The organism is Enterococcus sp. S183_ASV_20, from assembly GCF_018919685.1.
Classification (GTDB): Bacteria; Bacillota; Bacilli; order Lactobacillales; family Enterococcaceae; genus Enterococcus; species Enterococcus faecalis.
The window spans coordinates 1-50,023 of sequence record NZ_JAHLRI010000020.1; the positions used below are offsets into that span (position 1 = coordinate 1).

At 36.8% G+C, this 50,023-nt stretch carries 37 protein-coding genes and 4 pseudogenes; 10 read left to right on the forward strand and 31 right to left on the reverse strand.

All coding sequences use genetic code 11. The annotated features are described in order from the left end of the window. Positions 1-197: pseudogene (locus KQI94_RS08670) on the forward strand (pyridoxal phosphate-dependent aminotransferase); the annotation flags it as partial. Positions 198-243: 46 nt separating this feature from the next. On the opposite strand, the gene KQI94_RS08675 reads toward KQI94_RS08670, so the two are convergent. From KQI94_RS08675 to KQI94_RS08755, 16 genes and pseudogenes are all read right to left on the reverse strand, one after another. Further along, complete coding sequence (locus KQI94_RS08675) at positions 244-555, reverse strand: hypothetical protein (protein ID WP_002368147.1); 312 nt, start codon at positions 553-555, stop codon at positions 244-246. Between the two features lie 15 nt (positions 556-570). Further along, positions 571-1,431: pseudogene (locus KQI94_RS16790) on the reverse strand (diguanylate cyclase). Further along, on the reverse strand, positions 1,421-3,487 hold the full coding sequence (locus KQI94_RS08690) for a cellulose biosynthesis cyclic di-GMP-binding regulatory protein BcsB (RefSeq protein WP_002368143.1): 2,067 nt from the start codon (positions 3,485-3,487) through the stop codon (positions 1,421-1,423). The pseudogene KQI94_RS16790 and the gene KQI94_RS08690 overlap by 11 nt, the downstream one beginning before the upstream one ends. Positions 3,488-3,501: 14 nt before the next feature. After that, positions 3,502-4,804, reverse strand: a pseudogene (locus tag KQI94_RS08695) (glycosyltransferase). Beyond that, a complete protein-coding gene (locus tag KQI94_RS08700; RefSeq protein WP_002361342.1) occupies positions 4,801-6,384 on the reverse strand; it encodes a hypothetical protein in 1,584 nt (527 codons plus the stop codon). The pseudogene KQI94_RS08695 and the gene KQI94_RS08700 overlap by 4 nt, the downstream one beginning before the upstream one ends. Then, a complete protein-coding gene (locus KQI94_RS08705; RefSeq protein ID WP_002390399.1) occupies positions 6,374-7,894 on the reverse strand; it encodes a membrane protein in 1,521 nt (506 codons plus the stop codon). Before KQI94_RS08705 ends, KQI94_RS08700 begins: the two co-directional genes overlap by 11 nt. A gap of 13 nt (positions 7,895-7,907) precedes the next feature. Beyond that, positions 7,908-9,116, reverse strand: a complete 1,209-nt coding sequence (locus tag KQI94_RS08710) for a hypothetical protein (protein ID WP_002390400.1) — start codon at positions 9,114-9,116, stop codon at positions 7,908-7,910. 81 nt (positions 9,117-9,197) lie between these two features. After that, positions 9,198-10,127, reverse strand: a complete 930-nt coding sequence (gene dnaI, locus KQI94_RS08715; RefSeq protein ID WP_002368139.1) for a primosomal protein DnaI — start codon at positions 10,125-10,127, stop codon at positions 9,198-9,200. Further along, the gene (locus tag KQI94_RS08720; protein ID WP_002364727.1) at positions 10,127-11,536 is read right to left on the reverse strand and encodes a DnaD domain protein; all 1,410 of its coding nucleotides are present in this window, start codon (positions 11,534-11,536) and stop codon (positions 10,127-10,129) included. Before KQI94_RS08720 ends, dnaI begins: the two co-directional genes overlap by 1 nt. 15 nt (positions 11,537-11,551) lie before the next feature. Further along, a complete protein-coding gene (gene nrdR, locus KQI94_RS08725; RefSeq protein WP_002381296.1) occupies positions 11,552-12,034 on the reverse strand; it encodes a transcriptional regulator NrdR in 483 nt (160 codons plus the stop codon). 179 nt (positions 12,035-12,213) lie between these two features. Next, complete coding sequence (gene coaE / locus KQI94_RS08730) at positions 12,214-12,813, reverse strand: dephospho-CoA kinase (protein ID WP_002390402.1); 600 nt, start codon at positions 12,811-12,813, stop codon at positions 12,214-12,216. Next, positions 12,810-13,652, reverse strand: a complete 843-nt coding sequence (mutM, locus tag KQI94_RS08735) for a DNA-formamidopyrimidine glycosylase (RefSeq protein ID WP_002355756.1) — start codon at positions 13,650-13,652, stop codon at positions 12,810-12,812. Before mutM ends, coaE begins: the two co-directional genes overlap by 4 nt. A gap of 99 nt (positions 13,653-13,751) precedes the next feature. Continuing rightward, positions 13,752-16,400 (reverse strand): DNA polymerase I, encoded by a 2,649-nt coding sequence (polA, locus tag KQI94_RS08740; protein WP_002355755.1) that lies wholly within the window; start codon positions 16,398-16,400, stop codon positions 13,752-13,754. 187 nt (positions 16,401-16,587) lie between these two features. Beyond that, positions 16,588-17,499 (reverse strand): aldo/keto reductase, encoded by a 912-nt coding sequence (locus KQI94_RS08745; protein ID WP_002355754.1) that lies wholly within the window; start codon positions 17,497-17,499, stop codon positions 16,588-16,590. A 68-nt stretch (positions 17,500-17,567) separates the two neighbouring features. Continuing rightward, on the reverse strand, positions 17,568-18,992 hold the full coding sequence (locus KQI94_RS08750; RefSeq protein ID WP_002368138.1) for a helix-turn-helix domain-containing protein: 1,425 nt from the start codon (positions 18,990-18,992) through the stop codon (positions 17,568-17,570). A 123-nt stretch (positions 18,993-19,115) separates the two neighbouring features. Continuing rightward, on the reverse strand, positions 19,116-21,260 hold the full coding sequence (locus KQI94_RS08755; protein WP_002368137.1) for a heavy metal translocating P-type ATPase: 2,145 nt from the start codon (positions 21,258-21,260) through the stop codon (positions 19,116-19,118). Between the two features lie 125 nt (positions 21,261-21,385). Between KQI94_RS08755 and KQI94_RS08760 the strand changes: the two genes are divergently transcribed. Then, complete coding sequence (locus KQI94_RS08760; protein WP_002381295.1) at positions 21,386-22,084, forward strand: helix-turn-helix transcriptional regulator; 699 nt, start codon at positions 21,386-21,388, stop codon at positions 22,082-22,084. A gap of 69 nt (positions 22,085-22,153) precedes the next feature. Here the strand turns inward: KQI94_RS08760 and KQI94_RS08765 are convergent, their stop codons facing one another. Both KQI94_RS08765 and KQI94_RS08770 read right to left on the reverse strand, forming a co-directional pair. Next, positions 22,154-24,160: a KUP/HAK/KT family potassium transporter gene (locus KQI94_RS08765; protein WP_002387003.1), complete on the reverse strand. Its 2,007-nt coding sequence runs from the start codon at positions 24,158-24,160 to the stop codon at positions 22,154-22,156. Between the two features lie 333 nt (positions 24,161-24,493). Further along, on the reverse strand, positions 24,494-27,139 hold the full coding sequence (locus KQI94_RS08770; RefSeq protein ID WP_002358801.1) for a calcium-translocating P-type ATPase, PMCA-type: 2,646 nt from the start codon (positions 27,137-27,139) through the stop codon (positions 24,494-24,496). An 822-nt stretch (positions 27,140-27,961) separates the two neighbouring features. Between KQI94_RS08770 and KQI94_RS08775 the strand changes: the two genes are divergently transcribed. After that, the gene (locus KQI94_RS08775; protein ID WP_002355748.1) at positions 27,962-28,267 is read left to right on the forward strand and encodes a helix-turn-helix transcriptional regulator; all 306 of its coding nucleotides are present in this window, start codon (positions 27,962-27,964) and stop codon (positions 28,265-28,267) included. Between the two features lie 345 nt (positions 28,268-28,612). On the opposite strand, the gene queA is transcribed toward KQI94_RS08775, so the two are convergent. After that, positions 28,613-29,644 carry a tRNA preQ1(34) S-adenosylmethionine ribosyltransferase-isomerase QueA gene (gene queA / locus KQI94_RS08780; protein ID WP_002355747.1) on the reverse strand — a complete coding sequence of 344 codons (1,032 nt, stop codon included), beginning with the start codon at positions 29,642-29,644 and terminating at the stop codon, positions 28,613-28,615. 165 nt (positions 29,645-29,809) lie between these two features. Between queA and KQI94_RS08785 the strand changes: the two genes are divergently transcribed. The 6 genes from KQI94_RS08785 to KQI94_RS08810 all read left to right on the forward strand — a co-directional run bounded on the left by KQI94_RS08785 (position 29,810) and on the right by KQI94_RS08810 (position 35,284). Further along, the gene (locus tag KQI94_RS08785) at positions 29,810-30,700 is read left to right on the forward strand and encodes a ring-cleaving dioxygenase (protein WP_002355746.1); all 891 of its coding nucleotides are present in this window, start codon (positions 29,810-29,812) and stop codon (positions 30,698-30,700) included. Positions 30,701-31,326: 626 nt separating this feature from the next. Next, positions 31,327-32,520 (forward strand): betaine/proline/choline family ABC transporter ATP-binding protein, encoded by a 1,194-nt coding sequence (locus KQI94_RS08790; RefSeq protein ID WP_002355745.1) that lies wholly within the window; start codon positions 31,327-31,329, stop codon positions 32,518-32,520. A 3-nt stretch (positions 32,521-32,523) separates the two neighbouring features. After that, on the forward strand, positions 32,524-33,159 hold the full coding sequence (locus KQI94_RS08795) for an ABC transporter permease (protein WP_002355744.1): 636 nt from the start codon (positions 32,524-32,526) through the stop codon (positions 33,157-33,159). A 2-nt stretch (positions 33,160-33,161) separates the two neighbouring features. After that, complete coding sequence (locus KQI94_RS08800) at positions 33,162-34,082, forward strand: osmoprotectant ABC transporter substrate-binding protein (protein ID WP_002355743.1); 921 nt, start codon at positions 33,162-33,164, stop codon at positions 34,080-34,082. 3 nt (positions 34,083-34,085) lie between these two features. Beyond that, the gene (locus tag KQI94_RS08805; protein WP_002368135.1) at positions 34,086-34,748 is read left to right on the forward strand and encodes an ABC transporter permease; all 663 of its coding nucleotides are present in this window, start codon (positions 34,086-34,088) and stop codon (positions 34,746-34,748) included. A 71-nt stretch (positions 34,749-34,819) separates the two neighbouring features. Then, complete coding sequence (locus tag KQI94_RS08810) at positions 34,820-35,284, forward strand: GNAT family N-acetyltransferase (protein WP_002368134.1); 465 nt, start codon at positions 34,820-34,822, stop codon at positions 35,282-35,284. Between the two features lie 34 nt (positions 35,285-35,318). Here KQI94_RS08810 and KQI94_RS08815 read toward each other — a convergent pair whose 3' ends face one another. The 5 genes from KQI94_RS08815 to KQI94_RS08835 all read right to left on the reverse strand — a co-directional run bounded on the left by KQI94_RS08815 (position 35,319) and on the right by KQI94_RS08835 (position 42,718). Further along, the gene (locus tag KQI94_RS08815) at positions 35,319-37,142 is read right to left on the reverse strand and encodes an APC family permease (RefSeq protein ID WP_002379167.1); all 1,824 of its coding nucleotides are present in this window, start codon (positions 37,140-37,142) and stop codon (positions 35,319-35,321) included. Between the two features lie 298 nt (positions 37,143-37,440). Beyond that, positions 37,441-38,610, reverse strand: coding sequence for a cation diffusion facilitator family transporter (locus KQI94_RS08820; RefSeq protein WP_002390406.1), 1,170 nt, complete (start codon positions 38,608-38,610; stop codon positions 37,441-37,443). Between the two features lie 220 nt (positions 38,611-38,830). Continuing rightward, positions 38,831-41,536, reverse strand: coding sequence for a YhgE/Pip domain-containing protein (locus tag KQI94_RS08825; RefSeq protein WP_002355738.1), 2,706 nt, complete (start codon positions 41,534-41,536; stop codon positions 38,831-38,833). Between the two features lie 120 nt (positions 41,537-41,656). Further along, positions 41,657-41,887: a hypothetical protein gene (locus KQI94_RS08830; RefSeq protein WP_002355737.1), complete on the reverse strand. Its 231-nt coding sequence runs from the start codon at positions 41,885-41,887 to the stop codon at positions 41,657-41,659. 78 nt (positions 41,888-41,965) lie between these two features. Further along, positions 41,966-42,718 (reverse strand): tyrosine-protein phosphatase, encoded by a 753-nt coding sequence (locus tag KQI94_RS08835; RefSeq protein ID WP_002385015.1) that lies wholly within the window; start codon positions 42,716-42,718, stop codon positions 41,966-41,968. Between the two features lie 173 nt (positions 42,719-42,891). Between KQI94_RS08835 and KQI94_RS08840 the strand changes: the two are divergent. Continuing rightward, a pseudogene (locus KQI94_RS08840) lies at positions 42,892-44,369 on the forward strand (helix-turn-helix domain-containing protein). A 54-nt stretch (positions 44,370-44,423) separates the two neighbouring features. On the opposite strand, the gene lepB reads toward KQI94_RS08840, so the two are convergent. From lepB to acpS, 7 genes are all read right to left on the reverse strand, one after another. Then, positions 44,424-45,173, reverse strand: coding sequence for a signal peptidase I (gene lepB, locus KQI94_RS08850; RefSeq protein ID WP_002385011.1), 750 nt, complete (start codon positions 45,171-45,173; stop codon positions 44,424-44,426). Between the two features lie 57 nt (positions 45,174-45,230). Beyond that, on the reverse strand, positions 45,231-45,557 hold the full coding sequence (locus KQI94_RS08855; protein ID WP_002364740.1) for a hypothetical protein: 327 nt from the start codon (positions 45,555-45,557) through the stop codon (positions 45,231-45,233). After that, positions 45,538-46,833 carry a hypothetical protein gene (locus tag KQI94_RS08860; protein ID WP_002385010.1) on the reverse strand — a complete coding sequence of 432 codons (1,296 nt, stop codon included), beginning with the start codon at positions 46,831-46,833 and terminating at the stop codon, positions 45,538-45,540. The genes KQI94_RS08855 and KQI94_RS08860 overlap by 20 nt, the downstream gene beginning before the upstream one ends. A 24-nt stretch (positions 46,834-46,857) precedes the next feature. Continuing rightward, a complete protein-coding gene (locus KQI94_RS08865; RefSeq protein WP_002404154.1) occupies positions 46,858-47,553 on the reverse strand; it encodes a hypothetical protein in 696 nt (231 codons plus the stop codon). Positions 47,554-47,871: 318 nt separating this feature from the next. Beyond that, on the reverse strand, positions 47,872-48,249 hold the full coding sequence (locus KQI94_RS08870; RefSeq protein WP_002355729.1) for a type II toxin-antitoxin system PemK/MazF family toxin: 378 nt from the start codon (positions 48,247-48,249) through the stop codon (positions 47,872-47,874). Positions 48,250-48,264: 15 nt separating this feature from the next. Next, entirely contained in the window at positions 48,265-49,380 is a 1,116-nt protein-coding gene (alr, locus tag KQI94_RS08875) for an alanine racemase (protein ID WP_002355728.1), read from the reverse strand. A 29-nt stretch (positions 49,381-49,409) separates the two neighbouring features. Next, on the reverse strand, positions 49,410-49,763 hold the full coding sequence (gene acpS, locus KQI94_RS08880) for a holo-ACP synthase (RefSeq protein ID WP_002355727.1): 354 nt from the start codon (positions 49,761-49,763) through the stop codon (positions 49,410-49,412). Positions 49,764-50,023: the final 260 nt, after the last annotated feature.

Consider the following 50,023-nt stretch of genomic DNA (forward strand, 5'->3'; position numbering starts at 1 on the left):
TCATTAACATTCAAAAAACCGGACTAACTTCCGTTCCTTTTGTGGAAAAGCTTTTAAAAGAGACACAAGTATTAGTGATTCCTGGAAAAGCATTTGGTGAAACAACGGGCGATGAGTACATTCGTTTAGCCGCAACACAAAGTTTAGATTTATTAAAGGAAGCGTTCGATCGAATTGAAAGAATGACCTTTGAATAAAAAAGCTTCTGCATTAGCTAATAATCATAGCTAATGCAGAAGCTTTTTAGATTTCTTCTATCAATTCAATCGCTTGCCCACCAACATGCGGTGGAATCGACATAGTCATCGGTGGCAAGCCCACGACTGTGAAACGGACTTTGGTCCCTTTTTTCAAGTGAGTCAGTGGGATACTTTCCTCTAACTGTTCAACAAGTATGTTTAAAATTACCCCATGAGAAAATAAGGGCACAATAGATTCTGGATCACTTTCTGCTTGGATATTTTCTAAATGTAATCGCATTGACAATGGCTGTGTCTCATTTAACACACCAGCCTCTGCTAATTTCCCTGTAAAAACAGCAATTTTTTCAGTCATTTGTTTGCCTCCTTTTTAAACATCATATTGAAGAGAATTAATTCCATCCCCTAAAAATTCTGAAGCGTTGTTAAATTCGGCAGGATCATATTTGGTATAGGAAACTTGTAATGTCAAAGTAATATTCCTTAAGGTTTCAGAATGGGCAAATTTCTCTTGAGCTTGTTGTTTGAATTCTTTTCTAGTAGTGTATCCGTCATCCCCATCGCGGAAAATTAATAACGCCCAAGTCGGCGGTGTGCCGTCGATAAAGTATGGTAAGAAGCGATCATCCGTTGTCTCTTTAATCGCCGCTGTCACGATTTGTAGCAATTCATTCTTTTGTTCAGAACTTAATAAGTTACGAATACTTTCCCAATAGGCCACTCGAATCACGACTAAATATAACGGCGCTTCATAACGTGTAGAAATGTCAGAAAATAAATCGAATCCTTCCTAGTACATTTTTGCTGTTCTTAAATTAGTTACTGCATCTAACGCATTTAACTGAGAAGTTTCTTTACGTAAACGAATATTTTCTTCTTGAATCATACGAATTTGATAAGTCACTGCATAGATTGTTAAACAGTAGAGTGGCGGCATGATTAGCCAAAATAATGAGCCATAGCTAAACAAATCATGATAGACATACTGATATACAACATAAGTCAATTGTAGAAAAATAAATATAAGCGAAAATGTTAACCCCGCTGTAATTCCTACAAAATAGGTGACAATAATTAAGATAACTGAAATTAATAGACAGCTTAAGTCAACAAAGAAATCGTTCGTTCCTAAGGCCATAAAGATGGTTGTGCCGACAACCAAAACAATTCCTACCAACAAAGTTACATCCAAAAGTAAGGTCACTCGTTTTTGATTCACTCTATTCCCCACCTTTCAAATTCTTCTTCACGATGAAGAACGCACTTAATCCAATAATGGTCATACCAATTAAGAAGACAAATAGATAAATCATTAATTTATGATTATTGACAATTCGTTTACCTAATGATTCGTTGCTAACGTTGCTTACACGTTTTTTGAAACGATAATCATAGCGACGATAGTTCGGATCGACTACAATGGCATCTCCTTTGTACATAGAAGTATTCTTCTCTGTATTCACTTGTGTAGAGGCTAAAAAGACACCTTGTGATTTAGCTCCCGTTAAGATTAACGCCGCGGCTTTCGCATTATATGGAGAAAACATTAGCTGCGCCGTACCGATTTGTTTACCATAATCTTTTTCGATACTCAGTTTCTCGTTTGAAACAAAACGTGTGAAGTCCTTATCATAATGGAAATATAACTGATCGTTTAACTTACGAATCATCGGATTATCCTTAGGCGTACCAAAAATAATCAAGTTATGATTTTCTAATGCCGCATTTTTAGGCGCTTTTTTATAATACGTAATCTCACCGACATTACTTTCGGCATAATTACCAATTAAGTTAAATAAATTGGTCAACACTTTAAAATAGTTGTCGTCCATTTTTTCTGGTAATAAAATCGCTAAATCAGCAAAAGAACGGCTTCTGATAAAAATGTTCGGATAGTTGTTAAATAATATGTCATTCAGTTCTTCTGTTTGAATAAACGCATTCGAATTATTTTCAATAAAGGCCCATGGAGTCTGACCATTTCGTAAAACTTCTGGTGATTTAACATTCAAATCAAAAGCAACTTTTAAAACAAAACTATCAGCAATTTCTAAGTTCTTTGGAAATTCGAGATTTAATTCATCACCGTTTGCACGAGCAGCGGTTAATTTCTTGCTGCCAATTGGTTTATCATTGGCATAGACCGTCACTAAAGAAGAATCAAAATCTAAGTTTTCAGCGTATTTAAAATGTAAATGCACGCGACTTCCATTGGCATTGTTTCGATCCACTGGTAAATTGACAAAGTACGTTTGTTCTTGGTGATAGGCCCCTTCTAGTTTGTCCCCCGTTGAGGTTAATGGATAATTTCCATCAAATTCTAAAGTTGAACTAAACGTATCGGTATTCTCATCAACTGTTGTCTCTTCTTTATCTGTTTGGGTCATTAATTCATAGTTTGCTAAATAACGTCCTGCACGAACAAGTAAGTCCTCATCTTTAGAAGTAGCTACTAAAACATGCTTATCTGATTGATTGAAAAATTTTAAGACAGCCTGGTCCGCCACACGTTTGCTATCAATTTGACTTTTATACTGATCTGGTAATTTATCATAGCTGGCAATAATCAACTGATAGGGTGCTGACTGTTCTTTGTTCAAAGAAGCCATTGGCAACAATTCTTCTGAGGTAGTAATCAAACGAGCAGCACCAGCTAACGCATGGGTCGCTGCAGCTAATTCTTTTTCCGATGCATTTTCTGGTGTCAAAATAACACTGTGTTTATTTGCAATCGTGTCTGCTCCCACAAAATGATTATAAAAAGAATGAATTGTATTCTCTGGTAATTGTAAATCGTATTGGAAGTTTACGTTAGATCCTTCATACATCGTTAACCAATTTGCTGGAGTTTCAATTAAATTATACATGTCGTTTCCTGCCTGATTAATAATTTGGCCCTCAACAGTCAATGTATTTGTCTCTTTAATCAGTTCCAAAGGGATTTCAATCGTCTTTTGTTGAATACCAGTCGTATTTTCAGGACGCCAAGAATAAAACTTCACACCATTAACCGCCACAGTTAAATCTGAGGTCTGATTATTTTTTAATTGTGTGATTTGGTAGGTCATATTGAATGATGCTTTTTTTACGTCCCAATAATCAATTTTTGTAAAATACATGGTGCTACGGACAGAAGTACCTGTTAAAGAGATTGTTTTATTTTGAAAAGGTTGTGTAAAGGTATGGTTGTCTTGTTCTTTGTTTTCGGCGTATACGGTCGGACTTGCGACACCAATCAGAATTGCCAGAAAGAACAACCCTATTAAAGTGACTGTTTTTTGTTTCATTGCACGTTTCCTCCTTATTTAAATCGTTCAGTTTTGTACCATTTTGTTTGTGTTTGTTTATGAAAAACATTTTCTTTAATATACATCACCATGCCATAAGCGGCGACTACTAGCCACATCTGACTGTATGTAATATACATCAAGGCAATAATTAAGATATTCTCTAAAGTCATTTCGCCTTTTTCGGTTGTAATACTGACAAAAGTACTGAAAATAAATAACAAAATCGCTAACAACCACAAGGAATTGCTAAATCCTTGCAGGGTCGTTGTTAAGTAACCAGACATTGATAAAACTAACATGATGTCTGACAAAACGAGCGATGTCATTAAGAGAAAATAAATGGACAAGAAATATAAAATATCAAAACGGATCCGACTCGCTTTAGGATTAAACAATAATTTAGCATTTTTAACAATGACATAAATATTGCCTTTGACCCATCGCGTCCGTTGTCGGAACCAAACTGACAAAGTTTGTGGCTCTTGCTCCCACGTCACTGCTTTTGGTTGAAACTTAATTTTATAGCCCATCATATAGATGCGGAAACTGATTTCTGTATCTTCGGCTAACGCTTTGTCATCCCAGCCGCCAATGGCTTCAATAATACTACGACGAACAATGAAATTTGTGCCAGGAATCGTGCATAACTTAAATAATTGAAAACGACCGGCTTGTGCCATCCATTGAAAGGCCAGTGTTTCGATATTAATAAAGCGTGTCAACAAGCTTGCATTGCGATTTCTCGTTCTAAATTTACCAATAACCGCGCCGTATTCCTCACTAGCGATTAACTCTCCAACTAAATAACGGAGTGCATTCGGTTCAGGTGTATTGTCCGCATCATAAATGGCAATCACGTCCCCCTTGGCTTGCTTGAAACCAATGTTTAAGGCATTAGACTTACCTTTCCCACCTGTTATATTGTCTGTATTAATAATCTGCAAATTTCGATTAACCGCCTTTTTTTGGACGTTCGCTAAAAGCTCAGCACTATTATCACTTGAGTTGTCATTAATCACAATAATTTCATAGCGATCTTGCGGATAATTAAAATTCAATAACGCTTCAACTGTCCGCACGCGGATAATTAAAATTCAATAACGCTTCAACTGTCCGCACAATGACAATTCCTTCATTATGGGCCGGCACCATAATTGAAACAAACGGCGCGTCTTCGTCCTCTACAGGTGGTGGTGCGACAGGATCTGTTTTTAAATAATAAACATAGCCAAAAATAACTAAGAGAATATTTACAATTAGTAGACTCCAAATAATGATAGTTGCTGTTAACATTACAATGTCAGCAATGGTCATTTGTCTTCCTCCTTATTAATATATTTCGACCGATAATTCTTTCGTCCAATCATAAACAAAATAATCAGGATGATTAAAGTCAGTGTAACAACGCCAACTAAAATATTATTTGTGATGCTAAAAAAGAATGAAAATAACCCTGTAAATCGTTGTTTTTCAACTGTTGAGGCCCCTGTATCAGCCAAACCATTGACAATTTGATTGTTTAAGAAGAACCGATTATTCCGAAATTCGATTTTCTGCGTTTGTGTTTGAACAGTGAAATGTTGATCCGCTTCTGAAACACTAAACACTATTGGTGCTTCCTTGACTTCTTGAATTAGATGATCCACTTCTTTTTTAGAATTTGGAAATGAAAAACTAATGGTGGTCGGCATTGGAAATCGATAGTCATTCGGATTATCTTTATCCGTCCATTCAATCCCCGATAAATAATCATACGGTAAATCAAACAAAGCATTCTTATAAGTGATTGATTCTCCCGTTTGGTTCCGATAAAAAACGCGTTCAATCGGCGGATTTTCTCTTAGAATCACTGTATCACTAATTGCTAGACCATCCTCTTGGTATTGAAGGTCTTGATTCCAGTATCCTGGAGCAGAAATGCCTACTGGATAGACATGTCTGTCGACCAATAAACTAATCTGCTGCTCCATCAATTGTTTCAAAGCACGTTGGTCATTTAAATCAACATTGTTAACGACCGGTGTTTCTAAGAAAATAACCCCCGTCGAAGCAAACGCACGTAACGCATTCGTAAATAGTTTATAAGGTAAAATCGTATTGTTTTGTGAAACGCTCGTACTGGATAAAATATAAGGATACGTGGTTTTAACTAATTCTTCTTGCAAATAGGTTGCCACAGACATATCTCTTAACGGGTTAAAATCAGAAATCGTCAAAAACGGACGTGACATTTTTTCACTTTCCAGCCATTGACTAATTACGTCCAAGCTTTCTAAAAAAACAGCGCCTTTGCGTTCAAACATTGGTAGAAAAGCATGCCCATTCTCAATTACACCAAATGGATATTCTTCTGGTGCTAATTCTTGTGTTTTTAATCGGCCAACCGTCTGACCTTGCGTATTTTCCAGCACAACTGATTGATCTTGAAAAGGCAATACTTGAGAAAAGCGGTTTTTTTCATCTTCTAACCGATATTGACGATGACTTAATTCTTTCCACGTACCGCTAAAATATTGTTTTTCATCGTCACGCATGTTTCGACCAATGTGTAATTGTTTGCCTTTAAAATGAACTCGATCTGCTAGAAAATCAGAGGCAATAACGCCGGCTTGTTCAGGCCAATTCACCATAGAAATCAAACTGTCATAGCCATCATTTAGCAATTCGCCAGGCACATAATCTGACACCGCCACACTCTGAACTTCTACTCCAAAACTCGTCAACACTCGTTGTAAAGCATCCACATCATTTTCTTTTTTCCCAGCAATATTCAAGCTGTCATAGACAAGTAAGACATGTTTACTTGGTGCAGCCAGCGCCGGTTTGGCAAAGCCACAAAAAACGAAAAAGAGTAAGAAACACACCCAGCCAATAAGATATTGTTTATTTTTCAATTCCCTCTACCTCCCCAATGACTTGTGGTGTTGTATCTTGCCACATTCGTTTACCAATAACATCAGAAACAATTTGTAACAAGAGAAAATCTAAAAATACTGAGACTAAAAACAAATGACGTACTAAGTCACTATCCCCATCAATAATAATTGTTGAAATGAAAACAACTAATAAATTAAGATAAATCCCTGTCATTAAAAAGAAGCGAAAAACTAATCTGGGTTCGTTTCTCTTGATTCCTCTGTATAAACCAACGCCATATAAACCAAACAGAATCACGCCTAATAATAGATAGAAAGCAAAGTTTTTAGGGAAAAAACTGGCTTTAATACGGTTATACACCATAAAAAATTTAGATTGTTCCAGCGGTGCACGCCCCGTCGTTTTCTCAAAATTCCCCACATTATTAGGCTTTACTAAGTAAACATTTGGGACCGCTGAATTCAGTCCTTGCCATAATTCAGATGGATAATTTAAATAATTCAATAACACCCATCCGAAACTCGTTTTATCAAAAAAATCTTTTTTCATTTGTTCAGAAGTTGGTGATACAGGACTGTATTCTTCAAAGTAGGAACGTCCCTTTTGCAACCCATATTGCGGGTTGATTCCGCCCTCTGACATCCGTTTATCCGGAACCTTACTATCCTTCATTACACCGCGCGTCATGCTGTGGTAGACATCACGTTCATAGATATCGTTAGGAACGATAAAAGCTGCTAACGTTGTAAAACCAATCAACGCAATTAAAAAGGCCGTCATTGACAATCGTTGGTAACGTTGTGACAAGTAGACAAAAAATCCTAATCCAGCAATAATTACGCCAATAATCAGCAAATATTCTTGGCGTGTTGTTCCTATTAAAAGTACTACTGCTTGTGCCAAGATAACTAAAACTATTCTTCTGAGCCAAGTTCGTGGTTTCGTCACCCGATAAAAATAGACTGAAAATGCTAAGACACTCACAGAAAGTAAAAAACTCGTCGCTTCTGTATAAAAGGAATTAAAATAAATCGTATAGGAGGTATCCCCCAAGATGAAAATAACCAACAAGGAGATAAGATAACTTTTTTTCAAAGATACGCCTTCGGTTAAGCCTCGTACCAGAATATAAATTGACACTAAAAAACAACTAAGATAAACGAAACCTAAGAAACGAATATCGAAAAGTGTTTGACTATAAAAAAGTTTATTAAGCCAAATGGCAATGGTGATGAAAAATTGTTGAGTGGAAACAAAGTGCGTCGTTGTTTCATTAAAATAACGCATAATTGAAAAGTCCTTAACAAAATAGGCCACATTGTCGTAGCTATCACCATTGACACGATAAAGACTATTTGAATTTAACACACGAAAATACTCGCCATTATCTCCCAAGCCATTAATCGGATAAACAAATAACAAAATGCTTGTCACTAACCCAATCCCTAAAACGGCCAAAAGACTTGGAGAAATATAACGACTCAACCATTCAAAAGCCGAGTTCATGTGTTTTTTGATCTTTTCCATGCTTTCACCTCATCTAGAAATCATAGGCCAAAAGAGCCATTAAGTTATTATAGGAATAGACTTGTTTCGTAACTTTATCACCAAATCCTCCATAAATCGGACTGCTTGAATCCATAATTTGAAAATTATTAAGTACTGTGATTGCCGCACGATACAACTCTTTGTCATTTTCGGCAACACCAATTAAAGCCGCTATCGCATAACTAGCTGCAGATTGATTTTTATCCACGGGCGATCCATTTAAATCATACGAGTTAAAAAGCGTCCCTTGCTGAACTTGTTTTCGCACAAAATCAATACTAGTCTGCTTCGCCATACCCACTTCACTTAAATGAACAATCGTTAATAAAGATTCAATAATATTAAGTGTTCCGTTGTTTTCGTATTTATTTGTTTGATGATTAAACTTCGTTTGATAAAGAGGTAAATCATCAGAAATATAGCCATCGTCTATTAATTGGTAATGATACTGCAAGTAGTCTGCTGAAATCCCAAATTCTTTGTATAAATAACCCAGCGTAATTAAGTCAATATAAAACAAAGAAGTTTCTGAAGACTGTTGTTTTGATTTACTATCGTAAAAATCAATTAGAATATTATCTTTCATAGAGGTTTCCATAAAACTCTTGCCTAATTTTTTAATTTCTTGATCGTACTGATCTGTTTTAAAATGCCCCCCTGCTTCAATTAATGAACGAATGATCCGTAAATCATCAATCGAGGCATTGACATTGTATTTATTGCCTTGCTCGTCAATTCGGTAACTAAATTGGACGCCGTCGTAAAAGGTGTCTTTCGTCTGCTTGTAAAAATTATCAAAACGTCCCTGCGTATCAAAAGCTAAATTACGCAAATATAGACCCGAAGACTCACTTAGCAACTCATGTCCTGTGGCGACATCTTTGCGTTCAGCATCTGGTAAATAATTGGTTAAAAAACCGCCGTCTGTTTTGAGCCGGGTTTCAATAAAAAATTTCAACAAATCTTTGCGTTCAGCGGTTTCTTTTGTGTGAAATTCATGTTTTGTTAAAAAATGTTGTTTGTCTGTCGACATTAAGCGTTGAATTTTTGGATTCACTTTTTCCACCTCTACTTTATAGGATTTTTCTCTAAACAAAAGAAAATATCCTCCCAGAAGCACCACGAATACCCCAATAAAAATCCAAAGTTTTCTCTTCATTGTTACGCCTCTTTTCCTCACTTCTTTATTGTCAGTGTACACAAAAGTACTTGTTTTTGCGAAACTTACGCTACCTCTTCAAGCGCAAGAAAAAAAGCAATCCATAAAAATAAAAGGATTGCTTTAACCGTTTCGTCGATCATTTCCTGTCATCGTAATCTCTTTTGACAGATAACGCACACGTTCCATAATTCGTCTGGCTTTTAGCGGCTCTTGTTCTCCTCGTTGCGTCACGGTTAAATGCTCTTCTAAAGCTTTTAAATCTAGATTGGAAGAGAAAAAAGTAACTAATTGTTCTTGCATTCGGTATTGCAAGATTACGCTTAAAACGTCGTCACGAATCCAACTAGTCATGGATTCCGCACCAATGTCATCAATCATTAATATAGGGGATTTTTTTACTGCATCGAGCTTTTCACCAACTTGATCGCGACCAATGGCTTGCTTCATTTCTACTGTAAATGTTGGAAAATGAACAATTGTCGTAGTAAATCCACGTTCTGCTAAAGCATTAGCCATCGCACCTAATAAGAAAGATTTTCCTACACCGAAGGGGCCTTGTAAATAGAGCCCTTTATGAAATTCTTTTGGTGTCGCAGGATATTCTCTTAAAAATTGCACTGCTTCTGCTAACGCTTTGGCTCGACCTTGAGAAGATGGATCGAAATCTCGTAAATTTGCTTCTCGGACATCTTTTGGCATTTCCATTGCCCTTACTCGATTGCGAATTTCTTCTTCCTTCTGACGGGCGATTAAATCAGCCGTTGGGACATACGTTACATCAATGTAATGAAAATTCAACATTAATCTTGGCTCATAGCCTGGGGCAATCATTGCCGGATCGTTTAATTGAAATTTCTTTTTTTCTTGAACAAATTCATACAGCTTAGCATAACTTTTACGAATATCTTCATCGCTTAAACGCTCTCGGTTTGCTTGTATAAAGGCTTGAACATCTTGATCTTTCAATACTTCGTTAACCAGTTCTTCATATCGTTCATTGATGTCACGCTTCTGGATAATTTTTGACATTTCTTTTCCTACGTCTTCCATCATTGGTCACCTCCTTGGTTTAAAAATTCTTGAATTTGTCGATCTAACTCGGCTTGTTCTTCTGGGGAAAGTTTTGTTTCATCGTTTGGCTGATCTGCCCATTCTGGCAATCGCTCTTGTCGAACAGTTTGGCGTTTCCCTGAATAATTTTGTTGTCGCTGTTTTTGTTTGGTTTGGCTTTGTTTTGCCAATTCTCTGACATGTTCAATTGCTTTTTCTGGTGAATGAATGCCACTTTGTCCCCATTCATTCGCAATTCGATTCACATACTCCGCTTTTAAAGTCGGTTGTTGTTGAATATTGTAAACATAGTTAATCAAAATATTAATCACACTAGTCGGTAAGCCTGATTTGGCAACCAAATATTTCACTAATGAACGTTCTTGTGGTGTCGTATAGCCGCCTCGACTATTTTTTAAAGCTTCTAAATATTGAATAGGCGGATTCTTTTCACTATCCATAATCATTTGAATATCCAGTTCAGAAAAACCATTCATTTTTAATGTGTTATATCGATACGTTTGTTGCTCTTCCACCGTCAATTGTGCTTGCTTGTTTGTCACTACGTTTGTTGGTTGTGGTTTTTTATCAGGATCAAACGCTTGATGAATCGTTCGCACTAATTCCTTAGGCAAAATTCGACTTGTATAATAGTCAAATGATTTCGAAGCAAAGTCTACCATATCTAACTCATTGATGCCATATAATTGATGAAAAACATAGACTTCTTCTTGAAAACTAGCCTCATCTTCAGGCAGTTGTAAGCCTAAACGGTGCAAACCTTCCACAAAATAGTGCCAATCAAAAGAATCCGTTGATACAGAAATTTTCTTCGATTTTTCTTGTTGAGAAAAAGTTTCTTGAATCGTTGTCAATCGGTTCGCTTCGGAAACAATTTGTTCTTCTTTAAAGGCATAAACCTCTTGAAAGCTAGCGGAAACATTTTGATAGCCCTCTGTTTTAGTAGGATGCGGTTGGAACTTTTGCACTAATTGATCAAATTTCCGTTGTCCAACCCGATTAAATAACACTAAAGCTAACACTTCATCTTTAAAAAAACGAGCGGCTGTTTCAGGTGCTTTTAAATAATATAAATAACAATCTCCTAATTCCCGATCTGTTTTTTTATACGTTTCTAGCAACCCAATGCCTTCTAATTTGTAGCAAGCTTCTTCTAATTGTTGGCAACTCAAGTCCAGCAAACTAATTAAATCTGCATGAAACAGCGAGCCATTCTCCTCTGAGTCTGTTGTTTCAGATAACAAAAGCCAATATAAACTAAACGCATTGGCGCCGACAATTGGTTGATATAAAAAGGTTAAAACCTCTTTCTCTTGATCAGAAAGCGGTGAATCAATAACCGCTTGAAAAATATTTTTTGGTTGGATTCTTTGCCGATTTCCTTTCAAAGAAAGACCTCCTTTTTAATTTTCTGAGTCAGGAGAAGAAGATTTTGCTTTGTCGACAATGTCCTGTAACTCTTTCAAAAACACGCTCATATCTTTGAATTGTCGATAAACACTCGCAAAGCGGATGTAGGCAATTTCATCTAGATTGACTAAATCTTCCATCACATATTCACCGATAAGCGTTGTAGAGACTTCATTTTCCCCTAAACTACGCACTCGATTTTCAACATTATCGACAATTTGAACCATTTGTTCCATAGCAACGGGTCTTTTTTCCGCAGAGCGAATGAGCCCACGCAAAATTTTATCACGATTAAATTCTTCACGATCCCCATTTTTCTTGATTACAAGTAATGGCGCCGCTTCAATTCTTTCAAATGTAGTGAACCGATAACTGCAATTTTCACATTCACGACGACGGCGAATTGCACGTCCATCATCTGCTTGACGGCTATCAATAACACGGGAATTATTATGATGACATCTTGGACAACGCATAACGTTCACCTCTTCTATTCTGTATAATTTTTGTTGCCTATATTATAACATGAAATTGCGCTATTACTAGGTCTTTAGAACTGGTTCTTCGTTGAATCTTTGCCATTTTTTAATAAAAACAAAGACTTTCACTGTTTTTTCTGAAATTTTCAAAACATTTTACGTCATTAAAAAAATATTCACTTCTCTTCAGTTTGTTCCTCTAGCCACTTCTTCACTTGTTGTTCCGTTTCTTCTCTAGTTCCTTGATTATCAAACACGATATCTGCTCGTTCTTTTTTCATTTCAATCGGCCATTGGCTAGCAATTCGTTGTTGTGCTTCTTCTTCTGTTAATTGGTTTCGGGCCATCAGACGCTCTTTTTGAATCTTTTCTGGTACATATACCACAGCAACTTGATCCATAATCGCCTCATAATGAGCTTCATAAAGCAGAGGAATATCAACAATAACAAGGGCGGCTTTCTTTTTAGCTTCTTCAATTTGACGTAAAATTTCTTTTCTTAAAAAAGGTTTCAACGTTTCATTTAATAGCTCTCTTTTTTGAGGATTAGCGAAAATTAATTGTCCTAACTTTTTCCGATCCAATTCACCAGTTGTTAATACTATTTCTGGTCCGAAAGTTTCAACGATTGCGGCTAAGGCTGGTTGCCCTTTTGCAACAATTTCTCGGGCGATAATGTCGCCATCAACAATTGGATAACCCGCTTTTTTAAAAAGAGCAACAACCGTACTTTTACCTGTCGCAATCCCTCCTGTAATGCCTAAAACTTTTGTCATTTCAATCGACGACCTTTCAATTGTTGGCATTGTGGACAATAATGCGTACCACGTTGTGCCACTTTTGTTTTAACAATTGGCGTACCACAACGATTGCAAGGTAAGCCTGTTTGCCCATAGACATTCAACGCTACTTGAAAAGTCCCTGCTTCTCCTAACGCGTTTAGATAGGTGCGGATGGTGGTTCCACCTGCTTCAACAGCGCGTGCCAAGACGTCAATGATTGCTTGATACAACGTAGCAACTTCCGCAGGTTTTAAGGAATCTGCTGGTTGTTCTGGATGGATTTGCGCTTGCCAAAGTGCTTCATCTACATAAATATTCCCCAAGCCCGTCACTAGCTTTTGATCTAACAGCAATGGCTTAATTGCTTTATGATGCTTTTTCAAGCCTTGTTGAAAAGTAGCTAATTGGAAAACGTCTGGTGTTGGCTCTGGGCCCAAAGCTAAAATCCCTTTATATTGATGACCTTGATTCTTAGGAACCAATGTCATACGGCCAAATTTCCGTACATCTAAATAACGTAATTGCGTGCCATCTGTAAAAGTAAACATTACATGGGTATGTTTGGCAATTTCATCATCAGCCTGATGAAACTCATATTTTCCTTCCATCCGTAAGTGAGAAATCATATCATTATCAGACAATTTAAAAATCAGAAATTTTCCTCTTCGCTCAATCCCTTCAATCGTTTGACCAGCTAATTGACCTTGAAATACATCAACTTCTGGTGATTCAATAATTCTTGGCCAAAAAACAATGACTTCTTGAATGGTTTTTCCTACAACAAGTTTTTCAAGTCCTTTTCGCACTGTTTCTACTTCTGGTAATTCTGGCATTATTTTTGCTCCTTTATATAAAGAGGTCTGAACGCTTAGATATCAACGTCCAGATCCTACTTATCCTTATTTTATTCATCGTTCTTAATGGGTAAGCTATTATTTTGCTTCATACCATGTTTTTCCCCAACTGCTATCGGTGATAAGTGGCACATGTAAGGAAACTGCGTGCTCCATCACTTCTTTGACGAGTTGATTTAATTGTTCTAATTCTGATTCTGGTACTTCAAAAACTAATTCATCGTGCACTTGTAATAACATTGTCGCTTGTAATTTTTCTTCTTTTAAACGACGCGCCATTTCAATCATCGCAATTTTTAAAATATCTGCGGCACTTCCCTGAATCGGTGTATTAATCGCTGTACGTTCAGCGAACGAACGTAGATTAAAGTTTCTTGAATTAATATCACTTAAATAACGACGGCGATGATACAATGTTTCCACATAGCCTTTGTCTTTGGCATCGCGGACTATCTCTTCCATATACTGCTTCACGCCTGGATATTTTTCAAAATAGGTGTCAATATATTGTTGTGCTTGCTTCCTAGTAATGCCTAAGTTTTGGGACAAGCCATAATCACTGATACCATAGACAATTCCAAAATTCACTGCTTTAGCTTGACGACGCATGTTAGGTGTGACATCTTCTGCTTTTTCAACACCGAAAACTCGCATTGCAGTGCTGGCATGGATATCTTGTCCTTCCACAAACGCTTCTTTTAAATGCTCATCATTAGAAATATGTGCGAGCACACGTAACTCAATTTGAGAGTAATCAGAAGAGAAAATCAACCAATTATCCTCTCTTGGTACGAAGGCTTCTCTAATTTTTCGGCCTTCTTCTAAACGGATAGGAATGTTTTGTAAATTGGGATCTACTGAGCTTAACCGTCCTGTTTGGGTCAGTGTTTGTACATACCGAGTATGAATTTTATTATCTGGCTGAATTACTTTTAAGAGTCCTTCAACATAGGTTGATTGAATTTTGGCAATTTGACGATAAGTTAAAATATCTGCCACAATTGGTGCTTGTTCTTTTAGTTGTTCTAAAACATCCACCGCTGTTGAATAACCAGTTTTCGTCTTTTTGATCACAGGTAAGCCCATTTTTTCAAATAAAATAACGCCTAATTGTTTAGGTGAGTTCAAATTAAATTCTTCGCCAGCTTCTGCATAGATTTTTTCTTCGATTTCTTTCAGACGTTCTGAAAATTCTACCTGCATTTCTTTTAAGCGCGTGGCATCAACACGGATTCCAGTTATTTCCATATCGCCTAAAATACGAGAAAGTGGTAATTCCATTTTATAGAATAAATCAGCTTGATTCTTTTCTGTTAATTCGCTATCTAATTTGCTTGTTAAAAATTGAATTGCTTTAATCTTACGTGCTAAGTGACCAAAGAAAACTTCTTCGTCCTCTGGCAAGCCTTTTTTGGCCCCTTTTCCATAAATGGCTTCATCAGATTGAATCGCATCATATCCGTAATGTTGTGCTACGCCTTCAATATCCGCGTTATTGTCATTGGTATCAAGTAAATAAGCAGCCAATAAAACATCAAAGGCAATCCCTGTCATTTTTCCTACATAGCGATTTAACGCAACATATGTCCGTTTTGCATCGTAGACATTTTTTTTACGTGTCTCATCCATCAACCAGTCGATAAATGGCTGACTTTCAAAAACAGCTAAATTATTCGTGGTATAAATCTTCTTGTTATTGCCCCAAGCAAGGCCGACAATCGGTGACGTATGATAGTTATCTTCCATCATCTCAACATAAAGAGCCATATCGTCTGTAAACATTTCATTGGTTAACTGATCTTCGACTACTTCAAATAAAATATCTTCCATTTCAACAGGTTCTTCTGTAATGTCCAACTTAGCTAAAAATTGTTTAAAGTCCATTTCTTTATAAAAAGGAACCAATTTTTCTAAGTTTTTTCCTTCATATGCCAAGTCTTCCACATTGACTTCGACTGGTGCATTGACTTCAATTGTCGCTAAACGTTTAGAAAGAAAGGCTTGCTCTTTATCATTAATCAAGTTTTCTTTCATTTTGCTTTTTTTCATTTCATCAATATTCTCATAAACCCCTTCAACTGAGCCATATTGTTTTAACAGCTTAATCGCGGTTTTCTCACCGATTTTCGTTACACCTGGAATATTATCCGACGTGTCGCCAGCCAACCCTTTCATATCAATAATTTGCTTAGGCGTTAACCCATCATATTTTTCAGCAATATGCTCAGGCGTATATGATTCAATATCGCTAACTCCTTTAACAGTGATATCTACTTTGACAGTGTCCGTCGCTAATTGTGTCAAATCTCGGTCCCCTGATAACACGACAACATCAAATTCATCTTTATCAACTTTGTTGGCTAATGTACCAATAATATCATCTGCTTCATAGTTAGGTAGTTCATAATATTTTACGCCTAAACCTTCTAAAAGTTCACGAATATACGGCATTTGTTCTTTAAATTCCCCCGGTGTTTTTGAACGTCCGGCTTTATATTCTGAATAAAATTCTGTTCTGAATGTGGTTTTCCCTGCATCAAAAGCGACTAAAACATGAGTAGGCATTTCTTTTTGCATTACATTTTCAAACATATTGTTAAACGCATAAATAGCATTTGTATGCAAGCCGTTTTTATTTTTGAATCGTTCTAATGAGTTATGTAGCGCAAAAAATGCACGAAAGGCTACACTGTTTCCATCAACGAGTAATAATTTTTTTTTGGTCATTTTTTTCCCCTCATCTTTAGCAAACTAGTTTCCTTTCTATTTTAACAAAAAACTACAGAATTTGCAGTAGACGGAGATTGCCGAATGAAAGAAAAAGGTATTTGACATAGTTCCTTAGTGACAACTATATCAAATACCAAAATCAATCAGCAATACACGCTGGATCTTCACAAGTATGAGAATCTTTTTACGGCAAAACATTTCCCGCTGCACGATAAATATCGTACCAATCTTCGCGACTAATCACAATGTCTGCTGCTTTAGCAATTTCTTCAATTCTACCAAGATTCATACTTCCTGCGATGACTTGCATATTAGCAGGGTGGCGCAGAATCCAGCTGCTGGCTAAGCCAGTTGGCGTTGTTTGATATTTTTCAGCCAATTCGCTTAATTTTTGATTTAACTCAGGGAATTTTTCATTTCCAATAAAGACACCTTCAAAATAACCATATTGGTACGGCGACCATGCTTGAATAGTCATTTGTTTCAACCGTGAATAATCTAAAATACCATGATCATAATCAATGCTTCCTGATATTTCCATATTTGTTTGTAAGCCTTGATCCACCATGCCAGTATGCTTGATGCCAAATTGTAATTGATTGGCTAATAACGGTTGTTTAACAGCTGTTTTTAAAAGTTCAATTTGTCCTGGCGTTTGGTTACTTACACCAAAATAGCGAACTTTCCCTTGTTTTTCTAATAAATGAAAAGCTTCAGCTACTTCTTCTGGTTCCACTAAAGTATCTGGACGATGCAACAATAATGCATCGACTGAATCTACACCTAAACGCTGTAAACTCCCTTCGACCGCTTCTAAAATATGTGCTTTTGAAAAGTCAAAAAAGCCCTGACGAATCCCACATTTCGTTTGTATAAAAATATCTTCACGACGAATGGTACTTTCTTTTAAGGCCTTACCAAAAATGGTTTCGCAGTCGCCGCCACCATAAATGTCGGCGTGATCAAAAAATGTAATGCCATGATCATAAGCAGTTTCAATTACCTGTTGAGGATTTTCAGCACCATTTAAGCGCATACATCCTAAGATAACCGAAGAAACTGTTTCGTCACTTGTACCAAATTGCAGTTGTTTCATTTTAATATCCTCCTCATCCATTCCTCTTACTTCTTCATTTTAACACTATTTAGACAAAATTGGACTTCTTACGGTAGATTCGCTTCGACTTTTTCAAAAAAAGCAGGAGATAATTCCTCTGGCAAATAAACCACTGTCTTAGAAGAAAGCGCTACGTTCATCTGAAACAAATGATTGACAATTAAGAGGTGTGCTTGGTGAAGTTGATACGTTGGTTTTCCATGAATAATTGTAATATTCTTTTTTTCACTGAAATAGCTTTTTATAGATTGCCCCAACGCTCGTTCCTTTTCTGGAGGAAAGTCCGTCAATAGGCAAATAATATATTTTTTTTCATATAAAATCGGGTTAAATAAATCTAGGATGTGATAAAAATAGCAACTCGTCAATTCCCGTTCTTTTACTGAAGTAAAGACTGGATATAGGCGTTTTAAAAGCCTAATAAGTTTTTGTAATCTGTGCCAGGTTTGTTGATAACGAGCAGCGAGTGTTTGTTCCTGTTTATGAGCTGGCAACCATGCTTGTCCGTCTAATAAACTATTCATATGCGTACTTAAAAATCGACATAAATGAATTTCTTGATAGTTAAAATGATGTTGTGTAAAATTTCTCCTAATTTCTTTCATAATAAAAATAGCTGTTTTTAAGCATAAACTTTCTATTTTCATTTGCTCATGAATAAAATACTTTCGCGCTCTCTTGCCAAAGCAACCACCAAAATGTGCTTCAAGAATCACAAATAACGCTTTTTGTTCTTTAAGAGACATAAAAGAAGTGCTCAACACTTCCACACGAAATAAATAAAAAAAAGCACTTGTTTGTTGAAATAAATTAGCCTTTGGCACTAAAATTTCATGCCCGCCTCTATATCGTTTCTCCCAAATATAAATTAGCCAACTAAGATGATTCTGTTGTGCTACATTTAAATCCAACTCAAAAAAGGTAATGATTTTCCGAGTCATGTCTCTGTTTTCTTCCAGACAGTTTTCTTGAAAAAACAAATAAAAACAAAGGATTAACTGTCGAATTTGCCATTCATTGCCAGTTAAATCGTAATGTTTTTGACGTACAATAATATCAAAATTAACTAGCCAACGTCGAATATTAGACAGCTTCTTCCGAAGAGTTGATTCCTGTAATCCCAATACCTGGGTCAATTGCGCATAATTGATTCGCTCTTCAATTAGACAACGTAAAATATAAAATTCGGGAATAAAATAACAAAATTTTTGTCTAAATCGAGCCAAGCCACAAACGCATAATTCACGATATTTTACAATTCCTTTGGTCGTTGTATAAATCTTACAAAGCCCTTCTATCTTAAACGTTTCCTGCTTTTTTTCAAAACGTTGAATGTAACAATGGATGGTTTTGTCGCTCACCTTTAGTTTTTCTGCAGCCATCAAAACAGAAAATGTCTGCTCTTGTTGCAGTAAATCCAACAATTCCAACATATTTTTATGTTCAAAAGACAATAATTCCTTGAAATCCATATATCGTCCCCTTTCACTCCCTTGTTATAAGAATACGTCAAATAAGGCAAAAATTTTTTTAAGAAGAAAAAAATAGAGAACAAAAAGTATTGATTACTTTCCGCTCTCTACAATTATATCGAATTATTTTTTTGAAATATGCAGTGTCATAGCATTTGCTGCTACAATAATTGTACTTAATGACATCAAGACAGCACCTACAGCTGGATTTAAAACAATCCCAATTGGTGCAAGAACCCCAGCCGCTAAAGGAATGGCGACAATATTGTACCCAGCTCCCCACCAAAGATTTTGGATCATTTTACGTCGTGTTTGTTTGGCTAAATCTAAGAACCTTAAAATATCTTTAGGATCACTATCCGTCAGTACAACATCTGCCGAATCAATTGCTACATCTGTACCAGCGCCTATCGCAATGCCGATTGAAGCACGGGCTAAACTTGGTGCATCGTTAATACCGTCTCCTACCATCATGACCTGATGCCCCTCAGTAAGATACTGTTGCACAATTTTTTCTTTATCTTCTGGTAAGAGCTCTGCGTAGTATTCCTTCATTCCTAAATAATTAGCAACTGCACTGGCAGCTGTTTGATTATCCCCTGTTAACATGACTGGCGTAATTCCTTGCGCTTGTAACTCTGCAATAAATGTTTTAGCTTCTGGTTTGACTTTATCTCCTAAAGCAAGCAGTGCGACTAATTGACCAGCGATGATTAAATAGCTCAAGGTGTTTCCTTGCTCTTGATAGTTTGTTTTAATTGTTTCATCGAAGGTTAACTGTAACCGTGCAACTTCTTTTTCATTGACTATTTTGACTTCTTGGTTTTGAACAGTAGCAACCAGTCCTACGCCTGATAAAGCTTGCAGATTATGGGCTTCATAAGGTTGAACGGCTTGTTTATTTAAATAATTCATGATCCCAATTGCCAACGGATGGTTTGCATTTTTTTCCAATGCCCCAATATATTTAAGTGCTTCTTCTCTAGTAAACTGCTTACTCATTAATTCTAAGCCAGTAACTGTAAATTGTCCTTCTGTTAAAGTTCCAGTTTTATCCAGCAACACATATTCAACCTTATTGGCTTGTTCTAATGCATTCCGATTTTTTAAAAGTAAGCCATTTTTAGCAGCAATGGAGGTACTTCTAGCAATCACTAAAGGAATTGCTAAGCCTAACGCATGGGGACAGGCAATAATAAAAACTGTAACCATTCGTTCAAATGCTAGAGACAAATCTTTCGTTACGAGTAACCAACCGATAAATGCTAACACACCTACGAATAAGGCAATATAGAATAACCACTTGGCTACACGGTCTGAAATGGATTCTAGTTTTGATTTTTCCGATTGCGCTTGTTTAACCATCTCCATAACTTTTGACAGGTAACTATTTTCACCCGTGCCAGTTACTGAAATTTCAATCATTCCGTTGCCATTGACAGCTCCACCAATCACGGAGTCGCCAATGTTTTTTTCTACTGTTTTTGATTCCCCTGTAACCATCGATTCGTCGACTGTTGTGCTTCCTTTCAAAATTTTACCATCTGTCGGAATTTTATCTCCCGAACGAACAATCAAGCGATCGCCTTCTTGGACATCTTGCAAAGGAATTTCTTCTTCCCCATGTTCAGTCATTCGCTTGACTGTGTCAGGTAACAGTTCAGCCATTTTTTTCAAGGCATCACCAGCATTAGAAATAGCATTCATTTCAATCCAATGGCCTAAAAGCATAATAACAATCAGAGTGGCTAATTCCCAGAAAAAGTCCATCACGTGGTCCTGATTCGTAAAATGATTCATGTAAAACGCATATAAGCTGTAAAAATATGATACCGAAATCCCCATCGCAATTAACGTCATCATTGCTGGACTCTTTTGCTGTAATTCCATTTTAGCGCCACTTAAAAATGGTTGTCCACCATAAAAAAATAGCACAGTTGCTAAAATTAAGACCAACCAATCAGAACCTGGAAAAGTAAATTGAAAAGGTAATTGAAAACCCATCATTGGTGAAAGAACAATAATCGGAATAGCTAAAATCAATGACAGCCAGAATTTTTGTTTAAAATTCCCCATATGCATTGAATGGTCCATTCCCTTCATTCCTTCATGTTGGTGTGACATAGCCATTTGTTCATGCGCCATATCATGATTCATGTGATTCATTTTATCGTGGGACATTGTTGGCTGTTTTTCCTGGTGTTGTTCATGATTATGTTTTGCTGACATATGATCCCTTCTCTTCTTAAGTATTTTCATCTTAAGCATAGCACAAGATGAAAATTGTTAGAAATAATTACTTTTTTTAGTTTAGAAAAAAAAAGAGCCGAATTTTGCGTATGTATATTTTAAGAACACCTTATCCTCATATTTATTACAAAAGGAGTGTTTCAATGAAAATTACTACAAAGCAAGTCGGGGCGCGCATGCGTGAAGCTCGAAAAAAGAAGAAGTACACTTTACGTTATTTAGCCAATAAAATTGGTTTATCTAGTGGAAGTACAATTAGTAACTGGGAACTAGGTTTGAATTTACCCAATAAACGATACTTAAAAAAAATCGCTAAAGCCTGTGACACAACAGTAGATTGGCTACTTTATGGTGATTTCGATCGATTTGTGCGCCAGCTATTAAAAGAAAATTTTCAAAATAAACAACTGCTAAAACCACCTTTTTTTACTCAGTTGATGGGACGTTTATCTGAAGAACAGCTATCCTATCACGATTCCTTAAAAATTATGATTCAAGCGCAAAAGTTACAGCAGTCCTTTTATGCTTTTCCTTTAACAGTAGAAGCCCCCTCTCATTCCCAAGAGAGTATTTCTATTTATGAACCAACAACTGCAGAAGAACAGTCTGACCAATCTTATTATCATCCGTTTATTTTGTCAGAACTCCATGAATTATTTACACATTCTCAAAATCCAGAATTGGATTATTCTCTGATTATCGCTTTTCTTCCTTTGTTAAAAGTAGATCAATTAACTGAGCCACAAAAAGAAGTCTTACTGGCCATCTTTAAGCGGATGAATTCCTTTAAAGACCAAACGCTTTTAAATGAATTCTTTGTGGAATTACAGTATTTACTCTGATTCTACAAAAAAGATTGAGCCATGTATCTCAAGGACTTAGGCTCAATCTTTTAGTTAAATTTCTTCTATTTATGAACGATTCTTTCGTTCGACTAAGTGCGTTTTCCGTTGTGGGCCAATGATTAAAGGAACGGATTCATATTTGACTTCACTGTATTCCAAGCCAAACCAACTTTCAGGAGAGGTAGTTAAGTTTTTGATAGCTAATTTTGCCTGCATAATTTGTCGATCCCATTTTTTCAGTTCAGAAACGTTAGATAATTCTTCTTGAATTAATACAAATTGGAAATCGCCAACTTCTCTTCCTGGCGTTAATGAATAACGTTGTGGCTGTTTTGGCAAGCGGCCTGTTTTCATCAAGTCATGAACAATTTGTCTTAAATATACATTCACTTCTTGAGAAATATGGAAGCCTAAATATAGCTGAACTTGCACAATAAAATCAGTCCCTAACATATCAACAGAATACTCTTGAGTAAAGGGTTCATCTGTTACCTGAACATTAACAAACCAATAAACATTCGCTCGTTTTGGTTGTTTGTCCAAAATCGAATAAATAATATTACGATTAATTTCGCCATCCACTCGATCGGAGGTTAAAAAGACCACGTTGGTTTGATACATAGGTACAGATGTATCTTCTTTCAAAGCTTTAAGTTGTGGTACATATTTTTTCAACGACACTTGTTCCGCCGTCGCTTCCTTAATCTCGTTGCCGCGTTCCCAAATAATCATGATGCATAACAAGAAGACTGCCATTCCCACAGCAACATATCCACCATGGAAAAACTTCGCAGCACTTGAAAAGAAAAAGACAACTTCAATGGCAGCAAAGAACAAGGAAATTAGATACGCAGACCAAGCTGGAATTTTATCCAAAAGATAAAACAACAATAAAATGGTTGTCATTAACATCGTAATCGTAATCGATAGACCATACGCAGCTTCCATGTGTGTCGATGTTCTAAAAGCCAGCACGATTGCTGAACAAGCTAGCCACAAAATTAAATTTACCGCCGGAATATACATTTGACCGATATTGCTCCCAGGATAAATAATTTTAAGTCTTGGTAATAACTTCAATTTAATCGCTTCAGAAACTAAAGTATACGAACCTGATATTAACGCTTGCGAAGCAATCACTGCGGCGATTGTTGCAAAAACAACGCCAAATACGAGAATACCTCGTGGAATCATTTGGAAAAATGGGTTAATTTCAGCTAATGCCTGCATTTCAGGGTTTTCTTTGACCGTTAACAACCACGCAGCTTGACCTAAATAATTAAGAATCAAACAAATCTTAATATACGGCCAGCTAATGCGGATATTCATTTTTCCTACATGCCCTAAATCAGAATATAAAGCTTCAGCACCAGTTGTAGCCAAGAAAATATTACCTAAAATAAATAGACCTAATTTATTTTCTGGACTGACTAGTAATTGCAAAGCATAATATGGATTTAATGCACGAATAACCGTCCAATCTTGGCTAAAATTCATTAAACCAATGATGCCTAAAAAAGTAAACCACAAGAACATAATCGGCCCAAAAGCTTTCCCGACCAATTCTGTTCCAAATCGTTGAACAGAAAAAAGAATTAAAATAATCGTCAACGTAATAACCACTATAATCGTTTGGTCATTGCCAAAACGTTCAAAAAATGCTGGAATCCCCCGTAAGCCTTCAATCGCTGTCGTCACTGTCACAGCTGGGGTCAAAACGCCATCAGCCAGTAAAGCGGCGCCGCCAATCATTGCGGGAATAATCAAATACTTACTTTTTTTTCGAACCAATGTATAAAGAGAGAAAATCCCACCTTCTCCATGGTTATCAGCATTTAAAGCAATAACAACATATTTAATCGTGGTTAAGATAGTTAATGTCCAAAAAATTAATGAGACCGAACCTAAAATAAACGATTCAGAAACCCGTGCCAAGCCACCATTATCTCCTACAATGGCTTTCATTACATATAAAGGGCTCGTTCCAATATCTCCATAGACAACGCCCATGGCAACTAAGATCCCTGCCATCGTAAATTTCCGACGATCAAACCCCTCTGCTTTGTGTAACACAATACTTTCCTCCTACAAAAGAAATGACTTCGTTTAGTTTAACCAACAGCTCCATAAAAACTTTTAAAACTCTTTATTATATAACGTTTTATATATCTTTTTCATTAGTCAAAAAGCGCTTTTTGACTAACGATGCTACTCACTATAATACGTTTTAAATCGTTTAGCAAGTCTTTTTATTAGAGAATGTTCATCTTAGATAAGAAACCCACCTATTTTGAAAAAAGGAAAATCAAAAATAAGTGGGGCAGCAGTCGAAACGACTGCTGCCCCACTTGCTAACTATTAAGATAATTTTCTGAACAAATGTAGCTCCTTTTATTCCTGTTAAATTTAAATTACTTCTTCTTCCTCTTCGACTTCAGAGAAATGGAACTTAATCATTTCATTGACGAAAATTGGCACAAAGGATAGGAAAATTGCTAACATCCAATGATTTAAACTAATATGCACTAATCCAAATAGTTCTTGTGTGAATGGTAATAAAGCGATGGTTGTGGTAATTAGTAATGCTAAAACGACCATTTCAAAGAGCGACTTGTTGCTTGATAATTTTACACGGAAAACAGAGTTCGCACTACGAACATTAAAGACATGTAAGATAGAGGAATAAGCTAAGATTAAAAATGCCACTGTTTGTCCAACTTCATAGCTGTTTGAAACATAGGCTGAAACACCTGGTACAAAGGCACCTAGGTAAAAACCAAACAAAGTAATGACTGTGAACACTGCTGCATTAATCCCAATCTTTTGCCATAAGCCTCGTGCAAAAATCCCTTCGTTTTTAGGGATTGGTGCCTCATCCATAATTCCTTTTTCCGCTGGTTCTTTTCCTAATGCAAAACCAGGTAACCCATCTGCGACCACGTTAACAAACAACAGTTGAACTGCAGTAAATGGCGCACCCCAACCAAGTAACATGGCAATTAAAACAATAAAAATCTCAGAAATATTACAGCTTAATAAGAAGTTAATGGCTTTACGAATATTTCGGTACACGGCACGTCCTTGCGCCACTGCATCAACAATAGTTGCAAAGTTATCGTCCGTCAAAATCATATCTGAAGCGCCTTGGGCCACATCTGTTCCAGTAATCCCCATTGCGCAACCGACATCACTAGCTTTCAAGGCTGGCGCATCATTCACGCCATCTCCGGTCATTGCTACAACAGCGCCAGAACGTTGCCATGATTGAACAATTCGAATTTTATCTTCAGGGGTTACACGTGCATAAACGGATAAATCTTTAACCCGTTTATCTAATTCTTCATCACTCATTTTTTTCAGTTCTGAACCAGATAAGGCTTCACTTTTATCTTTTAAAATTCCTAATTCTTTAGCAATTGCACTGGCTGTTACCACGTGATCACCAGTAATCATCACTGTTTTAATTCCAGCTTTTTTCGCACGAGCAATGGCGCCCTTACTTTCTGGACGTGGTGGATCAATCATGCCAATTAAGCCTAACAAGCGAAGATTTTTTTCTAAAGCCTCCGATGTAATTTCCTTGGGTGGTTCATCATATACGGCATAACCGACAGCAATAACTCGTAACGCTCGTTTTCCGAAACGATCATTAACAATAGCCGCTTGATCGACATCTCCGAAACCAAAACGAGGTAGTAACACATCAAAGGCTCCTTTAGTAATTGAGATGTACTTTTTCCCCCATTGATGGACCGTAGTCATCATTTTTCGTTCTGAATCAAAGGGAATTTCACCAATACGAGGATATTTTTCTTCAAGTTCTTCTTTCGTATGATAATTTTCTTCGACAGCACGAACAATTGCCGCTTCTGTCGGATTCCCTGTAACAGTTAGTTCATCGCCTTCTTTTTCCACAATGACATCTGTACATAAAGCAGCCATTTTCAATACTTCCATGGCTTCATCGGTCATGGCATCTTCCGTATCCGTTACTTCATCACCACGATGCCATACTCGGCGGACGCGCATTTTATTTTGTGTCAGTGTTCCTGTCTTATCAGAACAGATAACATTCGCAGTTCCTAGCGTTTCTACTGCTGGCAATCGACGAATAATCGCATGTTTCTTAGCCATTTTTTGAACACCATATGCTAAGGTTAACGTTACAATCACGGTTAGTGTTTCTGGTACAGCTGCCACCGCTAAGGAAACGGCTGTCATAAACATTTCAAGAAGCGGTTCTCCTTGCAGTTCACCAATAATGAAAACAATTGCTGCAGCCCCTAAGGCTAACAAACTAATACGTTTGCCTAATTGATTCAAGCGTTTTTGTAATGGTGTTTTTTGCTGATCGCTGTTATTCAGTAACCCAGCAATTTTACCCATTTCTGTATTCATTCCTGTTGCAGTTACTACTGCTCGTCCGCGGCCATTCACAACGGTACAGCCTTTGAAAATCATATTTATTTGATCTCCTAAGCCATCATCGTCATGCCCCACGTATGTAGGATCTTTTTCAACAGGTTCACTTTCACCTGTTAGTGCTGACTCTTCTACGCGCATTTGAGAAGCTTGAATAAGTCGTGCGTCGGCTGTAATCATTGAACCAGCTTCAAGAACTAGAACATCTCCTACTACTAGTTCTTCAGCATCGACTTCGATTACCTTGCCATCTCGTAAGACTGCACTACTTTGCTTGTTCATGTCTTGTAAAGCCGCCAGAGATTTTTCAGCATTTCCTTCTTGAACAATGGCTAAAACAGCATTGATAATCACAATTGCAATAATTAAGATTCCTTCAAAATATTCGCCATGTTCTGTTACGATTGCTGTATAAAACGAAATTGCCGCAGCAACTAATAAAATAATCGTTGTAAAATCAGATAAACTGTGAATAAATTTCTTTAACACAGAATCCTTCTTAGCCTCTTCAAATTGATTGCGGCCATTTTCTTTCAGCCGTTGTTGGGCCTCTTGTTGTGTTAAACCAGTTTCAGTATTGACTGAAACTTCTTTTGTGACAGTATCGACAGTTTGCTTGTAAGCTTCCATCCTATTCCCCCTCTAATTTTTTCTTCCTATATAATAGTGTCTCTATTAAATATAACATGATTTTTTTTGAACACGCAACTTTTTTCATCTTTGGCTTAGCGTTCTCTCATATGTCCAGAAAAAACTGGTATTTTCGTTGTTGCTACAGCAATGTTTCTATTTGATTATGGGAATTTTATGAAAAAAGAAACGAATTCAGCCAAAAAGCAATGGACATTTTTTTCATTTTGTCTGATAAAAAAATAGTTTATTTCTATATATTCAAAACAAAACAACAAAAAAATACAATGTTATTTAGTTCGCACGATTATTTATTTTACATGTTATAAAATAACCAGAAAAATATTATATTTAATCTTATTAATAAGTGCTATAACTTGCAAACGCTTTCAAAAAGTGCTATTCTTTAAGTGTAAGGAGGACATGCTAATCAATTGGTTGAAGATTTTCTCAGTAGATAAAAATCGGTAAACTCAAAGTTGTTAGAATTGCAAGATTCACCTGTAAACAATACGTGTAGAGTAATTGTTAGTGATAACTCGTATCGGAAAATAGGGAAAGGTTATAGAAGGATGGAGTTTCTATAAAGCATTTACCCTATCTGTTATCACCTAACGCAAGTTATCCACCATCCAAGCGTCGAAACTGTATGAAAACAAGGTTTTAGTTTCACCACATCACGTTCACCTTTTGCTTTACATGTATCGCGAAATGTAAACACTTATTCAACCAATTGATGTCTTCCCGTTAACAAGGCCGAGCTTAAATTTAAGCTCGGTTTTTTCTTTTAGGCAATAAAATATATTTGTATCAAATAATCATATGTGTTATATTCAAGGTGCACATTCTATTTTATCTTCTTTTAAAGGAGGGAATGCTATGCGAAAAAAGAAAAAATCTTCGTTTGAAAGTTCAATTCATGTTTATCGTGCTATGGCTCGTATGACCCAGCAAGATTTGGCCAATCGAGTCGGTGTCTCTCGACAAACAATTATTCAACTGGAACGAAACAAGTACAATCCTTCATTACTTCTTGCGCATGACATCGCGAACGTCTTTGGCGTAACCATTGATGATGTGTTCACCTTCAAAGAAACACTGAATGACGATGTAGAACAAGAAGCCTAAACAGTATAAGCTGTACTTAACAAGACAATTTTTCTGATTGTACTTGGAGTTGCCGAGGTACAACTTAGTACCGGCAATACGAAGAAAGCACTTCTTCGTATTGTTGTTTCAATAATTAATCTTTTCTTACATAAAAAAAAGAACGGCGCAACCGTGGTTGCGCTGTTCTTTTTATTCTAAGATTGTCTACTAAGCATTTTCGTCCTAGTAGCGTTTTGGTTTCTAACTTTATTATTTACAGGGGAAGAAAAAATAAAGCACACCTTTACTGTGATTCCAAAAATCACGTGTTTATCATAATATATTTTTGTTTCAATCCCAAGTATTCTGCTCACAAAGTGTCGCTTATTTAATAAACATTGCATCGCCAAAACTAAAGAAACGATATTTTTCCTCAATTGCATGTTGGTAAGCAGCCAATGTTAAGTCTTTTCCTGCAAAGGCACTCACAAGCATCACTAACGTAGATTTTGGTAAATGGAAGTTCGTTGAAAAAGCCTCTACGACTTTAAATTGATACCCTGGTGTGATAAAAATATCGGTCCAGCCACTGTCAGCCTGGATTTCACCATTAAATTTTGTGCCAATTGTTTCCAACGTACGAATAGAAGTTGTTCCAACCGCAACAATCCGACCGCCTGCTTGGCGTACTTCATTTAGTTGCTTAGCCGCTTCTTCAGTTAAACGATAGAATTCGCTATGCATATGATGTTCTTCTATATTATCAACGCTCACGGGACGGAATGTTCCTAAACCGACATGTAAAGTTAAATAAACGAGATGAACACCTTTTGCTTTGATCTCTTCTAATAGTTCTTTTGTAAAATGCAAACCCGCTGTTGGTGCTGCAGCTGAACCATTTTCTTCAGCATAAACCGTTTGATAACGATCTGGATCATCTAGACGTTCTTTGATATATGGCGGCAATGGCATTTCTCCTAACGATTCTAAAATTTCTAAGAAAATACCATCATATTTAAATTCAATGATTCGACCACCATGTTCCAACTCTTCTTTAACCACCGCTTTTAGGCGACCATCGCCAAATTGAATTTCCGTGCCGACTTTTGCACGTTTCGCGGGTTTAATCAAGGTTTCCCATGTATCGCCTTCTGTATTTGTTAAAAGTAAAACTTCCAAATGACCGCCTGTTTCAGGTTTTTCTCCATATAAACGGGCCGGTAGTACCCGTGTGTTATTCATGACTAATGCATCCCCAGGCTGTAATTCATCAAGAATATCATGGAAATGTTTATCCTCCATGTCCCCTGTTTCTTTATTTACAACTAATAATCGTGAACTAGCGCGATCTTTTAGTGGGGTTTGAGCAATTAATTCTTCTGGTAAATCAAAATCAAAATCTTCTGTACTTAGCATTTCCGTCACTCTTTCTACTAGTTTTTATCTTGGTTATTCTAACACTTTTTCTTGTTTCTGGCTATGTCAGCCTTCTGAATCAAACTAAATAGTTGTCAAAAAATGTCAGAAGCACTATACTTACTTTAAGTAAGTATATATAGTTATTTAGAGGAGGAACTCAAAATGCATGCTCAATTTCATCATGTTTCACTATTAGCGCGTCATGGTCAAGAAAACCAATCATTCTATACAAAATTGTTAGGCTTACGCTTTGTCAAAAATACCGTAAATCAAGACAACAATCGCATGCCTCATTATTTTTATGGCGATTATCAAGGCACACCGGGAAGCTTAGTAACTTTTTTTATCGTGCCCTTATTAGGCAACCGCTATGAAGAAAAAAATTATTTAGCCACGATTGGCTTAAAAATTCCCCAAAACAGCCTTTCCTTTTGGGAACAACGTTTAACAGAAAACAAAATTCCATTTAACAAAAAAGAAAAGAGCCTACATTTCAGTGATCCAGATGATACGCATATTATCCTGACAGAAGTTCCTGAAAATCCATTAAAAGAAACACTCGTTGTTTCTAACGACATTCCAGCAGCGGTTCAAATTATCGGTTTGGCCTCTACTGAATTTCATGTGCCAGATTCTGAAAAAACCTTGGCCTTTTTTGAAACATTTCTTGGTTGGCAAGCAGTTGGCAATACGATTATTTTAAGTGAGACGGAAAGCTTTTCTGTTCATCAAACAACGTCGGATAAAACAAGCCGAATGGGGCGTGGCAGTATGGATCATATTGCTTTTTCTGTGGCTGATGATGAAGCATTACAAGAACTACACACGCGCGCTTTAGCACAAGGCTGGGAAATTGAAATGTATGTAAGTCGTGGATATTTTAAAAGTTTATACATTCGTGAACCAGGCGGGAATCGGGTTGAATTTGCTACTTTGACTCCTGGTTTTACATTGGATGAGCCTCTGGAACATTTAGGGGAAACATTGGCTTTACCGCCTTTTTTAGAACCAAAACGGACTGCAATCGAAGCCAACCTCTACAAAGACATGTAACCAACGCTTTAGAAAACAACGGAAGACGGACGTAATAATCGGTGACAAAATTACGTCCGTCTCTCTTCCCCTATGTTTGAATGTTTGAACAAGAGAATAAAAAATGACCTTCAGATTTTTCTGAACGTCATTGCACATTCCATAAAAAGCATCCTTCGTTCTTCCACTTCTTACTTCTTAAAAAAACTGGTAATTTTTTCAAAAATTCAGTAAAATAAAAGTGATCAATGGTTTCCATTGATTGAACGGGCAACTTGATGGTCCACTTGCACAGGTGACTATTCAAGGCTTCGTGATTTAGTTGCCGCTAAATCATGAAGCGCCTTTTTTTATTTTATTCCCTTGTTCTCTTTCCATTCTAATGAAAAACCCAGCTCCCGTCAACTTGCTACAAAGGACACTTTTCTTTGTTATAGCGGCTTTTCTTCCTTCTCAGAATACTCTTTTTAACATCTTGTTTCGTTCAGATAACTTTTACTAAACAATAGTTATCTTTTCTTTTTTTTAGAACGAATTAAAAAAATTTTACCGCCTTCTTTTTCCCATTAAAAATAGATTACATTTGTCGAAATCGCATTTTTATAGCATACTAGTAATAAGATACATTTTCAAAATATTTAGTTGAGGTGAGTAAGTTGATAGAATTTCAGCATGTATCAAAATTTTATAAAGGCGGAAAAGTCGCCGTTGATGACATTAATTTGTCTTTCGATAAAGGTGAATTTATCTGCTTCATCGGAACAAGTGGTAGTGGAAAAACAACATCAATGCGGATGCTTAACCGCATGACCGACCCTTCAAAAGGAAAAATTTTAATTGATGGCCAAGATATTCAAAAAATCAATCCTGTAGAGCTACGTCGCCAAATTGGCTATGTCATTCAAAATATCGGCTTGATGCCTCACATGACCATTCGTGAAAATATCGTTTTAGTGCCTAAATTATTAAAAGTACCTGTGGAAGAACGCAATAAGATAGCCGAAAAAATGATTGATTTGGTTGAGTTACCACGAGAAATGTTGGACCGCTATCCCAATGAACTTTCTGGCGGACAACAACAAAGAATCGGCGTTGTGCGGGCTTTAGCTGCCAATCAAGATATTATTCTAATGGATGAACCTTTTGGTGCTTTAGATCCTATCACCCGTGATTCATTACAAGATTTAGTGAAAGATTTGCAAGAACGTTTAGGAAAAACTATTGTCTTTGTTACCCATGATATGGATGAAGCGTTGAAATTAGCAAATAAAATTGCCATTATGAGCGAAGGCAAAGTAATTCAATTTGACACACCAGATAATATCTTACGTCATCCAGCCAATGAATTTGTAGAAGAACTCATCGGAGAAGATCGCCTATTACAAGCCAAACCTGATTTCACCACTGTTGATGAAGTCATGTTAAATTCAGCTATTACTATCACGCCGGAAAAATCTTTACAAGAAGCGATTAAATTGATGCGTGAAAAACGGGTTGATACCTTATTAGTTGTTGATAATTCCCATGTGCTTAAAGGCTTTATCGATGTTGAAACATTAGATCAGCAACGTGGCAAAGCTTCTAGTGTCGGTGATATCTTGAATAAAGATGTCTTCTTTGTTCAAAAAACCGCTCTTTTACGTGATGCTTTACAAAGAATCTTAAAACGCGGCTTAAAATATGTGCCAGTCGTTGATGAACAAAAACGAGTGGTGGGCATCTTAACACGTGCTTCCCTTGTTGACATTGTTTATGATGTTATCTGGGGCGATGAAACAACGATTAGTGAAGCTGTAGAAGCAAAACAAAGCGAGTCCGAAACTGATAAAGAGGAGGCGTAAGCAATGAGTAGCTTCTTTCAAGAATATGGATCAGAAATGATTTCAAAAAGTATTGAACATATTTATATTTCATTCTTTGCACTTTTATTAGGGGTCGCTATCGCTGTGCCCGTTGGCGTTTGGTTAACACGTTTGCCCAAAGTAGCCAATATTGTCATTGGTTTAACAAGTGCCTTACAAACGGTTCCTTCGTTGGCTTTATTAGCTTTGATGATTCCAATTTTTGGTGTCGGCAAAACACCCGCTATTATCGCGCTATTCATCTATTCCCTTCTACCTATTTTAAGAAACACGTATATCGGAATGAAAAATGTCGATGAAAATTACCGAGATGTTGCTAAAGGCATGGGCATGACCAATTTACAGTCTATTTTTAGTGTTGAATTACCCATTGCCATGCCAACAATTATGGCCGGCATTCGTTTAGCTGCTGTCTATGTCATTGCTTGGGCTACACTGGCTTCTTATATTGGTGCAGGTGGTCTTGGTGATATGATTTTCAGTGGATTAAATAACTATCAGCCAGAATTAATCTTTGGCGGGACTATTCCAGTAACTATTTTAGCACTTTTAGCAGATGTTCTTCTTGGATTATTAGAAAATCGTTTAACGCCAAAAGCTTTAAGGGAGGGCGAATAATGATGAAAAAGAAACTCAAGTTAAGCTTACTCTTCTTAAGCAGTTTACTTTTATTGGCAGGGTGTTCTTTACCTGGTCTCGCTTCAACTTCTGATGATAACACTGTCGCCATTACAGGTGGGATTACTTCAGAAGCGCAAATTTTAGGGAGCATTGTAGCGGATATGGTTGAGCACTACACAGATAAAAAAACAAATGTGATTAACAACTTAGCCACTACGACCATCAATCACCAAGCAATGTTAAACGGAGATGCTTCAATTTCTGCAGCTCGTTATACTGGTACTGACGTGACTACTACGCTTGGCTTACCAGCGGAAAAAGACCCTAAAAAAGCGTTCAATCTAGTTCAATCAGAATTTGAAAAACGTTATCAACAAACTTGGTTCCCTTCATATGGTTTTGAAAATACTTATGTATTCTTAGTTACAAAAGAAACGGCTGAGAAATACAATTTAAAAACAGTCAGTGATTTAGGGAAAGTCGCAGACAAATTAGTTGCTGGTGTCGATACTGCGTGGATCACACGTGAAGGCGACGGTTATGAAGGCTTTAAAAAGGAATACAACTTCCAATTTAAATCTATTTTACCAATGCAAATTGGCTTGGTGTACGATGCAGTCAACGCTGGAAAAATGGACGTTATCTTAGGTTACTCAACAGATGGCCGGATTGGTAGTTACGATTTAGTCATGTTAAAAGATGACAAGCGCTTCTTCCCGCCTTATGATGCCGCTCCTGTGGTTAGTGACAAATTATTAAAAGAAACGCCGGAAATTAAAGATGTCTTAAATCGCTTAGATGGTAAAATTTCTACCAAAAAAATGCAAGAATTGAACTATCAAGCAGATAATGATTTAATTGAACCTGCGGTCGTAGCCGAACGTTTCTTAAAAGAAAATAACTATTTTGAGGGGGAGTAACAGATGAATAATATGAATTTATTCCAACAATTTATCTACTATTTCCAACAAAATGGCGGCTACGTCTTTCAACAATTTTTACGTCACTTTTTAATTTCGATTTATGGCGTAAGCTTTGCTGCAATTGTCGGGATTCCTATCGGGATTATGATTTCACGTAAACGTAGCTTAGCCAACTGGATTATCCGTTTAGCGAACATTATCCAAACAGTACCAGCTTTGGCAATGCTTTCGATTTTAATGTTGGGGATGGGCTTAGGTGTCAACACGGTGGTTGTAACAGTCTTCCTTTATTCTCTCCTGCCAATTATCAAGAATACGTACACTGGCATGATTCAAGTGGATCGCAATATTTTAGATGTTGGTAAAGGAATGGGTATGACAAAAGTACAACTTCTTTATATGGTCGAGTTACCTTTATCTGTTTCAGTAATCATGGCAGGTATTCGAAATGCGTTAGTCGTCGCAATCGGGATTACTGCGATTGGTGCTTTCGTTGGTGCTGGTGGTTTAGGGGATATTATTATTCGTGGAACCAATGCCACAGATGGTGCTTCTATCATTTTAGTCGGTGCCTTACCAACGGCCTTTATGGCGATTATCACAGATTGGGTTCTAGGGATTATTGAACGTCGTTTAGACCCAGCTAGCAAACATTCCAATTAATAAAAAATGCAGAGCAGATCCAACATTGTTTCTTTTCAATGGGATCTGTTCTTTTATCTAGGAGATTAATAATGTCTAACCATACTATTATCGATTTAAACCAACAACCACACTTAATTCCGTCAGCTGCTCAATGGTTTAGCCAAAAGTGGCAAATCCCCGCTGAGGCGTATCAAGCAAGTATGCAGGAAATGCTAACTAGTGAAAACCACGTACCACATTGGTGGGTCTGCTTGAATAAACAGCAGGACATCGTTGCAGGCGTGGGCGTAATTGATAATGACTTCCACCATCGTGCAGACCTTACGCCAAACCTTTGTGCATTGTATGTCGAACCAACATTTCGTCACCAAGGCTTAGCAGGAATTCTTTTAACAACAGTTGGTGATTTTCTTGCTAATTCTGGATTTAAAAAGCTTTATCTGCTTACAGACCATACTACTTTTTATGAAAGATATGACTGGGAATTTTTGACAATGGTAACCACCGAAGAGCAGTCTTGCGCTAGAATTTATCAAAAACAATTACGTCAATAAAAAAATCTGCCATCAAAAGATGGCAGACTTTTTTTTATTTTTTCAAGTGATAACTATAGGTAGCCACAATAATATTTTCCCGCCACGCTAAACGAATCCGCAAGCGTAAACTTGTTTGATTATGCAAAATATTTTGCCAACGTTTATTTGGTACAAATTGTGGTACTAAAACTGTTGTACTGTAGTTATGCTTCGTGGCATTTTTACTAACCAAATCAACATAACGTAAGATAGGATTTTGCAGTGAACGATACGAAGAATGGACAATTGATAGACGAACGTCCGGGAAGTGTTTTTTAAACTCTTCCTGAATTTCTTTTTCCTTCTCAACGTTTTCATCCATTGAGACATGCATAGCAACAACATAATCACCAATGGAACGCGCATAGTTCAAGGCGCCGACATTTGCCTTGGTTACGTTCCCTACTAGAACAATAACTGTATTCCCATCAAACTCATGCAACTGTGCCCCATCTTCTAAACGTAGCTGTTCCGCCACATTCTTATAGTGAGTATTGACTCGATAAAATGCATAAATCAACACCGGCATAATAATAAAGAACGGCCAGATGTCCCCTAATCGATAAATAAACAAAATGGCGATAATCGCGAAAGAGATAAAGGCGCCGACAATATTAGCAATTGATTTTGGCAACCAATTTTTAGTTTCTTTTCGCCATTTTACAACCATCCCCGATTGAGACAAAGCAAACGGAATAAACACACCAATTGAATACAATGGGATTAAACGTTCTGTGGAACCTTGGAAAATCAATAATAAAACAATGGAACCAGCAGCTAAAGTTAAAATACCATTTGAATAGCCTAAACGGTCGCCACGATCCATATACATATGCGGCATAAACTTATCTTTAGCTAAGTTATAAGCCAAAACTGGAAAGGCTGAGAATCCTGTGTTAGCGGCAACCGCTAAAATTAAGGCTGTCGCAAACTGTAATAAATAATATAAAATATTTTGACCAAAGACCGCTTTCCCAATTTGTGAAAGAACTGTCACTTCTTCTTTGGGCACAATCCCATACCAATAGTTAATAAACGTAATCCCCACGAAGAAGAACCCTAAAATCGTTGCCATTAACGCTAACGTCCCAGCAGCATTTTTTGCTCGTGGTTTCTTAAAGAATGGCACTGCATTACTGATTGCTTCAACCCCTGTTAAGGAAGAAGAACCAGATGAAAACGCCCGTAGAACTAAGGCAATAGAAATTCCTGGAACCACGGCTCCTGGTAAAGCTGTCGCATTCAATGGCTGTGCGCCAGTCACAATTTTAAATAGCCCAACAACAATCAGTAAGGTAATAATTGCGATAAAACTATACACTGGCAACATTAAGAACGAAGCAGATTCTCGCAGGCCTCTCAAGTTCATTAAGGTAATCAATATCACAATCCCAATAGAAATTGCTACTTGATGACCATATAACGCTGGAATCGCTGATATAATCGCCTCTGCACCCGCTGAAACTGAAACGGCTACTGTTAGCATATAATCGACTAACAACGAACCACCAGCCAATAAACCGGCATTTCTGCCGAGGTTTTCACTACTAACAACGTATGCGCCGCCGCCATGCGGATACGCATGAATAATTTGTCGGTACGACAATGTTAAAGAAATAAGTAAAATAATAACAAATGCAGCAATTGGCAATGAATACCAAATCGCAGCCGCCGACAAAGTAACCAGAACCACCACTATTTGTTCTGTACCATACGCAATGGATGAAAGTGCATCAGAAGATAACAACGCAAGCGCTGCAAATCTGCTTAATTTATGTTCATCATTTTCGGCTGATTTCAATGGTTTCCCAATGAACAGTCGTTTTAAATCCGCCATTTTTTTCTACTCCTTTTCTCTAGAGTGACCCGCTCACTTTTTTCATTATTTTTTATCAAACAAATCCATATGCTACGCTTCTCACAATGAAAAGTCAATTGATTTTTGTTACTGAAAAAGATAAAAAAATCACCATCTTTTTTTAATCAGACACTCATTTACAGCCCCACCGCTTCCTTTATCTTATCAAGAGAATCCAGATAACAAAAGGATTTGCATTCTCTAAACAAAAAAGCGAGAGCTAAAAGTCTATTTGACCTTTTGGCTCACGCTTAAAAACTTAGGTAATTATTCCCTTTTATTGTAACAAGTACGTATGATCGAAGGTAATTTCCACTTTATAACGACCAATTTTTTCATAAACTTGCCGCTGAATTTCCACACCCAGTTCAAATTCAGATAATTTTGATTCTGTAGGCAAAACCAAGTCGAACAAAATCTTCGGCTCTTCGCCATGGGTAACTAAGCGGATATCATGGACTTTTAAAGACGCGTCAAAAGAACGAATAATCTTTTTGATTGTTTGATGAACAAATTGTTGTGTTGGGTCATATAAATTCACTGGATCAATATGACAAACAAGGTTAACATCCAATTCTTCTTTAAACTTCGCTTCAATCGCATCAATTGTCTGATGGGCTTTATTTAAATCCCAGCGATCATCAATTTCAATGTGAACAGACGCAAACGTTTGGCTGGGACCATAATTATGAATCAGTAAATCGTGATACCCTACAATTGTTTCCATTTTTGATAAGACATCTTTCATTTCATCAATTTCTGTTTGGCTCGGACGCATGCCCATCAACTCATTAATAAATTCGCGAATTAACTGCAAGCCACTATAAATAATATATGCAGCAATTAAAAAACCAATATATCCATCAATTCGCAAACCAGTGACGCCTTCAATAAATGCAGAAACCAAAACAGCTAATGTAGTATAAACATCATTAAAGCTATCCTTAGCAGAAGCAACTAATGCTTGAGAATCAATTTTTGCTGATACTTTTTTGTAAAACAGCCCTTGCCAAATTTTAATCCCAATTGATAAAGCTAAAACAGCAAATAAAATGGGTGTCACCTTGATTGATTCTGGATGCAGGATGCGATCAACGGAGGTCGTTAGAAACTCAAACCCAATAAACGTAATGACTAATGATACAAGCATTCCACTAATATATTCAAAACGTTCATGGCCATAGGGATGTTCTTTATCCGCTGGCTTACCGGCAATATAAAAACCGACTAATGTTAAAACTGAAGAAATAGTATCGGACAAGCTATTAATGGCATCTGCCATGATTGAAACACTACCTGAAAGCAAGCCAATCATAAATTTACTAACGAATAAAAATAAATTAGAAACAAGCCCAATCCGCCCGGCAAAAGCACCGAATGCTGTTCGTTTTTCCAATTTACGACGTTCAATTTTTTTCTCATATCGTTGAAGCAATGCTTGAATCATTTTACAACCCCTACCCACTTTTTATTTCTTAAAAAAATACTATAAAACCTTTTTATACATTTGTACACAAAAAACCTCACTTTCTGAGGGAGATTTTATTATTTAGCATTGCCAAAAAGTCAAAAGCAAGAGCCCCCAAAACTTCTTTGTTAGGGTTGCCTTGAAAATAAAGAAAAACAAAAAGCCGAAAACGCTAGAGACGTTTTCAGCTTTTTGTTTTTTAATGGAATAAATGGCTCTTTTGTGCTAAAGCCGCAAATTTTTTCGATCTGTGTTCCAGATGTGGATAAAGAATTGCACCGCCAATACTAAAGACGACTGAAATCCCCACCATAATCCAAATTGCAAACCAAGCATTTGGCCAGTAAATGCCTCCTGCTGATTCCCTTAGCAAGTTCACGGCATGCGTAAACGGCAAGAACGGATTAATCATTTGGAAGAATTTACCTGAGACTTGAATTGGGTAGTTCCCACCCCCACCAGAGATGGATAGTACCAAGATTATTATCGCAATTCCTTTCCCTACATTGCCAAAGAGAGCAACGAGCACATAAACCATTATCATAAACGTAATGGCAATCAATACGGCAAACCAGACACTATACGCTGGATTACGGACATCTACGCCTAACGCAAAGTAATTACCTAGCGTTACAATCAGCGCTTGACCAATCCCCATGACAATGAAGGTAAACATCCGTGCTGAAAATTGTTCCCGTTTAGAGAAGCGTTTTTTATCTTTTCCTTCAAGATAAACATCTGTTGTCGCAACACTTGAGAATAACACAGCGCCAACCCATAAACACAAAGCTGTATAGAATGGCGTACTTGCCGAACCATTATTAGCAATCGGATAAACAGCATGTTCTTTGACTTCAACTGGTTGTGTAAAGAAGTCACTTTCTTTATTGGCATCTAATTTTAGTAATTTAAGAATTTCGCCTAAATCAACTTCTTTTTCACCTTTACGGATTGCATTCGCTGCTTTGTGTAATCCTGTTTTGATATTTGGCCAATCATTAATAATCAGCTCGTTGGCTTTGTCCAAGGCCGCTTCAACATCTGGCATTTTCTCATTGACTGTTTTCAAGGTATTCGTTAAATCTTTTCGGATACCTGGATAGTCATTTTGCATAAAGGCTGCCGCTTTGCTGACTTTATCTTGAATGACTGGTAAATCGTTTTTGTACAAATCAGCACCACGGTTAATGCCATTGACAATGGTTTCCATATTGCCATTCAACATCGTATTCGCATCATGAATTTCTTGTTTAATTGCCGGCATTTCGGCTTGATATTTTTCTAATAAAGAAATCGCATTAGTGACCGTTTGACTTGTTGAACTCAATAACCCTTCAAAGTCAATTTGTTGTGCTTTGTTTAGTTGACCTTGAGCGTTTTGGATGGTACTAGTTAGTTTGTTTAAAATGGTTGAAACGGTATTACTAATTCCGTTTACATCAACACTGCCCACAATACTAGAAATATTAGTTGCCATTTCGTCAATCTCATTTAAATAATTTTGTACTCCAGAGATATCACCCGCTTGGACTAAAGCATTTAATTGATTCAAGCGATTGCTAAAATCTGTTAATAAATCATTTACATGGCTTAATTGAGCAATCGCACCATCTAAGTCATGATTACCAGCATTTTCTTGGAGTTGTTTCATAAACGCAATAATGTCGTTAATTGCTTGCTGTTGCCGTTGGATATTAGTTGTGAAATCTTGTACTACTTCATTAATATGTTGTTTTTCTTCTGGCGTTAACTGTCCATCATCTAACGCTTGACGAATAGTAGCGACTACGGAAGTTGTTGTTGTAGCAACTTGCTGGATAGATTTCAAAGTCACTTCAACGCTATTCGTAATACTTGGTAACGCCTCTTGCAATTTATTGGCGCCATCTAATGTGACATTCCCTAAATCATTGGCTTGATCACCTAGTTTACGAATATCTGGTAACGCCGTTTGGACTTGTTGAATGATTTCTAATCCTTGTTTTGCTTCTTGGATTCCTTCGCTCATTGTTTGTTCCACAGAGGCAAAGTCTTCATCAATCATAGCAATTTGTCGGCCAGCGTTTTGAATTTCTGGAATTTTTTCTTGTAACGTCAAAATAACACTAGCTTGTTCTTTGATGCTTGGCATTTTGCCATTTAGCTCAACAATCTTCTCTCCTAAAGCATCAACTTCAGGTAAATATTTCATCGCATCGTTGGCTTTCGCTAATTTTTCTTTTAGCTCTGGCATCTTACCATGTAAGTCTGTGACTTGTTTTGCATACGTATCAATGGTTCCAATGTTGGCATCTGTATCTAAAATCATGCTCTTAACTTTTTGAATGCTGACCATGTTTTTATCAATATCATAGCCAATATCATTGAATGTTTTGATTAACGTACTACTTGCCGTTTTGATGAATTCTTCCGAAATTTGTGACTGAATGGAAGAAGCGCCTTTTGACGTAATTTTCGGCGCAATTGCATTAATTTTTTCGTTAATTGAGTATTCAATTTTAGGTTTATTGATATCACCAGAAGTAAAACTTAGCAAATCTTTGGAAAAATCTTTAGGTAAATAAATCCCGGCAAAATATTTTCCTGATTGGACCCCTTTGTCTAATTCCTTTTTCGAATCAACAAAACGCCAACCTAATTGCTTGTTTTTCTTCAAGTTTTTCAAGACTTCATCACCAATATTGACCGATTTATCTTGAAAAGTTGCTGTTTGGTCATCACTATAGACCGCTATTGGTAACTCTCCTGTATTTGAATACGGATCCCATAGTGCTTTAATGTTAAACCATGCATATAATGATGGAATAATCATTAAGGCAACAATCAAAAATGTTGCTACTGGGTTTTTAAAAATTCTTTTCCAATCTAAAATAAATAGTTCCCATGTATTTTTTATATGTTTCATAAAATCACCTGCTTTTTTTTGTGCCTGAATAACTTTAGCATAAAATACAAGAGAATAACAAACAAAAGCTTGAATGTTACGACACATTTTTAAAATGTCGTAAGTTCAAGCTAAGATTGTTTATTTCATATTTTTAGAAAATTCCGAAACGACTTGTTTAACTTCATCAATGGCTTCTGGTTTTAAATAAGCCAAAAGTTTTGGTGCTTTTGTCATCAAGTACATTTTATCTAATTTGCCTGTTTGTTGGCGTTCAAACATTTCTGCAAGTAGCGCTTGCATTTTTTCTTTTTTATCTTCTTTTGTTCGATCTAGTATGAACGTTAAGAATTGTTCTTGTCCTTCTTTCATTCCCTATCCCTCCTTACAAACGGATTCTTTTCTATTATAAAACTTCTTTTTTAGAAAGGATAGTCCTTTTTTTAGGATCTATGATTTTGTGTACAGACTTAGCATGTCTTTTTTGGCGGATAAAGGTAAGCCGAGTCCCTCTTTTAAATAGCCCTCTACCGAACCAAATTCTTTTTCAATCGCCTGTAAAGCGGTCGCTAAGTACTCTTTTTTCACATAAAGCAGCGTTTCTAATTGTTGAATTTCTGCTGGAGGCGTTCCATTTGCTTGATATTGCGCAATAATTTGCTCGTTAGCGGTTTTTCTTTGCTCGTTCGTCTTTAAATAATCTTCTAAAATATAAGAATGTTCCACACCTAAAGCACTTAATATCAAGGCTGCGCCGATTCCTGTTCGATCTTTTCCTGCGAAACAATGAAATAAAATAGCTTCCTGTGGATAACTTAAAAAGTTTTCAAAAAATGTTTGGTAACCTTTGCGCCCCGAATTGGAAAGAACCATTTCCTTATAAGCCATGTCCATTGCTTCATCGGGTGAACCAACCGTTTTAAGCATTCCTTCTAATGAAGCAGTCTGCGCCTGAATATCGGCCAAAATATCTATATGTAGATAGTTGGTTCCTTGAATTGAATCATCTGGTCGTTCTTGCGTTTCCGCTGCACTTCTAAAATCATAAATCCGTTTAATTTGATAATTCTCTACTAGCATCTGTTGATCCTCTTGTGCAACATTAACGAGTTCACCACTCCGAAAAAAATGCCCTGTCTTGACAACTGTACCTTGTTGCGTTGGAAATCCTCCAATATCTCTAAAGTTCACCACGCTGTTCATGTTCTATCGCTCCTTCATTTTAATTATTTTGTTATCATTTAAATACTTTGTTTTTTCTTATTATTTCTTTTTCTCAACGATAATAAAAAGCACCTCAAAAAACAATCTTTTTATCAGTTGTTTATTGCCATTTTATCATAGATACAGTATTCTTAAAAGAGAGGTGAGTAACGATGCTAAAACGAGATTTTTTAGAAAAGCCTTATGATTATATGAATGATATTTTATTGTTCCTATATAATAATAAAGGCCGAGCGACACGAAATGAATTAGTAGATTTTTTCAATATTAGTTTACCAACATTGAATGAATATCTTTCTTTTTTAGAGCAATTTTTGAAAGAAGAGCAACTTCAAGAAAACCTCACCTTAACAGTATTAGGTGACACTCTATATCTAAATAAAGCGCCTACCTTTTCCATGAAAGCAATGATCATGTTGTTCTTAGATAAATCTATTAAGTTTCACATGGTCCAGCAACTCTTCCATAAAAATGAAATAAATGGCGGGTATTTCCAACAGAATTATGCCATTAGCTCTACTACCTATTATCGAAAAATTGTTGAATTAAATGACTTACTCAATGAGTTTAATTTACGTATCAAACGAGGAAAACTTGTCGGCGAAGAAAAACAAATTCGCTTTTTCTTTTTTAATTTTTTCTGGTTTATCTTTGAAGAAAAAACAGATTTAGAAAAAGAACTGGCCAATCAATACCTAGGATTAATCGAGATACTACAAGAAATCCCCAGAATTACCTTTGACCATACAGAAATTCTCCAAATTAAACTTTGGATGAAAATTTCTTTTCGTCGCATGGTTTTAGAACCCCTGCCAACGATTAGTCCACATGATGTCCAACTCGATCGACCTTTATTTGAAGAAATTAATTTATCTATACATACATATATGAAAAGAATCGACCGTCCATATACAATCAACGAAGCCTATATGTTTTATGACTTTTTTTGTTCCATGCATAATTATTCTGCGAATGCTGCTTTCGCCTTTCGTTTAGCAAAACAACAACGAATTGAAAAAACGTATCTTAACGAAATGAACCGGGTCATTTTAACGTACCTTAAAGCACGTGGTTATTTATCCCATTACGTGCTGCCTATTCGGCTACTTTATATTGAAAATTTACTTTTCCAATTACATGCGCAACTCTATTATTTTTCAGGATTTATTTTACCCTTTGATTATTGGACAATTCAGTCACTTTTGAAAGTCGTACGTCATCCTTTTAGCGAAAGTGAAGTTTACGAATTAGTGGAGATCGCTACAACGAACTTTGCCACAAAAGCCACTGCTTCTAAGTACCAAAATCAATTTACTGAAATTAATTATACACTTATTTTGAATCACATTGCTGAATTAAATGAAAAAAAATAACGATTGGTGTTTATCACTCACTGAGCAGTGCTTATAGCGAGTTGGTAGCACAAAAAATACAACAGAGTATCGCTGGAAAATATCCGCTGAAAATTGAGCCTTACAACGCAGAAAACCATTATGATTTGCTTTTAATGAATACCAATAATGAACAGCTCGTTGCCCAGTATGACCATTACTATATTTTTTCGGATATTAGTAATCGTTACGACCTACAATCAATTGAAAAAATCATTCAATTGTTATTGGGCAAATAATCTCTAATAAAAAAAGCTTAAGTGCCCTACTCTCAGATGGCTGACTTAAGCTTTTTATTTTACTTTCCCTATTTCCTTAAACGGCGCCATTTTAAATACCACGATTCCTTCAATCGCTTGTATCTCGACAAAGCCGAACGTACGACTATCACTTGAATGCGTACGATTGTCCCCTAAGACAAAGTAATGACCAGCTGGAATCTTCTGAAACAGGCGAAGTTGGGCTGCCGCTTCTTCTGATAAGTCAAAACGACTGGCATTCTCAGGCAGTGCCTCATTATCGCTTGCTATAGGTTCTTCTGAAAGATAAAGTTTTCCCTCGTTTACCCAAATTCGATCACCAGGAACCCCGATGATTCGCTTGACGTACGTACCTTTGCTAGCTAGCGGTGCTTTAAATGCAATCACATCGTACCTTGCTACTTGCTTCGTCCGTTGTACTAAGACTCGTTCCCCTGCGTTAAGTGTCGGCTTCATGGATTGCCCAGCAATTGGGTAGCTAGATGTCTTTAACACAAAAAAGAACACAAAAATGGCGAAAAGAATAGCTGGCATAAAAAATTTAACGACTTGGACGCGTTGTTTCTTTTGGTAGGCTTGCCGCTTTTTTTTAATCTCTTCAGCGGTCATTTTTCTTTTCGGTCCTCTTATTGATTGATGGTTATCTGTTTGCTCAAGCAAATATTCCATTGCTGTGTTAGCCTTTTGCTTTTTTAGCTGATATGTCGCAGGCAACTTTTGCTTCAAGAAGGCGCGCTTAATGTGGCGAATTGTTCGCATAACGGGCTTTATCCATTCTTCCATCGTTTTCTTAAAAGGAAAAGCTTCTTAAATAAACTTTTCCTTTCTTGCTCCTTTTTTCTATTTAACTAATTGCGTTCCTTTTTTTATATAACTACTACGTAACTGGTTTTCCTTCATAAACTGATTCAATGGTTTCTGCGCATCTTGTGCCAGCTCCCAAATACTTTGATTTGCTTCTACAAGATATTCGCTCTTCTCTGTTACTATGTTTTTCCTGATAAGCGGTTGCCTTAGCGACTGCTCTTCCTTTGAGACAGCAGCAGCCTGTAATCTTTCTGCGGAGCTACTTAATGTAACAGCTAAAAAAAGGACCCCAAGACAATGTAGTTTCCTTGCTCCCGTTAACTTTTTACTGACCATTTTATTAATAGTTATCTTGTTCAAGACGTGTCAGTTTAGTTAAGCGTTCCTCTAATTCGCGATAAATCTCAAGTACTTCTACTTTTGACGCTTCGACTTCATTCGAAATACTTTTCGCTCGATTACCAATATTTAACATTTCTAATTCTGCAGAATTAATTAGGTGTTTTGCTTCTACTTTCGCTTCATTAACAATCCGATTGGCTTCTTTTTTGGCAGAAACCATCACTTCGCCAATTTCTTGTTGCGATTTTAAAGCCTCTTCTTGTAATTGCTGATTTTTCATTAATAAATCGTTAATTTGCTGTTTTGCGCGTAGCAGTTCTGTTAACTGCTCACTACTCGGTTCAATATTTTTTGAAACGGCTTGTAGTGTCTTCAATTCTTTTTGAACTTGTTCTAAACTGTCTTCTTTGGCCTCTACTTCTTTTCTTAGAGCAGCTAATTCCCCTTCGTAAACTTGCTTTTCAGCAAGATGTTTGTCATTGACACCTTGTAGTCGACCTAGTTTTACTTCTGCTTCATTTTTTTGCTGTAAACTATTTTGAAGCTCATTCTTTAACTCCTCCATGCGTTGTTTCACAATCACTTCTTGTAGGGCAGCCTCTTGTAAGGTTTGTTTTTCGGCTTCTACTTTTTGTAATTGTACAGTTAGTTTTTCAATTTGTTCCTGCAATGCTTGTTGAGTCGTTGTGCTTTCTTCTAATTCTGTCGTTAACGTTTCTACTTGCTTTTCCATTCCTGTAATATCTCCTTTTTTCTCCAACTTTCCTTTTTCTTCTGCTAACTGGTTGTGTAATATCTGGATATGTTGTTGCTGTTCAGCCGATTCTTTTTCTAATTCTGCCACTTGCTGCGTTAATTCACTTTCTAAACGTTCCATTTGATTATGTACAGTGGTTAATTGTTTTTCTGCGTTTTGCAGATTTGTTTGAAGAGTGGTAGCCTCTGTCGTGGTTTCACTGTTCGTTTCCAGTTGCTCTTCCAATTCAAAAATTTCATGTTCCTTTTGATTTAGTGTTTCAAGTAATGCCTGATTTTTTTCTTCTAATGCTTGTTTTTCCGTTTCTTGTTGGTTCTTTAATTGCTCATTTTCTTCTTGAAGTTTTTTAAAGGCTGTTTCTTTTTTCTGATAGTAGGCGAGCCTTTCTCTTAACGTCGCCATTTCTTTTTCCTGTTGTTCCGGTTTGATTCCGCTAATTATTTTTTCTGGTTCGAATCCTGGCTGAAAAAAGACTTCTTTTTCAAGCGTATCATCCGAAATATCTTTAATTTTTTTGATTAAACGTCTTTTTGTCATATATATGTCCTTTCTCTCGTCCTTTTAACTAATCACGACAGGCTCCAAATTTGTTTCAAGCGTCTCACGAGCATACGTATCAATGGATTTGACAAGGGTTTGCTCTTGATCTCGATAAGTAAAATTAAAATCAATCATGGTAATTTCTTTAACTGAATTCAACGCTGCAATAAGTGCTACAATATTGTCTTGGCCTGTTTGAAATTCATGGTAACTTAAGCCAACTGAAAAAACAGACAGTGTCAAGGTTTGTGTTTTTTCACTTCTAATCATTGTGATACTCGTCTCTCCGAGGTAAGGACGCCATTCACGCGCTAATTGTAATTCATAATTAGTCAAGACAGCGGCCGATTCTGCCGAAACAGCTTGCTTCCAGGTAAACTGATTTAAGGCTGTTTTTTTAATCGCTTGTTTTTTTATTTTGTCACCTTGAGTAGCTTGGCCTTGTGCCAAACGCTCAATCCGTTGTTCCATGCGGATATTTCGTTGATTTAATTGATAATATGTATAAACAATTCCTAACAATAATACGCTAAGTAGACAAACACTAAACAATAAATAAATCATTAAACGACTATTTTTCTGATACTTATAGAAATTTATTTTCCTCTTTAATGTCCGGTCCTCTGAATCCAGTTTTTCGACAAGTAATCGCAAATACAATTGATAGCTTACAAATAAAAATAAGCAACTACTCATTAAAAGTACAACAATCATCATACAAATATAATCTCCTTTATGTCATCGCTCGACAATCAAAACTTGTAAAATCACCTGTTACGCTCTTTAAAAACTCTATATAGTATTGATTGTAACATTCCGTTTGAGCCTTGCCAACAACTTTATTTAAAATACAATGATAAAATTTTATATTTTATATTTATATTTTAATTTTTAAAATATAAAACAAAAAAAGAGAGATGCCACTTGGCCATCTCTCTCGCTTTTACTCAAACTATGTTTAGCGAACCGTACTAGATCAGTCGCTTTTAAAAAAATCCAATTAGTCTTTGTTGATTTCATAGTAGCTATCGTTCTTTATGTAGCTGAATTTGCTTTTGCTGGGGCTGAATCGCTACTAAGTCCAACACTGATGCCTAAGGCACGATCAACTTCTTCCATAATATCAAGTCTCAAATGACAAACTTTTTCTTTCAAGCGACCCTTATCGATTGTTCGAATCTGCTCTAAAAGAATCACTGAATCTTTTTCAATGCCTGTTTCATCAGAATTAATCCCGATATGTGTTGGCAATTTTGGCTTTGCCATTTTGGCTGTGATCGCCGCAACGATAATCGTTGGGCTAAAATGATTACCTAAGTTATTTTGGACAACAAGGACAGGTCTGACGCCACCTTGTTCCGAGCCCACTACTGGGGAAAGGTCTGCAAAATAAATATCTCCGCGTTTGACCATAGTGGAACCTCCTATCTAGTTATATTCTCTGGGGATTCTTTGTGAGAAAGTACATGCAACTTCATAATGAATGGTTTCTAATTTTTCGGCTACCATTTGTAACGTATTTTCTTCATTGCCATCTTTTCCAACTAATGTAACGACTGAGCCGACAGGAACTTCTTCTGCTAAACGAATCATACATTGATCCATACACACTCGTCCGACGATTTCGCAACGCTTACCATTCACGAGCACTGTAAATCCTTGGAGATGACGCAACCAGCCATCTGCATAGCCGATTGGCACTGTCCCAATCCATTCTTCAGCTTCAGTTACGTAGGTTTCGCCATAGCCAATCCCTTCACCAGCCGCTAAGCGTTTTACATGGATAAGTTCACTGGTCAACCGTAAGGCCGGCTTTAACGCATAGCTTGGGGCAAGCTTATTACCTGAAGGGTTCAATCCATACATGGCTACTCCATAGCGAATCATGTTTCCTGGCACATCAGGATGCCATAACGCTGTCGCACTATTGCTAACATGGACATACCGTGGTAACTCTTCTAAAACTGCTAGAACAGCCTTAAAACGCCCTGCTTGTTTTTCAAAATAGCTTGTATCGATTTCATCAGCTGTTGAAAAATGAGTAAAAATCCCTTCCCATAAAAATTCTTTGTGGGATTGAACAAACCGCACTGCTTGCTTAGTCTCTTCCGGGGTTAAAAAGCCAATCCGTCCCATGCCAGTATCGACTTTTAAGTGAACACGTAATGGCGTGTTACTCTCAGGCGTTAGTTGTTGAAGAGCAGCTTCTAACCATTCTTGTGTAGCTACCGTTACAGACAAATCATATTGAATCAACAAAGGCACATAAGCTAAGTCTACCACACTCAAAATTAAAATGGGGTCCTGAACACCTGCTTCTCTCAATTCAATTGCTTCATCCAATAAGGCGACACAAAAACCTGTCGCGCCACCTTTTTTCGCCGCTTTAGCGGATTCTACGGCGCCATGCCCATAGCCGTTCGCTTTCACAACCGCAAATAAAGCAGTTCCTTCTGGCAAACGTTGACATTCCTTTTGGACATTTTCAGTAATTGCTTGCGTATCGATATGTAACCGTGTAGGACGATGCCATCCAACGACCATTGTACATCCTTCTTTCTTCGTTGCTTCTGTTATTCGCTTTCTAAAACAATTTGTGCAATCGCCATAGTATCTGTGTGCGTAATTGAGACAAACACTTTACCATTATGGGGCGAGTTTGCTACGTATGGTGCACCTGTTTTTTCAGTCAGCACCTCAATATCTTGTAAACCAACTTTACCAATCCCTGTGCCCCATGCTTTAGAAAACGCTTCTTTACAAGCAAAACGACCAGCTAAAAATTCTATTTGACGTTTTGTAGATAACTTTTCAAAAAGGGTCAATTCGTTAGGTGTTAAAACCCGTTGAATAAACGATCCTTGTTTTTCAACAATCGGTTTTATCCGACTTAATTCTACTGCGTCAATACCAATTCCCTTTATCATTTTCCGCCTTACTTCCTATTTAATATAGTTACTCCGAATTACCTTTCATTTTAACAAAATTTCAAAATTTTTCCACTGATTCGCTAAAAAAATAAAGAATGTTTTACAAGATCCTCACACAAATTGAAGTACCATACGTTTTCTTCCTATTTACATTTTTATAAAATTTTTCTGAATTTTTATAAAACGCGAATTGTAAAATTAAGTTAGAAAAATAAAAAGGCATTTATGGTACACTCAAATTGTATTTCCGACGAAAG

Bases quoted from the DNA above. Each gene is read 5' to 3' on its own strand.
- KQI94_RS08675 (WP_002368147.1), bottom strand. From the start codon at position 555: ATGACTGAAAAAATTGCTGTTTTTACAGGGAAATTAGCAGAGGCTGGT.
- KQI94_RS08690 (WP_002368143.1), bottom strand. From the start codon at position 3,487: ATGAAACAAAAAACAGTCACTTTAATAGGGTTGTTCTTTCTGGCAATT.
- KQI94_RS08705 (WP_002390399.1), bottom strand. From the start codon at position 7,894: ATGGAAAAGATCAAAAAACACATGAACTCGGCTTTTGAATGGTTGAGT.
- dnaI (WP_002368139.1), bottom strand. From the start codon at position 10,127: ATGGAAGACGTAGGAAAAGAAATGTCAAAAATTATCCAGAAGCGTGAC.
- nrdR (WP_002381296.1), bottom strand. From the start codon at position 12,034: ATGCGTTGTCCAAGATGTCATCATAATAATTCCCGTGTTATTGATAGC.
- coaE (WP_002390402.1), bottom strand. From the start codon at position 12,813: ATGACAAAAGTTTTAGGCATTACAGGAGGGATTGCGACAGGTAAAAGT.
- mutM (WP_002355756.1), bottom strand. From the start codon at position 13,652: ATGCCAGAATTACCAGAAGTAGAAACAGTGCGAAAAGGACTTGAAAAA.
- polA (WP_002355755.1), bottom strand. From the start codon at position 16,400: ATGACCAAAAAAAAATTATTACTCGTTGATGGAAACAGTGTAGCCTTT.
- KQI94_RS08745 (WP_002355754.1), bottom strand. From the start codon at position 17,499: ATGAAACAACTGCAATTTGGTACAAGTGACGAAACAGTTTCTTCGGTT.
- KQI94_RS08750 (WP_002368138.1), bottom strand. From the start codon at position 18,992: ATGGATTTCAAGGAATTATTGTCTTTTGAACATAAAAATATGTTGGAA.
- KQI94_RS08755 (WP_002368137.1), bottom strand. From the start codon at position 21,260: ATGCTTAAGATGAAAATACTTAAGAAGAGAAGGGATCATATGTCAGCA.
- KQI94_RS08760 (WP_002381295.1), top strand. From the start codon at position 21,386: ATGAAAATTACTACAAAGCAAGTCGGGGCGCGCATGCGTGAAGCTCGA.
- KQI94_RS08770 (WP_002358801.1), bottom strand. From the start codon at position 27,139: ATGGAAGCTTACAAGCAAACTGTCGATACTGTCACAAAAGAAGTTTCA.
- KQI94_RS08775 (WP_002355748.1), top strand. From the start codon at position 27,962: ATGTGTTATATTCAAGGTGCACATTCTATTTTATCTTCTTTTAAAGGA.
- queA (WP_002355747.1), bottom strand. From the start codon at position 29,644: ATGCTAAGTACAGAAGATTTTGATTTTGATTTACCAGAAGAATTAATT.
- KQI94_RS08785 (WP_002355746.1), top strand. From the start codon at position 29,810: ATGCATGCTCAATTTCATCATGTTTCACTATTAGCGCGTCATGGTCAA.
- KQI94_RS08795 (WP_002355744.1), top strand. From the start codon at position 32,524: ATGAGTAGCTTCTTTCAAGAATATGGATCAGAAATGATTTCAAAAAGT.
- KQI94_RS08800 (WP_002355743.1), top strand. From the start codon at position 33,162: ATGAAAAAGAAACTCAAGTTAAGCTTACTCTTCTTAAGCAGTTTACTT.
- KQI94_RS08805 (WP_002368135.1), top strand. From the start codon at position 34,086: ATGAATAATATGAATTTATTCCAACAATTTATCTACTATTTCCAACAA.
- KQI94_RS08810 (WP_002368134.1), top strand. From the start codon at position 34,820: ATGTCTAACCATACTATTATCGATTTAAACCAACAACCACACTTAATT.
- KQI94_RS08815 (WP_002379167.1), bottom strand. From the start codon at position 37,142: ATGGCGGATTTAAAACGACTGTTCATTGGGAAACCATTGAAATCAGCC.
- KQI94_RS08820 (WP_002390406.1), bottom strand. From the start codon at position 38,610: ATGATTCAAGCATTGCTTCAACGATATGAGAAAAAAATTGAACGTCGT.
- KQI94_RS08825 (WP_002355738.1), bottom strand. From the start codon at position 41,536: ATGAAACATATAAAAAATACATGGGAACTATTTATTTTAGATTGGAAA.
- KQI94_RS08830 (WP_002355737.1), bottom strand. From the start codon at position 41,887: ATGAAAGAAGGACAAGAACAATTCTTAACGTTCATACTAGATCGAACA.
- KQI94_RS08835 (WP_002385015.1), bottom strand. From the start codon at position 42,718: ATGAACAGCGTGGTGAACTTTAGAGATATTGGAGGATTTCCAACGCAA.
- lepB (WP_002385011.1), bottom strand. From the start codon at position 45,173: ATGGAAGAATGGATAAAGCCCGTTATGCGAACAATTCGCCACATTAAG.
- KQI94_RS08860 (WP_002385010.1), bottom strand. From the start codon at position 46,833: ATGACAAAAAGACGTTTAATCAAAAAAATTAAAGATATTTCGGATGAT.
- KQI94_RS08865 (WP_002404154.1), bottom strand. From the start codon at position 47,553: ATGATGATTGTTGTACTTTTAATGAGTAGTTGCTTATTTTTATTTGTA.
- KQI94_RS08870 (WP_002355729.1), bottom strand. From the start codon at position 48,249: ATGGTCAAACGCGGAGATATTTATTTTGCAGACCTTTCCCCAGTAGTG.
- alr (WP_002355728.1), bottom strand. From the start codon at position 49,380: ATGGTCGTTGGATGGCATCGTCCTACACGGTTACATATCGATACGCAA.
- acpS (WP_002355727.1), bottom strand. From the start codon at position 49,763: ATGATAAAGGGAATTGGTATTGACGCAGTAGAATTAAGTCGGATAAAA.